We start from the raw sequence: 52,734 nt of genomic DNA, 5'->3' as shown, positions 1-52,734 counted from the left end.
TACTCCATTGATCCCCGGTTTTATTGCCGTTGGTCTACTTCTCGGCTTTGCCACTTTACTTGAACAGATAGCCATTCAGGGTGTTGAGCACCCTAATGCTGTTTTGGTTGAAATCATCGGCTATATGAAAGTTTTCAGTAAAGGCATGTTCAGCTTTCTGAGTATTCTGATTGGTTATAACGCGCAAAAAGCCTTTGGTGGATCAGGAATAAATGGCGCCATTATCGCCTCTCTGTTTGTACTCAGTTATAACCCAGACGCCACCAGCGGTTTTTATTCCGGTATTTCTACTTTCTTTGGTTATAGCATCGATCCACACGGTAATATTATCGGCATTCTTATCGCCGCTATTCTGGGAGCATGGGTAGAACGACAAGTTCGTAAGATCATTCCAGACAATCTGGATATGATCCTCACCTCGACTATTACCCTACTAATCATGGGGGCCATTACCTTTATCCTCATCATGCCACTGGGGAGTTATCTGTTTAGCGGTATGTCATGGTTATTCCTTCACCTTAACGGCAATCCTTTTGGCACTGCGGTATTGGCAGGGCTATTTTTACTCGCTGTTATGTTTGGTGTTCACCAAGGGTTTGTGCCCGTCTATTTCGCACTAATGGACGCACAAGGCTTTAATTCTCTGTTCCCAATCCTTGCAATGGCGGGCGGAGGACAAGTTGGCGCAGCGCTGGCACTGTATGTCAAAGCGGAAAAAGACTCTCTGCTACGCACGCAGATAAAAGGTGCCATTATTCCAGGCTTTCTCGGCATCGGTGAACCTTTGATTTACGGCGTCACACTTCCACGGATTAAACCCTTTATCACCGCCTGTTTGGGCGGTGCCGCTGGGGGTTTCTTTATCGGTTTGGTGGCTTATTTGGGATTACCTGTTGGGTTGAATACGGTTTTTGGTCCCTCTGGATTGGTAGCACTGCCACTGATGACCTCAAACAACGGTATTTTTGTCGGAATGGCAGTGTATGCTGCCGGGCTGATGGTTGCTTATATCAGTGGCTTCGTGCTGACCCTGATCTTCGGGAGTAAAAAGATAGAGACGCTTAACGCCGATGCCCAAAGTCAAAAAGCATGAATAGATATTCTTTATAACCAAAATGCCATTTACGGATGAATTACCCAAGCCAAATCAATGGCACACAGGTTGCCGTCAATATGCCCATCATGATATTGAACAGAAACCAGGCATTGCGACTACGGAGTAACGTCCCAATCAATGAACCAAAACCCGCCCACACCATGCCGCACAAGAAATTAATAAACATCACCGCGATACTGATCACGATGATGGAATAGAGGTAATGATCACCAGCAATACTGTAGCTGCCAACCGCACCCAATCCCATCAGCCAAGCTTTTGGATTCAAAAACTGCAATAACCAACCTTGATACCACCGCACCGGCTTGATCACTGCGCTATCTTTGGCATCCAGACGCCGGTAACTGGCGGTTGCCGTTTTCCATGCCAACCACAGCAAATAGAGGCTACCTGCAATTTTCATAACCGTGTGAATAGCAGGATAGACCAACAGCAATGCCGCTATTCCGAAAGCAGCCAGATATAAAATCGTTTGCATGCCCAGAACAACGCCAAAGAGCAACCCCAAAGAGCGGATAAAGCCAAAGTTAGCGCCTGATGAAGTCAGCAACATGTTGTTTGGACCCGGCGTAATGGCAGAAATAAACAAAAAAATCGTTAATGAAAAAATCAGGCTTGCTGTCATGAAGAGTTACCTTTCATCCTGAATAATGGCGTTTCCCTTTCACAGAAAATATCAGTATGTTATTCACCATACAAGATAACTAATCAATTTAACTCGAAACCATTATGACTGATATCTTTCGTCCTCTAACCGGAGCCAGTAATCCGCATTTGCAGACACTCCTCCCGCGTCTGGTGCGGCGGTATCCTGAACTGCAACCATATTGGCAACGACTTGATTTACCAGATAACGATTTTGTTGACCTCGCGTGGAGTGAAGATCCCGCCACCGCAGCACACAAGCCACGACTGATCCTGTTTCATGGTCTGGAAGGCAGTTTCCACAGCCCTTATGCCCACGGTTTGCTGCATATCTGCCAAGAAAAAGGCTGGCTTGGTGTTGTCATGCATTTCCGTGGATGCAGTGGTGAACCGAATCGCCAAAAACGTCTCTACCATTCTGGCGAAACAAGCGATGCCCGTTATTTTCTGAACTGGTTAAAACAGACCTACGGTGATGCACCCACCTCAGCCGTAGGTTATTCAGTCGGCGGTAATATGCTGGCCTGCTATCTGGCAGAAGAAAAAACAGATGCCCGGATCAACGCTGCCGTCATTGTTTCCGCCCCTTTGATGCTAGAAGCCTGTTCCCTGCGGATAGAAAAAGGATTTTCTCAGGTTTATGAACGCTATTTACTTAATAGCCTGAAACGTAATGCCACCCGCAAATTGTTACGCTACCCCGGTTCACTCCCCATTAATTTGTCTCAGGTAAAAAGATTGAAACATATTCGGGAATTTGACGAAATTGTGACCGCAAAAATCCACGGTTTTAAAAATGCAGCGGACTATTACCGCCAGTGTAGTGCTCTGCCGCGTCTGCCTGATATTACCGTGCCACTACTGATTATCCATGCTAAAGACGATCCCTTTATGGCACCGGAAGTTGTCCCTGATCTCAAAATGTTACCCAAAAATATTGAATACCAAATGACAGAATATGGTGGACATGTCGGCTTTGTTAGTGGTTCATTGAAGAAGCCACAAATGTGGCTGGAACAACGCATCCCAAATTGGCTGTCATCTTATCTGGAGCAACCACAATGATTATTCCGTGGCAACAACTGGAACCAGAAACTCTGCTAAATTTGATAGAGAGCTTTGTCCTGCGGGAAGGAACTGACTATGGCGAAGATGAAAAATCGCTGGAGCAGAAAGTCGCTGACATACGCCATCAGTTGGAACGGGGGGATGTTATTCTGGTGTGGTCCGAGCTGCATGAGAGCATCAATATTATGCCAAAAGAAATGTTCCATTCTTAACATTATGGAGTTTACTGCTTATGTCCGCCAAACATCCGATTATTGCGATTACCGGCTCCAGCGGTGCCGGAACAACCACCACTAGTTTAGCTTTTCGTAAGATTTTCCAGCAACTTAACATCAGTGCAGCGCAGATAGAAGGAGATAGTTTCCACCGTTACACCCGCCCTGAAATGGATGCCGCAATCCGTAAAGCCAAAGAGCAAGGCAGACATATCAGTTATTTTGGGCCAGAAGCCAATGATTTTGGCATGCTGGAAAAAACCATGATTGATTATGGTGAAACCGGGGAAGGCCGCTGTCGGAGGTACCTTCATACCTATGACGATGCCGTCCCTTACAACCAGCTCCCCGGTACATTTACGCCGTGGGAATCTTTACCCAAGCAAACCGATGTGCTGTTTTATGAAGGTCTGCACGGTGGCGTTGTCACACCACAACATAATGTTGCCAGTCATGTTGATCTGCTAGTGGGAGTCGTGCCGATTGTCAACCTTGAATGGATACAGAAACTTGTCCGCGATACCGGAGAACGAGGACACTCGCAGGAAGCCGTGATGGATTCCGTCGTGCGTTCTATGGATGATTATATTAACTACATTACGCCACAATTCTCGCGAACACATATCAACTTCCAACGTGTCCCTACCGTTGATACATCCAATCCATTCTCAGCCAAAGCCATTCCATCACTGGATGAAAGTTTTATTGTCATCCGCTTCCGTGATCTGACTCAAATTGATTTCCCATACTTGTTAGCTATGTTACAAGGCTCATTCGTTTCAAGCATTAATACCATCGTGGTCCCCGGTGGAAAAATGGGACTGGCAATGGAATTAATTATGACGCCATTGGTACAGCGATTACTGGAAGGGGAAAAGATTTGTTAATCAGCGCCTGAGGTAAATTTAGAAAATCTGGTCGCTAAATTTGTATCTTATATTATTCAGTTAAAAAAGCAGGTAACTGAAATATTAGTTACCTGATGTTATTTTTTAATCAAGAAATAATATCTTAATCTATATCTTTAACTTCAAAACTGTGGGTAATTTCAACTGATTTCCCCAACATCAACGCAACAGAGCAATATTTTTCCGCGGAAAGCATGACTGCGCGTTCCACCGCTTTATCTATTAAATCCTTACCCGTAACAATAAAATGCAGATTAATATGAGTAAACAAGCGTGGCGTCTCTTCACGACGGCGGGAAGTTAATTTTACTTCACAATCTCTTATGTCATATCTGCCTTTCTGCAAAATAGAAACTACATCAATCGTACTGCAACCACCGGCTGCCATTAATACTATTTCCATTGGGCTCGGTGCCTTATCGCCGGCATTACCATCCATCATGATCTGATGACCGGAAGATGACTCCCCCAAAAGAGACAATCCTTCAACCCATTTTACCCGCGCTTGCATAAATACCTCTTAAGTCGTTCTTTGCATCCAAGCCTACTCTTTCAGTATTAAACTGGCAATCCAATGAGCGGTTTATTATGCTGAAACAACACAAGACAAGACAGAAGCCCTTTCCTGTGTTAAAAACAGAAGCGGGCCAGGTATATATAGGTTAAGATCAATACCCTAAGGTTCAAATTTCAGATAACCTATATAAAACCCTCACCTGTCGGTTTTTCAACAAACTAATATGTTAAGCTAGTGTCTTTATAAGCCAGCCTGACGAGAAGCTTTTAGATTCTCGTGTTATTTAGGCAGCGATAACAACAGAGGATGAAGCGAATGGTTCTCGGCAAGCCACAAACAGACCCCACTCTTGAATGGTTTTTGTCACACTGCCATATTCATAAATATCCATCTAAAAGTACGCTTATTCATCAAGGCGAAAAAGCAGAGACGCTTTACTACATCGTAAAAGGCTCTGTTGCGGTTTTGATTAAAGATGAAGAAGGCAAAGAGATGATCCTCTCCTATTTAAATCAGGGGGATTTCATTGGTGAACTTGGATTATTTGAAGAGGGGCAAGAGCGTACAGCCTGGGTTCGGGCCAAAAGCGCCTGTGAAGTGGCTGAAATCTCCTATAAAAAATTCCGTCAACTGATTCAGGTAAACCCGGATATTTTGATGCGTTTATCTGCCCAAATGGCAAACCGTTTGCAAACAACTTCTGAGAAAGTCGGTAATCTGGCTTTCCTGGATGTTACCGGCCGGATTGCCCAAACTTTATTGAATCTGGCGAAACAACCCGATGCAATGACCCACCCGGACGGGATGCAAATCAAAATCACGCGTCAGGAAATTGGTCAGATTGTTGGCTGTTCCCGCGAAACGGTTGGTCGTATTCTGAAAATGCTAGAAGATCAAAACTTGATCTCCGCACACGGCAAAACAATTGTTGTTTACGGTACACGTTAATTCCTGATTAATCAGCGCATTATCCTGCGCTGATTTCTCTTATACTTGATTACGTCAACTGGTTAATTGCCAGTTCCAACCGTTCCATTCCTTGAGCAATCTCTTCTTCACTAATAATCAACGAAGGCGTGAAACGCAATACGTCACCACCCGCACTCAACAACATTAAGCCATTTTCAGCCGCCAGTTGCAGAATATCTTTAGCTTTTCCCTGATACGGCGCTTTGAGTTCCGCACCAATCAGTAGACCCTTTCCTCGGACTTCACCAAATATCGAATATTTCTGATTGATATCATTCAGAAAATTCACCATTAAATTATGGCGTTTTTCAACTCCCGCCAGAACCGCTGGTGTATTAATAATATCAAAAACAACATTTGCAACTGCACAAGCCAATGGATTACCGCCATAAGTTGTACCATGAGTTCCCGGCGTCATCACTGAAGCAATATTCTCTGTCGTCAACATGGCGCTGATAGGGAAACCATTTCCCAATGCTTTTGCCGTGGTAATGATGTCCGGCGTAACGTCATAATGCATATAAGAAAATAGCTTACCAGTACGTCCCATCCCACTTTGCACTTCATCAAACACCAACAACACCTGGTGCTTATCGCAAAGCTCACGCAACCCATGAATAAATGCCGGTGCTGCCGGCATAACTCCCCCTTCTCCCTGAACCGGTTCTAATACAACAGCACAAGTATGGTCATCTATGACGGCCTTCACTGCATCTAAGTCATTAAAAGGTACATGAATAATATCCGCAGGTTTTGGCCCAAAACCATCAGCATATTTTAGCTGACCACCCACAGAGACAGTAAATAGGGTACGACCATGAAAACCCTGATGAAATGCGATAATTTTGGTTTTATAAGGACTGTGACGCGTAATTGCATAGTGGCGAGCTAGTTTAAATGCTGCTTCATTCGCTTCCGCTCCTGAGTTGGCAAAAAATACCCGCTCAGCAAAAGTCGCATCAATCAGTTTCTGCGCCAGAATCAAAGCAGGTTCATTGGTGAAAATATTACTGATATGCCAAAGTTTCTCCCCTTGCTGCTTCAAAACATCTACCAACGCGGGGTGACAATGACCCAAAGCCACAACAGCAATCCCCCCCGCAAAATCAATATATTCTTTCCCATGCTGATCCCATACACGACTACCTTGCCCTCTCACCGGTATAAACTGCGCTGGTGAATAAATTGGCAACATAACTTGATCGTATGTATTTCTATCTACTGCGGTATGCTCCTTCATTTTCCCACCCGTTTTTTATATACACGCCATTCAAAAGTGAAAACATAATCACCGAATATGCATAAAAAATCAAAGATGGGCAAATGAAAAAGATGGATAAATGAAGAAATTATCGGTATCTGTTAATATCTCAGAAAGTTGCTTAGTAACTGGTGACCTTGCTCACTGAGAATACTTTCAGGATGGAACTGCACACCTTCCAGTGGTAGAGTGCGATGACGAATGCCCATAATTTCATCGACGTTGCCGTTATGCTGGCTCCATGCGGTGACTTCAAATGAGGCCGGTAATGTCTCCGCGGCAATCACCAATGAATGGTAACGAGTCGCGGTCAATGGCCGGTTAAGCCCTTTGAACACACCTTGCTGATTATGATGAATAGCAGAAGTTTTTCCGTGCATCACTTCCCTGGCTTTTACCACGCTGGCACCAAACGCCTGCCCAATTGCCTGATGTCCAAGACAAACACCAAGAATCGGCAACTTATCCGAAAAATGAGAAATCGCAGACAGAGAAATGCCTGCTTCATTCGGGGTACAAGGGCCTGGGGAAATAACCAAATGGGTAGGCATCAATCTCTCAATATCTTCAAGTTGCAATTCATCATTACGCTTAACTAAAACATCTGTACCCAATTCACAAAAATATTGATATAAGTTATATGTAAAAGAATCATAGTTATCTATTATTAGTAACATAGGAGTCTATCCTACTCATATTTATCGCTGTATTTGTTGCCCTGCCACTCCTGCAATTTGTTTATCCTGCACAACTGGCTCCAGGTAAAACGGCCTCGCGACAACGGGGCGGCTATCATAGCACATCAATATTTGTAGCATAGTACAACAAAATCAATGGCTGTTTTTTCCTCAATCAACTTACTCTCATACCCTACAAAACATGTGCTCTATTTTGATATTCAATAAGTAAAGGTAATTGTTATGAAGATAAAACTGATTATAGCATCTCTTTTTTTACTGTCCTTCCCCACGCTGGCTGTTAACAAAGCTGCCAACATTTTCTTTCCGGAAAAAGGGGTTGTTTGTGATAAAAAAGGAAAATATTGCTCTGATCAACAAGGGCTATCGCTAAAACTAACCGAAAGATATTTAGGCAAAAAAGCGGTAGAACACCTGAAAAAAGAGTTTGGTGATGGAAAAAATGTCGACTTTTCATCTTACACTTTAAGTAACGGCGTACACTGTGAGAGTAAAGAGAAGAAATGCTACAAAGACAGATATTATCCACGAACCGAAGTAAATAAAGAATTTACCCAAAAGATGTATGAATAACTGTGAAACTGGCCTCCATTTAATGCAGGCCAGTTTGTTAATCCGATGAAAGTTAACCGGAAGACCAGAAACTGCCACAGCCAAAGTAATAGGAAAAAACTAAGGAATAATCTCCGCAGACAGAATAACGACTGGTTTAACCGGTACATTCTGATATGGGCCAACATTTTCCGTTTTAACTTGAGAAATTTTATCCACAACATCCATACCTTTTACGACTTTACCAAATACGGCATAGCCAAAGTCACGCTGACCGTGATCCAGGAAAGCATTATCCGCTACATTAATAAAAAATTGGCTGGTGGCGCTGTCTTTATCAGCGGTACGTGCCATAGAGATAGTTCCACGTAAATTACGCAGTCCATTATCCGCCTCATTTTTAATAGCGGCTTTAGTCGCTTTTTGCTGCAAATCTTTGGTAAAACCGCCACCCTGCACCATAAATCCAGGGATTACCCGATGGAAGATTGTATTGTTGTAATAACCCTCATTGACGTATTCAATAAAGTTTTTCGTTGTAATTGGAGCTTTCTGGTTATTTAACTCCAGTTCAATATTACCCTCCGTTGTTGTCAGCTTCACATGGGTTTCTCCCGCCGCCAAAGCCAGAGGCGCCATTGCGCTCAGAGAGCATGCAGTTACAAGGGCTACTAAAATACGTTTAAACATTCTGGGTTCCTATATTATTAAGGTCAACAACACAAACTGAATCAATTCTAATAATCTCTTCAACATCGTGCTCAATATTTACCTACATTTACGCTATCAATCGACAGGTGCTTTGAAGAAAAATTTATCCTTTCAATAACAGGTTAGATTTTATTTCACAAACAGGATCGTCATCGGTAACAAAATAACAAGTTCGGTTCAACCCATCAGAAATATGTCATTATTTTTAATCCTGTCAACCAACAGTGGCTATCGGTATAATCTCCTTTGGCATATATTCAGTGCATTTCTCAGGGAGATAATCATTTTGACCATCAAAAACCACAACTATCATATGACCCGTTTTATCACGAGCGCACCTGATATTCGCCATCTGCCTCAAGATATGGGCATTGAAGTCGCGTTTGCCGGCCGTTCAAACGCGGGTAAATCCAGTGCGCTAAATGCCCTGACGAAACAGAAAAGTCTCGCCCGTACCAGTAAAACACCAGGCCGCACACAACTCATCAATTTATTCGAAGTAGAAGAAGGTATTCGTCTGGTTGACTTACCCGGCTATGGCTATGCCGAAGTACCGGAAGAGATAAAACGTAAATGGCAAAAAGCACTGGGTGAATATTTGCAAAAACGTGAATGCCTGCTTGGGCTGGTGGTGCTGATGGATATCCGTCATCCACTGAAAGATCTTGATCAGCAAATGATCCAATGGGCGGTGGCAATGCATGTACCCGTTATAGCATTGCTGACTAAAGCCGATAAACTGACATCTGGCGCCCGTAAAAGCCAGTTGAATAAAGTACGTGAAGAGTTAGCAGCTCTCAATGGAGATATTCAAGTGGAATATTTCTCCGCCCTGAAAAAAATCGGGATCGATAAATTACAACAGAAACTGGACATATGGTTCAGTTCGAAAGCCGTTCAAGTTGAAAACCATAGTTAATACCGCCTTTTTCATTCCCACCAATTAAATTCAGATGAAAAAATGCCCCAGTCAAAATTAAATTGACTGGGGCAGCTAATATTCAGCTAAATCCGATTACGTGAAGTAAAAGGTCTGAAAGATAGAACATCTTACCTCTGTACCCTACACCAATAACTCTACCCTATTTTATTTATTAGAAAAAGCCTTTTTGTAATTTATTTTCAGCAATTATCTCGATTCAGCTTAGGGTTTTGTTTGTTTATCCACCACAAAATGTAGTTTAATTACATATTTATGCGATCTGGATCTAATATACTCGAACAGTACAAAAAATATTACATTATTAGTATTTTCTTTATAGCAAAACAGATCGACACAACTATTTGATCACTTTTTTCTGCTACATCAACACTGAGTTCACTACTAATATTATCTAGTGAAATTAAAGATCCTGCCCAATTTCCCATTATCGTGGGATTTTGCAGCACAAATTCCCTATGGAAAACAGTCTACTGAATATGACCTGATCAGGAGAATAATATGAATCAACATAAAAATTCTTCGTCAGCCTTAGGATGGAAAAAAATGCCTATAACAGCAATAATAGCACCTTGGTATCAAATGCCGGAGCAACCGCTATGTCATTGCTTGGGAAGACGGGGATACCAGAGCACATGGTGACTATGATTAACAGGGCCATTAAAAAATGGCTGAACCAAATACCTCAGTTCAGCCTATCTTTTATTAATCTGGCATATCAGTGCGCCTGATCCCAATTGTCACCAATACCCACATCCACTTTCAACGGAACATCAAGCACCATGCTCTTCTCCATCAATTCACGAATTTTCTGTTCTGCATATTCAAGTTGTGACTCATGGACTTCGAATACCAGCTCATCGTGAACCTGCATAATCATACGAACTTTCGGCGCTTCACTGACAATCCAGTCATCCACCGCAATCATCGCTTTTTTGATGATATCCGCCGCAGTTCCCTGCATTGGCGCGTTAATAGCTTCACGTTCTGCTGCCTTGCGGCGCATGGCATTGCGAGATTTGATATCTGGCAGATAAAGACGACGACCGTCCAGCGTTTCAACGTAACCCTGCTCTTCCGCTTGTTTACGAGTACGCTCCATATATGCCAATACCCCCGGATAACGCTCAAAATAGAGATCCATATAGCGTTGAGCTTCACCGCGAGGAATACCTAACTGACGGGAAAGACCAAATGCACTCATACCATAGATCAAACCAAAGTTAATCGCCTTAGCACTACGGCGCTGCTCACTGGTTACCTGTTCCAGTGGCAAACCAAAGACTTCTGCCGCTGTTGCCCGGTGAATGTCTTGCCCTTCGGCAAAAGCCTTCAACAACCCTTGATCCTGAGACAAATGAGCCATAATCCGCAACTCAATCTGAGAGTAGTCAGCGGCCATAATCCGGTAACTTTCAGGTGCCACAAATGCCTGACGAATGCGGCGGCCCTCTTCATTACGGACAGGAATATTTTGCAGATTAGGATCACGTGAAGAGAGACGTCCTGTTGCCGTTACCGCCTGATGATAGGAAGTATGCACCCGTTTAGTCAGCGGATGGACCATCTGTGGTAGTTTATCGGTGTACGTGGATTTCAATTTTGCCAACCCACGATGCTCTAAGATCACTTTCGGCAACGCATGGGTATCCGCCAACTCTTCCAATACCTCTTCATTAGTGGATGGCGCACCACCTGGCGTTTTCTTTACTACCGGCAATTGCAATTTTTCAAACAATATCGTCTGCAACTGTTTTGGCGAAGCCAGGTTGAAAGCCTCACCAGCCAGTTCATGAGCTTCTTTTTCCAACTCATCCAGACGGGCGGTGATTTCTTTTGAATGCTCAGCCAGAATATGTGCATCAATTAATACGCCTGTCCGCTCCATACGGGAAAGCACCATGACCAATGGCATTTCTGTATTCAGGAATACTTTTTTCAGCGCTGGTGTTTTTTCCAACCGCGGCCACATAGTTTGATGTAGCAGCAAAGTGACATCTGCATCCTCTGCGGCGTACATTGCAGCTTGTTCCACCGGAACTTGATTAAAGGTGAGCTGATTTTTACCTTTACCAGCAATCTCTTCAAACGTCGTGGTCTTATAATTCAGATGGCGTTCAGCCAAGCTATCCATATCATGTCGCCCCATGCCTGCAACGCTATTGAGTACATAGGATTCCAGCATGGTATCGTAAGCAATGCCTTGCAGCTCAATGCCGTAACGAGCCAACACACCACGATCAAATTTAATATTCTGACCAATTTTCAGCAGATTACTATCTTCAAGTAGCGGCTTTAATGCAGCCAGCACAACTTCTCTGTCAAGCTGTTCCGGCGCGCCCAGATAATCATGGCCTAGAGGTAGATAGGCCGCATCTCCGCCAGAAATTGCGAATGACATACCCACCAAATTAGCAGTCAAAGTATCAAGGCTGTCAGTTTCGGTATCAAAAGCAAAAACCAGCGTTTTTTTCAACTTCTCAATCCACTCATCAAAGCTTTTTTGATCAAGAATAGTCTGATAATTATCAGAAGAGAGTGTGGCCGAAACAGATTTATCTTCCGTCGGAGATGACTCATCATTACCAGTGGATACCGGTTTTTTGCCTTTCTCTGCCAGCCAATCGCCGTTTGCCACATCACTCAACCAGCGTTTGAACTCATAACGAGAAAACAACTGATGCAGTTTCTCCGTATCAGGCTCTTTGACTGACAGAGCAACACAGGTTTTATCCAACTCAACATCGGTTTTAATGGTTGCCAGTTTATAGGAGAGATAAGCAACATCTTTATGCTGCGCCATCTTATCCGCCAGCGTTTTCGCACCACGGAAACCGAGCCCGGCAATTTTATCCAGATTGGCAAAGATATCATCCATGCCACCAATCCCTTGCAGTAATCCCAGTGCGGTTTTTTCTCCCACGCCAGGTACGCCAGGAATGTTGTCAGAAGAGTCTCCCATCAATGCCAGAAAATCGATAATCAGATCTGGCGGCACACCATACTTTTCAACGACTTCTTCCGGCCCCAGAATGGTGTTATTCATGGTATTGATAAGCGTGATATTTGGCGTTACCAGTTGCGCCATATCTTTATCACCAGTGCTAATAAGTACCGCACGCCCCTCTTTTTCTGCCTGCAACGCCAAAGTCCCGATAACATCATCAGCTTCTACTCCTGGCACCACCAGCAACGGTAACCCCATAGTTTCGACCATCTGATGTAGCGGCTCTATCTGAGTACGCAGATCATCCGGCATAGGAGGACGATGAGACTTATACTCAGCGAACAATTCATCACGAAAAGTTTTGCCTTTAGCATCAAATACCACCGCTACATGGCTTGGTTTGTACTGCATTACCAAGCTGCGTAGCATATTCAATACGCCATACATGGCTCCAGTCGGTTCACCCGCGCTATTCGTCAGCGGAGGGAAAGCATGATAAGCACGATAAAGGTATGAGGAGCCATCAACCAAAATCAGGGGATTGTCTGCTATCTGAGCCATAAATCTTCTTCATTATCTGTATCTGTTACGGGTGTGATAAGGAAATAGGATGCCACAGCAAGAAGTAGGAAACGAATTTTATGTGAATTTTCTTTACTGAAACCCGATTCAGATATTCACACCCTACTATAAATTCTGTGGATAACTTTGTGTATAGATATTACAATTTTTATTTAGGTGTTTATCGTTGATAAAAAAAACTTATCAACCTCAGGTAAAAAATCAATGACTTATACTCTTCGTCATTAAACTGTCATATTGCCTTATAGATCACAGAGTTGTGGATATAACCAGAGTTTGTCTTACAAAAAAGTCTTTCTGGCACGCAAGTCTTTCTGACACATATTGTGCCAAAGATTCTCACTCCGGCACATGCTTACGTCATTCTATTTCAATGCCATCAACATTACTTCTGGTTTAACAAGAAGTTAACAACGTCTGAATAGGATTTAGCGTAGTTATCAGCAGAAGTGGCATCAATGCCATCATTTTTCACCATATACTTGCCATTAACAAACATTGCCGGTACACCCCGCAGTTGCAAATCCTGAGCGGCTTTTTGCTGCTTAACAACTAAGGATTTCACCACAAAACTACTCATGGCAGCATCATAATCCTCAGCAGTCACCCCGGCTTTGATAAAGGCACTGCGAATATCATTCGGAGTCTTAATAGACAATGTTTCCTGAATACCCTCAAACAGTACCGGGGTTACTTTATCTTCAACACCCATTGCCATTGCCGCAGCCCAGGCAGTAGTCAATTCTTTACCCAGTGGTCCTAAAAAATCCACATGATAACGAACAAGTTTTGTCCCTTCCGGTAAATGCTGTTTCACCGTCTGAGAAACTTTAAAAATCTCTTCAAACTGATAACAATGAGGGCAATAGAAAGAGAAGAATTCTAGCACCAGTGGTTGATCCGCCACCGGAGATTTCAATTCAACATACTGTTTTCCTTCGGTAAAATTGGCAGCAGATGCGCTAAATGCCATCACCATTCCGACTAAAGCTAACCAAAACTTCTTCATAACTATCTCCATGATAAACATTAATACATCGGGTTAAGCTGCAAAGGTAGTCCCTGTAACAGCTTAATCTGTTCAGAAAAAAGCGACGTCTGTTTTAACCAAAAATCGGTATCTGTCATCCAAGGAAATGCTTTGGGGAAAGCAGGATCCTGCCAACGTCGGGCAACCCATGCCAAATAATAGACCATCCGCATAGCACGCAATGGTTCTATTAATGACAATTCTCCCGGATCAAAATCCGTAAACTCACCATAGGCTTCCAACAAAGTATCCAACTGTAATAACTGTTCTTGACGGGAGCCATGAAGCAACATCCATAAATCCTGAATTGCCGGACCATTACGCGCATCATCAAGATCAACAAACCAGGCTCCGTCACGCCACAGGATATTACCTGGGTGGCAGTCACCATGAAGCCTCAATATTTGCCAATCGTCGCGCCAATTTGATTCCACGGTGTTTATCAGATCATCCAATACCGCCAAAAATTGCACTTTCTGTGCTGAAGGAACTAACTCACATGCAGCCAAAAACTGTCGTGGTTGGTGCAAATACTCATTTAACCCAATAGTTGGGCGAGACGTAAATGTTTGCCGGCGACCAATCTGATGAATCCTCCCTAGCAAACGCCCTACATCTTCTAATTGAAAGAGATTATCGGATTCATACTGACGCCCCCCGATGCTTGGAAAAACGGCAAAAAAGAAATCTTTAAAAGTCAGTAAAGTTTGCTTATTAAATACCAAAGGTGCCGCAACAGGTAAATCAGCTTGTTGTAGCGCCAAGGCAAAATCATGCTCTTCCTGAATCTGCTGCCGATCCCAACGTAGTGGCCGGTAAAATTTCACGACATAACGCTTACGCTCTTCGTCTATAAACTGATAAACACGGTTCTCATAACTGTTTAACTCTGTCAGCCCGGAATCTATATACAACCCGGTCTGCACCAATGCATCCATAATCAAATCCGGTGTTAATTCCCGGAAATTAAAAGCAGACTGGTTTGTTAGCACATTCTATTCTCTTGATTAATCTGTAATAACGCCACAGCATGCAATAGCGCGGTTTGAAAATCCACTTGGTGATCCTTTTTCAGCCATTAGTCAATGCAGATAAATGGCATTTCATACCGAACCCCTTACAAATAAAGCCTATACCCTATGGATTTCAAGCTGCGTCGCGACGGCAAGGGAACGAATCCCCGGGAGCATAGCTAACTATGTGACCGGAGTGAGTGCAGCCAACAAAGAGGCAACTTGAAAGATAACGGGTATATACAAATTAACAGGGATGACCGCATAGAGAAAGGATTGCTCTGTCAATAAGCGTAAAGATGACCCTTTTATCAGCAAGTTATCCGGTGAGCTTATTTTAAAAATGCTGAGTTAAATCCAAATAACCAAGCTGAAAGAAGTTATATTAGCGGTAATAACTACCTCAGTTGGTAACTTGAACATTATGCAACCAAAAATAAGCGGTGCGATCCTTGCCGGAGGTCGTGCCACCCGTATGGGCGGCAATGATAAAGGGTTAATTTTTTTAAATAAAAAACCACTGTACCAACATATTGCGGATAAGCTATTTCCACAAGTAGATGAATTAATTATCAACGCGAACCGCAATCTGGACATTTACCAACAAAGTGGTTATCAAATTATTCCAGATTTAACACCAGACTTCTCTGGCCCCCTTTCAGGCATGCTGACAACCCTAAAATCAGCTAGTCACGATTGGGTTGTATTTGTTCCTTGTGATGTACCAGATCTCCCTACTGATTTGGTTATTCGCTTATGGCAGGGAAAACAGCAAGCATTGGCAGCCTATGTAAATGATGGCAACCGAGCTCACCCTACCATCGCTTTACTACACCGCGGTCTGACTTCTCAATTAGAAAATTATTTGGCTAATGGTGATCGCAAATTAATACTGTTTATGCATAAGATCAGAGCGATAGCCGTTCAGTTTGATGATAATCCCACCGTCTTTACTAATCTGAACACCCCGGAAGATTGCCAACATTGGGAGCATATACAGGAGATCAAAAAATGAGTGCAAAACCGCTTCCGCTACTGGGTATTACAGCCTATAGCGGAACAGGAAAAACCACACTTCTCAAACAAGTGATCCCATTATTACGTCAACGGCAAATCCGGGTTGGTTTGATAAAACACACCCATCACGATATGGATGTGGATAAACCGGGCAAAGACAGTTATGAACTACGCAAAGCCGGTGCAGAGCAAACTCTGGTTGCCAACCAACAACGCTGGGCATTAATGACAGAAACGCCAGATGCAATGAAAGTAGATTTGAACTATCTTACCAGCCGTTTTGATCCAAATTCACTGGATCTGATTCTAGTGGAAGGTTTTAAAGATGAGCCAATCAACAAAATCGCCCTATACCGCAACACTCTTAACCACCGATTAAGCGATCTTCTTGATCAACATGTGATTGCTGTTGCCAGTGATGAAAAATTAGAGACTGTTTTGCCACAATTGAATATTAATCAACCTGAACAGGTGGCTGATTTTATTGTCGAATGGCTGAACATGGAACTTTGGATCAAGACCTGACTACAGCACCGGCCACCAAGCGCCCTTGATGGAATGTTGCCTGACGGGCAGGCAAACGTGCCACGGCCTCAGCAGAACAACTCGCGACCACCAAGACAAATTCAGCTTTATCACCTACCCGCGGCCAAATACGCTGCCCCTGGGCATTAAGCGGCAACACACCGCCAGTAGCAATAGCCATAGCACGGGAAAGATGAAATTCATCTGAGCCACGGTACAATTGCGCGTACAAATTTGCCTTTTCCAACATATCCCCCGTGCCAAACGGCGACCAGTGATCAATCACACTATCAGTACCGGTCATAATAAATACCCCTTTAGCTCTGAGTTGCGGCAACGGCATCATCAAGCTACCGATCGGTACTGTAGAAGCAATCGTGATTTGCTGCTCCGCCAAACGGGAAGCGGTCTCTGTTAGTTTCCCCTCATCCAATGTGGTCAGGGCGAAGGCGTGGCTGATAGTGACCTTGCCACGCAAAGCAGATGTTTTCTCCACTATATCAATCATGTAGTTGATAGCAGCAACACCCACAGGGCTTATCTCATGCAGATGAATATCCACACCGGCGTTATGATCGAGTGCAATCTGGAACATAGTATCCAGTGATTTTTCCATCGCAGCATCCACGCTAGTAGGGTCCAACCCACCAACGTACTGCACTCCCATTTGCATCGCTTCACGCATTAGCCCCTCCACTTTGGAGTGCAGCAAACCGTGCTGAGGAAAAGCAACGATTTCGCAACTGAAATCATCACGGTAATTCTCTAACGCATACTGCAAATGCTCCAGACTTTTCAAACCACTAACTGGATCAATATTACAGTGGCTACGCGCTACCGTGCTTCCTTTGGATTGCAGCAAAGCGATCAAACCCTCTGCTCGTTGCTGCGAGGTAGGCAGCAATTTGGGGATCAGTGTTTGTTCCTGTGCGATCATATCCATAATAGTTTTACCCTGACGGGGTAACGGTGCCTGCCACGGACCACTGTAGAAAGTCTTATCTAGATGGATGTGCATATCACGGAAAGCGGGCAACAACAACTGTCCCTGCGCTTGATAGCATGACAAATGCGTATTAAGTAGCACACCAGCAGCATGGATAGCAGCGATCCGACCATCTTTGATTTCCAATGTATATAATGCGGTACGTGTGCCCATCACAGTACCGCCATCATATTCAAACCCCTCCTCCAATAGCACATCTTTCAGGTAGTAATGGCTATCAGTAAGGGTGGTCTGCATTAATGATGTATTAGCCGCGGCGGTTGATGATACAGCCTGTACGATCCCGCCGGTCAAGGAAATCGCCGCACAGGCGATAGTGAATTTACCTGTTTGGCTGAGAAAAGATCTTCGGCTTTGCTGTTGAGGTTTGTCCACATTTAAGCCCTATTTGAATCCTCAAAAAAGTTCACTAAATCTGACTCTCTGAAGGATATTTTCCAGAATTTAAAACTACATATAAGCAGATTTTCAACAACATTACCGTATTATCATAGCCTACTCCCACAGAATCGTTGTGTGGAAAGCAAGCATATTGTGATCTTTCGTCAATTTTTGCTATTGATAAGAGAAAGGCCGAATGGAATCGGCCTTTAGAAAAATGTTATAGATAGGGTTCAGTAACATCACCGCATCGTTACTCCTACACCTTAAATCTGGAATTTTTCTGGAAAAGCTGAATTCACCTCACTTGTGAACACTTTCCAGAGTTTTCATTAATTACTGATAAAAGAGCACCTTTTGTAGTTTTTAAGGCGATTTTTCCAGAAAACAGAAGTTAGAAGTTAATAGTGCAAATTGTAAATACCTTTAAGCTGAGGACGTCTGAGAAAATAGTAAGGACTAAAGTTACCTTGTGTGCTTTGTCTGAACTCCGTTTGGATGAGTACACAAAAATTTGTAAACATAGGCAGTTTGTACAATCAGCTAGCAAAGATGACTCAACAATACCAGTACAAATTACCGGACTGAAGTCAAATACAGTGTTCAATATAAAACATCTAGACCAGCGATTTAGCATAGGAAGCAGTAGGACTAGATTTTAACCTACTGAAAGCATTAAATTTGAACTTGTGGAATGATTGATACCCTTGGCTGTATCTCTGTCAGAATATCAGCATAGGATTGCAAAATATCGGTGAATAATTGCTTATGTTTTGGAGCTTCCAAAGTTACAACAAATGCATATTTGATTATCGGTGCTTTGGCGCCATCAATAGCCCCGCCACCATCTCTAGCCATATAATGAAGCTCGAAAGCGGGTTTCTCTAGTTTGTTACCAAATTTAGATTTTTGAGCGTGCAAAACAGATTCCCATTTCGCCGCATCACGCCTTAGCTCTGCTTCTGTCGCAATCTTTACTTGTTGAAAAAAAGACTCCTTCAGCTTTCCACGCTTCGGAATCCAACTAATTTCAACGCCAGCTTTTGTATACATAGAGGAATCTTGAGGATCTACAGGAGTAGAAAAACAGCATGTTGCTTTGATAGCAACTTTTCCATTAATCCCAGAATCTGGAATAGGCAGCGGTACCCGCAAATACTTTCCAGGGCTCAACTCACCTTGATACAAAATACGCGCAACACCATCGGGCGATTCTATTAACTGTTCTATATTATCAGGTGCTTTCCCCCAACCAACTTCTGACACATCATGACCTTGACTATCGGCAGAGTTAACCAAGAGAGCTTTAATAGCTAACGGAGATAACTCATGCCCCATCACGGCTCTTATTCCGACTGCATTGCGAAGAACGTAAGGAGAAGCAAAACTGGTTCCTTGTACTGGAACTGTTCTAGGCTGAGAACTTGAGGCTAATACATGAAAATAATCTTTCGGGGATCCCCCAAAACCCAGTAAATCAGGTTTTACTCTGCCTGGTGCCCTACCTGGCCCAATAGCACTATATGGAGCTCTAGCCCATTCAGGTCGCAATGTATCAGCAGCACCAACAGCTACAGCATTTACACAATCAGAAGGTACTTGGATTCTATTGAGTTGGGTTGCATGATCTGCTTCTCCATTATTACCAGCAGCAACGGTAAAGAAAGTTTCTCCATCAGCAAGGTAGCTGTCTAGCAAGGAAGTCCATGCATGAACTTCATCATCATCAATAGCTAAATCAGGTCCTAAACTTAAGTTTATAAACTCGTATTGTCGGGAAAGAAGAATGTCTTCAATATGCCCAAGTGTCCGATAAAGCTCAAAAGGATCTTCTTTATCAATATATGAATCCAAGATTCTATGATGATCAATATATGAGTATGGTCGTGCAGGAGTTTTACCAGGTTCAATAGGTCCGAAAAGGAAAGCGGACGAAACACCAATTCCATGTTCTGGCCCACCTTCGCAGTCAGATGCTTGAGCGTCAGATAATTTATAATCTCGAACCCAAGGGTGCAGAGGGTGACTTACTGGCAATCCTCCATCTAATATGGCAACTCTTACATCATTTGCTAATGGTGGCTCTGAAGGCAGTTGAACCGGAGAAGGTACGGACATAGAGCGAACCATTGGCTGAAATGCCCTTAGCATAGGCATCGGCCTTACAACACGCACAAATGGATGTTTCGCTAACTGCCTGAGATGTTGTTCTGAGCCCATCATTGGCACAAACCATAAGTTTGATACCATTATTGATATATCTTCATCTGGTACAAAGCCTATTGAACGGGAATAAGTTAGTACAGAAGCCTTAATAAAGTCACTTGAGCTACCAGGAATTAACTGGACACCTACTTCAAACTCTACAGGTTTCTCTACTAGACCTGGTTTAACTTTCGAGTCTGGTTCTATAGTTTCGATACTCCATATTTTCTGCAAATCATCAGAACCAGGAGTTTCATTTGTAAAATCTTTTAGTTTCTGGCCGAATTGTTCAAGCTGCTCACGTTTTCCGGCAATATAAAGAGCCGTCGATGGCGATATTTTAGGTTGACCTTTTTTTGTCCAGCGATCCGGTCTTACTTCAGTAGCACGACTCCCAATAGAGTGTACGCCTATTTCTCTCAACAAACGTTTAGGAAAGTGGCCTTTTGCTATATATGACGGGTGTAAAGTAAGCTTTGTAACAACATAATCTCGCGGACATATCGAGCTTTCATATTGTTTAAGCTCTTCAACCACATGCTCAAATTGTGGTACTAACCGTGTAATTGACTCCTCAATAGTATATAGCCCTCCACTTGAAGGGGGAATTCTAGGAGGTGGCGTCAAACTTGTTAGCTCTTCAGCCTTACCAATAATATAGTTTTTCTTCGGCATTTACTTTCCTTACGAGTCCTTTTAGTTCAATCGCTTCCGGATCGTGTCTCGACTACATCCAAATACTTTTGCTGCTTTTTGCTGTGACATTCCTATTTCTGAAACAGCCTTAACTGCTAGCTCAATCCTTTCTGCTCTAGTTTTCATTTCAATATCCGGAAGAACATAACTCAGTATGTTTTGCTCAAAATCCTTAGGGTTTAGAATCTTCATCTTCCGAAGTTTATAAATGACCCTACGAATATTGCTATATGAAGTTCCAACCAAGCTTAATTGAATTAAATCGATCCAAGGTAAAAACTCATCTTTATCCTGTCCTAGGAACTTATAAATAGCTTCAGTTACAAAGGATTCGCTAGGATTTTCAAAGAAAATCTCAACATCAAATCTTCTCCATAAGGCAAGGTCGACTAACTCTGGGTGATTTGTTGCAGCAATTAAAAGACCACCTGTTGGCCAATCTTCTAATTCTTGTAGCATTACAGTCACTAAACGCTTTAGTTCTCCAACATCACCTTCATCACTTCGACGTTTGGCAATTGCATCAATTTCATCCAACAACAGAACACAGGGGTGTGACTTAGCAAAATCGATAACTTTACGTAAGTTGCTACCAGTTTTACCTAAGTAACTACTCATTACTGCGGTTAAGTCAAGAACATAGAATGGGAGATTTAGTTTTCCTGCTAACCACCTAGCAGTCATGGTCTTACCAACGCCAGGAGGACCTTGAAAAATTATGGAACTTGTAGGAAATAGGCCACTTTCATTTAATAGCTCACTAGATTGTCTTTCTTTAAGTATATTCGTTAAGGTTTGCTTTAACTTTTTATCAAGTAAAGGCTCTTCCCCAGAAATAGAGCAATCAAATGACTTTAGTAAGGGAATAGCATTGTCTATGTTGGGTTCAAACAACCCAGTCTCTTCTTCAGAACGCTGTTTGCGACGAAAAACACTGTTAGACCTAGCAGGTTGAGATTTGAGTAGATCTTCTATTTCAGTGCCTAATTGTGGTTCCGTTTTTCTTAATTTACGTACCAATTTCGCAAGATAAAGCCTTACATCAGACTCTTTGCCGGATAAAGCTAATCTAGACAACGCTACTAGTTCATTTGAACTAATCATTGTTTTTCACCATTATATCAACCAACGCATTGCAGTGACTAAAAAAATAATATTTTAATAATATTAGTCACAGAAAAGCAAAAAGTCCATATTTATAGGTTAATGATCATGACTAATTTTTTGAAAATACTTACCATGTAGTCACCCCCTAAGCCCCCACTCTAAACAGGAGTGAAAATGTTACCTAAAATGGGAAAATTGCTTCATCAAAACGACATCAATCAATTACCTGCTTACTTAGCTATACACTTAAGTCAAGTTCCTACCTAATACTATTACGAACGTCATTTTATTCTAACAATTTGATTTCGCCGTGGTTCTGCTAGCTCTAACTGTTCAAGCAGTTAATTTTCAAATTAAGACTGGTTGATCCAGACTCACCAAAGGTAAATCGACATGACTAAAAGTACTGGAAGAGGCGGCAGATCAGATGATTGCAGACATTATGAACACCTCCGAAACCGAAGATACTGATGAATGACTATAGATTTCCACTTGCAAACAAGGGAGTTCATTATTGGACTCCTTTTTTGATATTTAGCGCTTCCTATACGGCTATAAGACATGTTTTTCCCTCAGATAGTGACAGCTTTCACTTTCCCCCTTTCGTATAATTAAAATACTCGTATTTTCAGATAGTTATGTATCTAGAAAAAACTAGATTACAAAGTGCCGACTAATTCCCTGATTAGCTCATAATCGCAGTTAAGCGGGCGTTTACGCACAGGATTTCAGATAACTTCTGGTAGGGAAAAATCATATGTGCAGAAAATGCATGAGCAATAGGGTCTAACCAATCATGGAGCACTTTCGTGCTTAGAAAAACTACATCGCGAGTCTATCACCGCCATTCTTAAATCAGACTTTATTACTCTATCCGCTGAAAGTAACTCCGATAAAATCTAGGAGGTTGGTGAATGGGCATAAAATAAGGCCAGAACTAATCCTGGCCTAATTCAGCATCTTCCAGAGAATGGAAGGTGTGCAGGTGGAATTCCTACATTAACGTGTCATAGTAACAAACTCTTCCGCTGCGGTGGGATGAATTGCAACCGTGTTATCAAAGTCTTTCTTAGTTGCCCCCATCTTCAATGCAACAGCGAAACCTTGCAGCATTTCATCCATTCCGAAGCCGATACCATGAATGCCAACAATCTTCTCTTCCGGCCCGGCACACACCAATTTCATCCGGCATGGCTGGCGATGTTGAGTAACAGCGGTATACATCGCGGTAAAAGAAGATTGATAAGTTTTCACCTGCCCTTCACCAAATTGCGCTTTCGCCTGAGGTTCAGTCAGCCCCACAGTACCAATAGGCGGATGGCTGAATACGACAGTTGGAATATTGGTGTAATCCAGATGTTCTTCTGGTTTATTGTTAAACAGGCGCTCCGACAAGCGGCGACCTGCCGCAACCGCAACGGGGGTTAATTCCACTGCACCGGTGTTATCACCCACTGCATAAATACCTTTTACATTCGTGTTCTGGTATTTATCAACTCTGATGTAGCCTTTTTCACTCAGCTCAACACCGGTGACAGACAAATTCAGATTATCCGTTGCGGGTTCACGGCCAATAGCCCAGATTAGGGTATCAACGGTCTGCTCTTTACCATTTTGCAGTTGCAAAGTCAGGCTACCATCGGCATTTTTACTCACTGATTTTGGCACCGATTCTGTATGCAAAGTAGGCCCTTCGGTATTGATAATATCCAAGAGTGTTTCAACAATCATCGGATCAAAAGAGCGCAACGGCGCATGTTGACGCACAAACAGATGGGTCTCACTACCAAGCGCATGCAATACACCAGCAATTTCCACGGCAATATAACCTGCGCCAACAACCGCAACCCGTTTTGGCATCTCTTCCAATGCAAAAAAACCATCAGAATCAATACCATACTCTGAACCTGGTATATCAGGCCGCACAGGACGGCCACCCGTCGCAATCAGAATATGATTTGCTGTGATTTTTTCACCATTCACTTCAATAGTGTGTGCATCAACAAAACGGGCAAACCCCTGGATCACATCAACTTTATTGTTACCCAGACCACGTTCATAAGACTGGTGGATACGATCGATATAAGCAGTGCGACTGGCAATCAGTGTTTCCCAGTTAAAGTGGTTGACGGTGGTATCAAAGCCATAATCTGGCCCATATTGGTGGATAGATTCAGCAATTTGCGCCGCATGCCACATCACTTTCTTCGGCACACAGCCCACATTGACGCAAGTTCCACCCAATGCCTTAGCTTCAATCAGGGCGCATTTCTGCCCGTACATAGCCGCACGGTTAATTGATGCCATGCCACCACTGCCACCACCAATTGCTATATACTCGTAATGTTTGCTCATCCGGATTGTTTCCATCTAATCAGTTCAAGGGAGTTAATACCCAAAGCCTATTATGGCAAAAAATATCAAGCAGTCGTGATGGTTCTGGCTCTCGCTGCCATTGTTAAAAGCTATTCTGGAACAACCCATTTAACCACGGTGTGACCAATTCCTTCCGGCACCAAAACCTGATGTAGCCACGGCAACACCGATTTCATCTGCTGTTCCAGTTTCCAAGGTGGGTTAACTACGATCATGCCAGAGGCGGTCATGCCTCGTTGATCGCTATCGGGCCGTACAGCCAGCTCAATTTGTAGAATACGGCGAATGCCAGTTGCTTCCAGCTCTTTCACCAGTCGTTTAATTTGCTGGCGTAACACCACTGGATACCACAATGCATAAACACCGGTTGCAAAACGTTTATAGCCTTCCTGAATGGCCTGTACGACCGCCTGGTAATCCGATTTCAATTCATAAGGTGGATCAATAAGAATGAATCCGCGGCGACTCTGTGGTGGCAATTGTGATTTTAATTGCTGATAACCATCTTCACGCACAACCTTGGCGCGGTTATCACGGGAGAATTCATTACGTATTAGAGGAAAGTCACTCGGATGCAGTTCTGTCAGATTGAACTTATCATTCTGCCGTAACAAATGGCGGGCAATTAAAGGCGATCCTGGATAGTAACGTAAGTTGCCACTCGGATTCAGTGCAGCTACTGCACTCATATAAGCGTTCAACTCCTGCGGTAAATCTTCACGCTGCCAGACACGGGCAATCCCTTCCAGATATTCACTGGTACGTTCAGCATGTTCACTACTGAGTTGATAGCGGCCCGCACCGGCATGTGTATCCAGATAGAGAAAAGGTTTTTCTTTTTCTTTAAGAGATTCAATAATCAAGCTTTGTACCGTGTGTTTCAGCACATCAGCATGGTTACCAGCATGAAAACTGTGACGATAACTTAGCATTAAGTTCAGACCCCAGAGCAGAGAATAGGTTGATTGTCAGACGGAGTGCCTGACAACTAGAAACACATCCCAGTAGGTGATGGGACAGATGGTAAGGCACTATTATAGCCCTATTAACGATAAAAATGGCAGACTGCTGAACTCCCTCCCCTAAAAGCTCTGTTATATTAATAAAAATTTAGGATAAGTAGAAAATTATGCCCGAATGCAATGTGATATTTAAGCAAGTGATGCTATCTATATTTTCACTGACAATCATAAGTAATACTTACGAATAACCCATAAGTAGAAGTTACGAAATTAAAAAAGACATTAAACGATCACTTAGATATAAAAAGCCCTTATGTTGATGTTTACCAAACCACTAATCAGAAAAAAGGCTAAAAAATGTTATTCACCACACTATTCAGATTGAATGATGAAGTTAAAAATGAGAATTTCAATACAATCTCTTAAACTTAAATAACCGGGCTATATTAATTATAGAACCCGGTTCTCATTAAAACTACCGGCTAACTTGTCATATAATGGAAGTAGTTTATTTTCCAATATTAACTATTTTTAGCCACGCTTTCTCAATGCTGAAATCAATTTTTGAATCCCTAATTCAACTTTGCTACGGGGACATCCTGCATTAAAACGGAGAAAACCCTCACCAGCTTCACCATAAATTTTTCCTGGCATAATAGCGACTTTCTCTTCATGGATAAGTATCTGTTGTAATTTATCATCATCAATATTTAGATTACGCAGGTCTATCCAAGCTAAATAAGTTGCCTGTGGTGGTTGCCAGTTTAATTGTGGAAATGCAGCATTTAGTTCCTGTGCCACATAATTCAAGTTATCATTCAGGTAACCGCGCAATTCATCAAGCCAGATATGTCCTTCCCGGTAAGCCGCAATATAGGCTGATATCGCTAAAATAGCAGGAGAAGATAATCCATCACACTGTGTTAGTTGATGAAAATATGCCGCACGGCTATGATCATCATTAATAAAACCATAGGCACCGGTAAGCGCAGGAACATTAAATGACTTGGATGCGGAAGTCATTAACGCCCAATGCGTCGTGGCAACTTCACTCCAGGGAATATGCTTCGTTTCTCCCCAAGTGATATCCATATGAATTTCATCGCTGATAACGTTAACATTATAACGCTCACACAATGTAGACATTGTTTTAAGTTCAGAATGACTCCAGACTTTGCCCGTTGGATTGTGAGGGTTGCACAGCAATAATATTTTAGTTTCTGGTTTGGATAGTAAAGTTTCAAGTTGATTCATATCACACACCCAGTTATTACCTTGTTTTTCAAGCGGGCAAGGCAGCAACCGACGCCTATTCCCCTGAATAACTCTATAAAAACCATCATAAGCAGGGGTATGAACAACGATATTTTCATCAGGTTTAGACCAAATACGGATTAATTGCGAAACCATGTAAATCACGGAAGGGCCATAAACCGCCCAATTTGTATTAATTTCACAATTAAAACGTTGCTGGTACCAATGACGAATAGCACCAAGAAATTCTTCATGCTGCCAACGACTGTAACCAAACACACCATGATTCAGGCGGTTCTGCAATGCCTGAATAACACAGGGAGCAGTAGCAAAATCCATATCAGAGATGGTAAAAGGGAGAAGATCATCAGCACCAAAACGATCTCCAACATAGTCCCATTGGGTACACCAAGTACCACGGCGGTTAACCGGGGTGTCAAAGTCAAACATTGTTTTCTTCCTTAAATTAATGCATCAAGTTCATCTTTTACTGATTATACTTGCGGCCCAATAACAATTTGTAAGTTATGTTGATTGAGGTAAATAATCCCCAAAACTCGTAAGTTCTTTAATTTTTCATCATCAACTAAAGATATGTCTTTAATTGACAAACGAAGACGAGTAACACAGTTATTCAGTGAGATGATATTATCTTCGCCGCCGAAAGTGACAAGCATTGCTGGAATATTATAACCCGATTTATTTGTCACTGTGGAAGGTATCTTCACTTGGTGATCATTATCAAGTTCACACCTTGGTGTTTCGGCTCAGTCGTACCTCCAATCATATAAGTGATAACCTCTCGGCTACTGAGAAAGCTGCCAATTCCGAGCATAATTCCACAAAATGACAGTAATACCACAGGTAACATAAATGTTTTACCGAGGCTCTGGAAAAACTACCATAGGGTAATTCTCTGTTTCTTCTGAGTGAGCAGGATGACTCCAGTGGATATTATTAGATACTATTTAATAAATAGCACTACGGATTATCTGGTGAAAGGGTTCACTATTGATAAATATTTTAGCGGAGGATGGCTGGTTTGGTAGGAACACTGAAAGCTACTCAAATAGTCATTACTATCCTTTAAGTCATTCATATATTAAGCAAAGAACAAGCAGAACCGTAGTATTACTATTCTGCCAAACGAGAAGTATATTTGGTTGAGACTGTTTTTATATTTTGAATAGATATCATTTTCATCTTGTCAGGAAAATTTCTCCAACTCCTATTTACAACGATACCAATAAAGGTACGAAGGTAAAAAGTCAGTCTTTATTCAAACTCTCCTAATAATCCATTTGAGTAATAGTATTAATAATTCAGGTTAATTTATAAGATAAAAAATATAATCATCTGATAATTGCAAATTGATATTAATTATATATAACCAAGTAACGCAGCTTTAGCTATTGCCTGGAATTTATTCTTACAATCCAGTTTTTTAACGATATTCATTAGGTGAAAATCAACTGTACTTTTAGTGACACAAATGGTCGATGCAATTTCACTTGATATCATCCCATCTGCGGTGTATCTTAATACTTCTAATTCTCTATGTGAAAATGAGGTATTATCGATATAGAACGATTGCAAATACTTTGTGTGTGATGTTAAGTATCTTATTATCCTAATATATATTCCTAGAATTTCTCCACTACATTTATACATTGTCTCGTTATCAATAGGCCCATCTTTTCCCGCAACAGAAAATATTCCATAAGTTCCTGAAAATGCAGGGAGCCCAAATGTGATCCCAGAGCGAAACCCATATTTCTGATTCACATACCAAAGCTCTTGCCCATTAGATTTAGAAAAAAAATCTAAATCCCATATTTTTGAAAAAGAAGGGGGCACAGGTCGGAAATTTAGAACGGGATCAATCATCCAATACTTTTTTTCTATATAAATGGCTCTCCAAGATTCATGATAATTATTAAAGAAATGCACTTCTCGGTTAGATATAGGAAAGCGCGCCTTTAATAAAAGGGAGAACAAACTAAACCCCGAAATTTTGTTAATAAGTTCACAAATTTCAGCTACAAAATGGGCGTCCACCTCTAATTTATGAAAATTATAGGGTAAGGTATATGGTCGATAAATATTCATTCAATGTCCTCTTGAAAATTAAGAATATTGATAGTGAATCATAATATTTATTATAGTAGCAGAATTCACATTTAATAAAGAAAATAATTATTTACTGCTATACAGTAAACAAGGTCTGATAAACCACAATGTATTATTGGTAAACAGGAGAAATTATATCAATAGGATTGAAATTTTCATAATCAAGGGAAATAATATATAAAAATACATTATTCCATATGAAGCATATTAAACTATTTTTAAGGCAATATAAATGATTATTTAATGTTTCAATCTAAAATTCTATGTTTTATTTTTCACAACAATAAACTAACTGAAATATTGAACGATATGAAGCAATACCTGATAAATATATGAGTAATTTTCCCATATAAACTATGATTTATACCAGTAGCTGTTTCAACTTTAATAGTTAATTATATAAAAAGAAAGTTATTAGAATAATAATAAGTAAGCAAAATAACCTTTCGATTCCTAATATACCTAATAGATTTCAAGTTGCAGCGAGGCGGCAAGTGAACGAATCCCCAGGAGCATAGATAACTATGTGACTGGGGTGAGTGAAAGCAGCCAACAAAGCAGCAGCTTGAAAGATAACAGGTATAAATAATTTAAATATGTAAAGAGGTGTTATGATGAGTGAAGTCATTCAGGGTAAAGATAATATTACAGCCAGAAACTCTGTCACTGCTGATGTGACCTTTGTTATTGATGTTGACTCAATAATTGAATATCTTCGCGCTAATAATCTTACAAGTTCTCTAGACCCTAAAGATCCAACAATTATCCGTCAACATGTATATATAGCTAATTATACTCCAGAGTTTGGGCTAAAAGTGGCGAGTTCATCTGGTGCCCGTGTAACTGTTCCCATTAATGCAAATATTAGATGGAGGGCTACTACTGTATCTAATAATTTCGACTATACGATTATATTGTATAAATTCAAAAAGCTTAGTACAGGAGACGATGTCATCTCTGTCCCATCACAAATATGGTCACAGAATCCTATGGGCAAGAAAGTTCCAATGGTCCCCTCAGGAGTTAATGCAAATGAGGATGAACCTAAGGTAATTTTTGTTGAATCTCAAGACAATTATTTCCAAGCAATAGCTCATAAACCAGGCGTAGAACAATATACATGGTTCTTTGCTGCTTATGATGGCAAAAAGCTCCTGGGCTATTATCGATATGATCCATATGTTGAAGTAACTAATAGCTAATCATTTGTACATTGTTATTTTCTACTGGAAAATTATTTACATAGTTTTCCAGTATTTGTATTTTCTACTTTACTTAAATATCTGTAACAAACACTCATTTATATAATAATATTATTACCTTATAAAGAAAATCTTCTAACATCCAGGTAAGCTCTATTCCTCTCCATAAATTCAACAATCTTCCGACAATTATTCTGTCATCAATTCAGAAGGTATTATTTCTATTATTTATTTCTTTAGCTAAAATAACTTACAGGAACTATTACATCTGACATTATCGTCTATCAAGCTAAATAAAAGTGAATTAAAATTTAGCTTATTATTACTTGCTTAGATTACGCTTTCCTTTCTTTAAGAATCTTCCTAGTACAACCCACTCTATTATTTAAAAAAACATCACCTATTACTTATTCCACTTAAGTTAATCCATTAATAAGCAATAAAATCATTGCTCTTATTAACTCATTATTATCCAAATAACCAACTAATTAAAATTTATAATAGAAAATCGAGATATAAAAGAAACGTCACTGGTTAATCAGAGCAAGATATAACCCGGAGTGTGCTTTAATAACGAATAATTTAGCCAATATGCATGTCATTACTATCAGGCTACCAACCCATATTTATGTTTTTTGGAATAAAATATCATCCTTATCGGTGAATTAATGATAAAAAGAATATCTATTTTAATATTAGGTTGTATTTCCTTTCAGATAATCGCTTCTCCGGCAGAGATAAATGATGACCTGCCAATAATTGAGGCGAGAAGAACTCTGCAAGATAGTTCCAGGGAAATTAACCAACTGATAGAACAACGCCGATATCAGCAATTAAAGCAACAGGCTAATACTGTCCCTGAACCAACTCCTGCGCCAGAGTTACCGGAATCCAAACAATGTCTGCCGTTAACCGGTGTTTACCTTAAAGGAATCTCTCTGCTCTCAGTTCGGGATTTAAGTACGCTCAGCGCTTTGTCCCCAGAGTGTATCAGTAGTCATGATATCAATCGGCTCAGTCACGAACTGACACATCTTTATATTAGCCAAGGCTATATCACCGCCCGTATTCAGTTTATTGCGCCTAATACCGATGGAGAGTTAGGACTAAATGTTATCGAAGGGTTTATTGAAAAAATCGAAGGCGGTGATCGCTGGGTAAATAGCAGTATGTTATTTCCCGGTCTGGAAAAACAACCGCTCAATATCAAGCAAATCGATCAAGGTTTAGATCAGGCTAACCGGCTACAGTCCAATAAAACTACTCTGGATATTCTGCCGGGAACGGTGAATGGTGGTTCGGTGATTAAACTGCATAATCAGCGCAGTAAGCCTTGGTTATTGAATATCAAAACTGATAATTATGGGCAAAAGAGCACTGGGAAATGGCTGGTCCGCACCAATGCCAGTTTTGACAGCCCATTGGGTTTATCCGATTTCATCAGCCTGAATGCCAGTAGTACGTTAGATAGCCCATCCAACCGGTATAGCCGCGCTTATACCCTACTTTATTCAGTGCCCTATGGCGCAGCAACATTCAGTGGGTTTGGTAGTTATTCCCAATATGCCAGCCGCCCCCATTTACAAATGAGAACGATAAAGATTTATGGCGATACTCAGCAAATCGGCATGCGTTCTGATTTTGCCTTCTATCGTAATCAATCTCAGATTAATAATGTTAGCGGGCAATTAACTTACAAGAATTACAATAATTACATCGACGACGCCAAGATTGGCGTCAGTAGCCAAACATTGAGTGTCTTTGAGCTCGGTGTTAATCATTTACATATCATTCCAACCGGATTAATCACGCTCAATCTGAGTGTTGAACAAGGTTTGCCTTGGTTGGGCGCACAAACCGGAACCTCTTATCTCGATAAACAGTTCACCAAAGGCAAGTTGATGGTCAATCTGCATCAACGTTTTATGTTGTTCAACTCGCCTTATCAGCTCAATAACCTGTTTTATGGGCAATACAACCAGCGCGGTCTGCCCGGCGTCGAATGGCTGAATATCACTGATCAGAATGCAGTCCGGGGGTTTAGCAAAAATACGCTCTCCGGGGATAACGGCTGGTATCTGCAAAATACGCTGTCTCGGACGTTTCCACTCACCAACAGCACATTATCACTGCGTATCGGCATTGATACTGGCCAGGTTCAGGGATATCGCAGCCCACAAGGCTGGCAAAGCAGCGCCGGAATCAGTTCTGGCGCCACACTGAGATACCAACGCATGGTATTCGATATAGAAACCAGCCGAGGAAAGTTACTTTCCAAGCGCCGAGCATCTGATGAACCCATTCAGGTTCTAGTCCGTTTTTCTTACACCTTTTGATGGTTTTAAGCAGTACCCAACGCTGTACACACAGCAATATAACTAAATATATAGAGACTAATGTATGAAAAACAAAAAATTCAGATTATCTCCTACCGGCAAGCTTGCTGCTTCTATGGCAATCATTCTTATCTCTTGTTCTACCAGTTTTGCCAGTGAAATCGTTGGTGGTGGCGATCCAGCACACCATCCCGATATTTTCGCTGCCGAAGGTAAAGCAACGGTTGTGAATATCGTGACCCCCTCCTCTTCCGGGCTGTCACATAACCAATATCTGGATTACAACGTCGGTCAGATGGGCGTCGTGCTAAATAATGCGCTGAAGGAGGGGCAATCACAATTAGCCGGTCAGCTCGCTGCTAACCCTAATTTAAATGGTCAAGCCGCTAGCCTGATTCTGAATGAAGTTATCAGCAGGAACCCTTCTCTGTTATTAGGTCAACAGGAGGTGTTTGGTATCGCAGCAGATTATGTGCTGGCAAACCCAAATGGCATCACCTGTAATGGATGTGGTTTTATCAATACTAACCGCGCTGCTCTGGTCGTTGGTAATCCATTAGTAGAACAGGGTAATTTGCAAAGTTTCAGCACTTTTGATAATCAGAATAGTCTGAAAATTAAATCGGATGGTTTAATCGCCAATGCAATCCTTGATCTTATCGCACCCAAAATTGACAGCCGAGGCCCAGTCACCGCTCAAAAAGAGATTAATGCGATCAGTGGTGAAAATAAAACCTCGGCCACAGGAGAACTCATTGATCCTCAGCAAACATTAACCAATGTGTTGGATAGCTATTATCTCGGTAGTATGCAAGCCGGGCGTATCCGTCTACTCAATACCGCAAAAGGCAGTGGAGTTAATTTGCAAGGTTCTTTCACTGCCAGTGATGAGATTATGGTTAATTCCCACGGCAATCTCAATTTAGAGGCGGCGCACCTGCAAGGTGGAGATGTTGAGCTCACAGGTAATAATATTGAAGTAAAAGGTAAAGTCAGCGAATCAGCATATAACCGTGATGGTAACAATAATTACCAAAGCTATTTCGGCGGTTCTTATGTCAATGATAGTCAAAGCAGTCAGTCACTCGCCCGCACTAAGCTAGCAGGCAAAAATATTTCATTGGTCGCCAACAGTAATAACCGGATTACAGCCACGGATATCGTAGGTGATGATGTGAATCTAAGTGGCGCTAATCTGACTTTAGATGGGCAACAATTAAAGCAATCCACTAAAAATATTGATAACCAACGGGGTTACTCATGGCGCCATGAGGTGACTCAGGAGAGTGAAAAACTGCATCAGGCAGGGAATACGATAACCGCCCGGCAGAATGTAAATTTAAATGCCGTTGAAGGTGACGTTAAGATCCTCGGCAGCCAAATAGAAGCCAACGATAAGCTGGCTATTACAGCGAAAAAAGATGTGCGGATTGCCGGCTTGACTGAAATAGAAACATCATCAGAAAAAGGTTACAAAAAAAATCATACGGCTAAATTGCAGACAGGAAGTTGGGAAGAGCGTCAGCAGACCGAGCGCCTGATTGCCAGTAAATTACAAGCAGGTAGTCATCTTGATATTAAGGCAGGAAATCGAGCCGAGATTTTTGGGGCTAAAGTCCACGCAGGTCAAAATCTGACACTGGAAGCCGGTAAACAACTGCAAATCGATGTTCAGAAAACGGCTAACAGCGATGCTGTACGTGATGATAAAAGATACTGGGGCGGTATTGGGGGCGGTGGGAATAAAGACAATAGTGAGCTGAAAGAAACCAGCCATGCGTCTGAACTGACGGCTAATGGGCGTTTATTGCTATCAGGTTATGAGGGTATAGCAATTACCGGCAGTAAAGTAAAAGCGGCCCAAGGTGCTTTTGTGCATGCTAATAGTGGTGAAGTCACCATCGATAATGCGGTCAGTCATATCAATCAGAAAATTGATGAGCGAACGGGTACAGTACTTAACATCACTAACAGCTCAAAAAGAACCAATAGCCATCAACAGAAATCTCATGGCAGCGAGTTGGTTTCTGAAGCGGATCTCAAATTACTCGGTGATGAAGATATCCATATTATTGGCAGCCAGGTGCAAAGTAGCGGCGCGCTTAGCCTGAACACATCCGGTAATCTCAAGGTGAGCTCTTACGGTGAACAGAAACAGGTTGATAAACAAAATAGTTCTCTGGATCTGCAAAGCCACTTCCAACCAAAGGGGGATAAGCAGTATCGTGCCGGCATAGGCATTGAACATACCAGTAACAGTCAAAAAAATCAGACGATAACACAGCAAGCTTCCACATTGAGTGGAGGTAGCATCACTATCGATGCTGATAAAGATGTCACCTTGCGTGGTTCCAATCTGGTGACGACTACAGGTGATGCTAAGATCACCGGAGCGAATGTTCATCTGTTAGCTGCGGATAATAAAAAATCCGAAGAGAAATCTCAGAGTAAAACTTACGTTGGAGGTTATCTTACCGGAGGAGTTGATAAATTTGGTTCTGGTATTCATGGTAATTATGAAGGTAATAATAACAATCATACCAGTACGACTGCCGTTGTTTCCGGTTCTCAAATCGCAGGTAATTTGAACATTAAAACCAACGGCGAATTGGTTCAGGAAGGGACTAAGCATGAAGTCAATGGCACTTATACCGCTGAGGCAGGCAAGGTCAGCAATCTGGCCGTATCGAATACGACATCAAACACTAACCACAAACTACAGGTTGGCACAGATATTAGCGTCAATGTCGATTATAGCGCTGTTACTCGCCCAATTGAGAAAGTCGTTAAAGAACCGGCTAAGTCTGCGCTGGATGGCACTTTAACCAAAAAAGGCACACCTAATTTCGGCGCAGATATTGCCGCCAACGGCGGTAATATTCAGACCACAAACCAAAAGTCCGAAGCGGTTGTAACTTCTGTTCAGGCCGGCAATATCGTCATGAAAACCAATGGCGAGCTGTATGATCAGGGTACTCAATATCGTGCTGATAGGGGTAACGTCATACTGACTGCCGGTAGCCATAATAGTAAAGCAGCACAGAATCACCACGAAAGCAGCCACAGTGAAACCCGCGGCAATGCTGACTTACGTGTTTATACCACCACCGGTGAAGATATTTCTGCGAATGGCAAAGGCAAAGGTGGCACACAAAGCAGCCATACTGCGACTACCACAGCAGTAACTAGCCAGATTACCGCAGCGGATGACATTAATATCCGTGTCGAAAGGGACGCTGAATATCAAGGCACATCTCTGAATGCTGGCTCAGGCAAAGCCAATATAGATGCTAAAGGTGATATCCGTTTTGATAATGCCACCAATAGCACAACGAAAACAGCAACCGGTTATAACGGAGAAGCATCGGCTAAAGGGGGAAATTCGCCAGAGGGCAAGAATGTTCATATCGGTCTTGGCGGCGGTTACAACACAGATAGCAAAAACAGTACCACAGCTCAGGTCAGTGAGATTGGCGGTAAGCAGGGTGTCAATCTGAGTGCAGGTAGTAACTTGACATTGAAAGGTGCCGAAGTGACCGGTAAACAAATCGACCTGAACGCTAAACAAGGTAATGTCGAACTGGTATCGGCTCAGGATCGCATCAACAACGATAGTTGGGAATTTAACCTGAAAGGCAATGGAGGTAATGCAAGCTCGATCAAGAAAGCAGAGGATGACAGTACAACCACTACCACAAAACAGAACTTTGGCGGGGAAGTTAAAGTAGGTATTGATCGTCTGCAAGCAACAACCCAACGTAATAGCCATATCAAAGGTGAAAATGTCGTTATCAACAGCGGCGGTGATACGACAGTTGCCGGAGCACGGATAGAGGCGGATCAGGTAAAAGGCAGTATCGGTGGTGATCTACGCGTTGAAAGCCGTAAAGATACTGAACATGGGTTAAATGTCGGTGTTGATGCTGGCCTTAATTACACGAAAGAATCCAAAGTAAAAAGTGACGATATCCCTAAAGATGAGACAACTCAAGATGATTCGTCTAAAGACGATGTGTCGAAAGATGATCCATCTAAAAACCCAACCGAAGAGCTACAACCGAAAGGATGGCAGGAAAGATTAACCTCTGCATTTAATAGTCTTAATAATATTAAAGGGATTAATGGAGTTACAGGTAAATTTAAAGGCAATGTTGATATTAAAGAGCGGGAAAATGTCGGCGAACAATCGGTTATTTCCGGTAATCAAGGGGTTAATTTAGATGTAAAAGGAAATACCCATCTGATTGGTGGGCAGATTGGTAGCGAGAAAGGCAATGTCATTCTTAATACCCAAAATGTGGAGCAACAATCTGTTACCGGCTATGACAATAGTAAAGGCGGTAATGTTGCATTACCTGATTCTGTGAGCGGGATTGTTAAGGCAGTTCAGGAAGGTGTATTGTCCGGTAAAATACCTTTGGTGAAAACTTATAGTAATGAAACCGAAAGTAGTACGATTAATGGTGAAATAATTAATCGTAAATCTGATTAATTTGTTCTTTTATAAAAGATCCTTCAAGTGAGGGATCTTTTTATTGCTACATATATTGAATATTTCAATAATTACAATTGACAATAAACAACTTTTCAAAATAGTAAATTTCAGGTTATATATTTTTCCACTTTCATACCATAGTAGAGCCAACATGCCTTTTAAACCATCATAAAATGCCCGCTAACTGTAAAGCAAAACCATAGCGTCTTACACTTCCAACAATATTTTCTATAAAAATAAGCAACTATTCCTTATATAGGTTATTTTTTTCGGATTGATTTTCATTTGAGGGAGATATCTCATAGAACATATTACGCTTACGTTTGCTCGATGTTCCATGATATCTTTTGATAAACAGTTGACTGTTTTCTTTTGTTAAAAAGTAATATTCAGGGAAATTACTCTCTGGATATAGTAAACTGGCAAAATTAGGTACAATTTGATTTTTGTCACGATAATCAGGATAAGGGAAGTATTCTTCAAAATAAACGATTTCTTTGTTTTTGATAAAAATAAATTTCACCCCAACATCAATAAATTGATAATGCATACCAATCGCCTTTTCTATAGATTTAGGACGAGTTCCTGTAGGGAATATATAGGCACGATCCCAATGAAATGGTGTTATTTCATTTAAATCAATTAAGCATTCCTGATTTATTTGGCAATGTTCATTGGTATAATCGGCAATGGCCTCTCTAACATCCCATTTTTTGAAAAAAATAAAATAAACAGAGACAAAAATAGAAAATATGATTAAAATAATAGATAAATTTTTATTCATTAATTTCATCTTCAATTTTCCCCTTATACATAACTAATTTTTATTCATACTTCTTTCTTATATTATAATAAAATGTCACTTATGAGTAATTATTTTTTGAGGATTTTGAATGTCTTTTATATCAGGATAGATATAGTATAAGTTATACATAGTAACCATATGCCATAATTTTTTCTGCTTTTAACACAAAACCTCAGATCTTCATCTGAGGTTTTGTGTTAGCTATTATTTTTCAATAAGTTATACTGTTTTATTTGCCGTTTTCATCAAGGCTTTCAAATACAGACTTCATATAAGCGTATTGTACATCGGAAATTTTTTCTTTAACAACTTCATAACCATGAGCATTCTTAACGGCAACATATAACCCTTCTTTATGAAATTTTTCTAATGCGATGAGCGCTAACATTTTCATTGATGTTGTATTTGAGCTCAACCCAATATGGCGGCCTATTTGGTTATTAAGTAAATCAATAGTCTGATCAGCATCATTGAGAACTACAAATTGCCGGATATTCAGATCAACCCGAGGGTCAACTTCATGTGCATCACCTGCATGTTTAGCAATTTTTTCCCCATATCTGGCTGACAGAGTCGCCTGCCAAATAGTATGTCGAAAAGCATTCACCTGCGTTCCTTCACCCTGCATGTCCTTGAGTTGAGTGAATCCCCCTTTTTTCTCATCACCTTGGGTTGCAAAGCGCACTGCATTGGTGGTGATATTTGTCGAACCCTGACTAAAAAGGCCAATTTCGAATGCTTCTTTCGGGTACAACTTGGCAAAAATTAATTGCTTCACCGAAGGCGGAATTGCTGTGTTTTGACCATCATGAATAGCTTCATTAATTTCTATTCTTGATTTTTCAAGATCTTCTTTAATTCTTTTTAATCGAGCGACTTCTGTAGTGAGCGCTCTACTTAATTTAGCTTTCATTTCCTGATAATACAAAAACAAATTTCTAACAGCTCTTCGATATTTATTTCCAATCTCATGCCAAAAATCATCAGACTTTTTAATCTCACTATTTAAAAAATTATCCAAATTCTTCTGGGAATTAATCACTACCCTAGATGTCAATTCAATTATGCCCACATTTGTCGTATGTTTCTTATCGTAAGGGTACTTATTAGCATCGATTAATGTTAATCCTTCTGGTGTATTGTTAATAATATTAAGCGCTTTATTCACTGATTCAATTGCTTTTTCAGATTTGGATTTTTGAAATTCTGAGATGTAACGTTGATATAAAACCAGTTCTTCAAGAGTCATACCCGCCAAATTTTTTGTCGCTTCTTGAGGGGTTTTATTAGTTAATGCTTTCTGTTCAGTAATAATGCTTTCTAATTTAGCCTTTTGTTCATGCGTAAAACCAGGAATAGCATTGATAATATTGTCAACTCTTATCGAATCGACTTTAATATTAAAATCGCCAAAATTGATGAAAGGAATATCAAAGTTTCTTTCAGCACCAGAAATGGCACCTGCCCCCCAATTAATCGGCACATCTATAAAATCTGCCAATCCTGAGGCAGTTACGTGGCCTTGAGTAATTGAAGTTACACGACCTTCAAAGTGAAATTTATAACCATCACTGCCAGGGATAGTGACATTAATAGGCGGAAAGTTCAGAGGAGAAATTTTCATAATATGTTCCTTATAGAATATAATTGTAAAAATAATTATCTAGATTACACCTAGCGTTTCACGTAATCGTGTCGAGTGAGTTATACATTATTTTCACAAAAATGGTTATGCCGACACAGTGCTATTATAGATTTCATTATCTATTTTAATAGCAAGTGGTCTTGTATCATTACTGTTACAAAACCAGGGCAGTCGTATGAATGGATTAAATATCATCCAGACTCGTTTATGTTTCATCCTCATACTTAATTTTTTGGTTTATTTTTTCAGCTTATTTAGATGTGATTGTATTTTATTACCCCATATATATTAGTAATTTTTGGCAATTAATCAGATCGCAAAAATTGGACTGAGCTCCATTTAATGGAACTATTATTTTGAAAAATTATTCAAATTTCTTGGTAAATGTAACATGTTACATTTTCCTATAAATCGGCTGAAATAAATATCATCAAACCCACGTTTATCATTTAATAATTTGTCTCTTTCATCTTTAGCTATTTCACGTTGTAGAATAATAGCTACTTCACTTTTGTTTAATTTCTCAGAAAGAATTAATGATGTTTGCGCTTTATCGAAATCGATATTATGTCTATCAATACCAAAGTCATTCAAACTATTCGCAGTAAGCTGAGTTGCCCATCCATTTATATCTGAACAATCAGGTCCTGCGGCAATAGCAGATATTGAAAATGATAATATAGCTACCGACAGTAATATTATTCGACCATTAAATCGTGATCGCCACTGATCCATATTTGTTTCCTATATCTAAGCCGCCATCGTCTTGAAGCCAAAGATAAACGGGTATAGCCATACTAATTACCTTCTGAGTTATTGTTTCATTGGTTAATATTATATCAATGACATTAATAAATGGAAGATTAAATTTCACCCAAGGCTATCGCCCGGAAAATCCCGCCTCGCTAGGCTGATGGCATATCACTTTGACAAGTGACCTAGATTTGACAACGGAATAATCTCGTAGAAATATGTCATTATGAGATTACTCATATTCATGCAAGGTAACTATTTGAGGCTATATATGCCAAAGCGTGCAGAAAAACAGGAAACAACCCAACATCAGCCGAAACGGTTATCCAGAACACCTTTGGAGCAAGGCATCCGTCACGGCAAAAAAGCGATTTCTCTGACGGTCAGAGTAGGAAATTATATCCGCACTATTCCCATTATCGCTCACTTTATCCGTGCAACACTGCGCTTTAATGATCGGATGGGTAATCAGTTTGGCGCCGCAATAACGTATTTTTCCTTCTTATCGCTTATCCCAATCCTGATGCTCTCTTTCGCCATTGCCGGTTTTATTCTGGCTTCTAATCCTGATTTATTGGCAAAACTGATTAATGGTATCGCAAATAGCATTAGTGATCCGACTCTTGCTAATACACTGAAAAATAGTGTCGATACAGCAATTAAACAACGTACTACCGTGGGATTAACCGGTTTGGCAATTGCACTTTATTCCGGTGTGAATTGGGTCAGTAATTTACGTCAGGCCATTCTTGCCCAATTCCATCCTGTCTGGGTGCGAAATCAGGAAGATAATGAGAAAATCTATTTTAAATATCTTCGTGATGCTATTTCTCTGATTGGGCTATTATTAGCGCTGGTGATCACGCTGTCATTGACCTCTATCGCAGGCTCCGCCCAAGCAACCATTGTGAAGATGCTAGGGTTAGATGGCATTGAGTGGCTGCGTCCATCTTGGTTCCTGATTGGATTAGCTATTTCTATTTCAGCCAACTATCTGCTTTTCCTATGGCTATTCTGGGTGCTGCCTCGCCACCAGCCAGAACGTAAGGCACTATTGAGAGGGACATTAATGGCAGCAATAGGCTTTGAAGTGATCAAATATATTATGACCATGACGTTACCACGTCTCGCCAATTCCCCTTCCGGCGCCGCGTTTGGATCTGTTATTGGTCTGATGACATTTTTCTACCTATTCGCCCGCTTAACGCTATTCTGCTCTGCCTGGATAGCCACTGCGGATAATAATCATAAAAATACCGAATAAATGTGCCCTGGCAGAGCCAGTCTGCCACAATAATAACCAATGAAAAGGAGCTGTTTATGCCGTTTGTCAATATCAGAATTACCCGTGAAGGTGCTACAGCAGAACAAAAGAAGCAATTAATTGAAGGAGCCACTCAGTTACTGGTCGATGTATTAGGAAAAAATCCGGCGACAACTTTTGTCATTATTGATGAAGTCGATACTGATAACTGGGGAATCGGCGGTAAGAATGTGACTGAGCTTAGAGCTGAGGCTAAAAAGTAACCTCCGATGATGAAGGGCGGGATTATCCGCCCTTTTTGTTGCCTTAAGAGGCTTTTGCCTCGGACTTAGATATCGGTGGTTGTGCCGGAATATCAACCTTATCCTTATGTGACTCCAGCGACATAATCTGATTAAAACCATTTCTTAACTGGTTTACATCCATCTCCGCTTCCCCTTTCGGTTGAATCAGAATAAATGCCACCTCTTGTGAAAGGATCTGTTTCAATTCACGATTAAGCATTTCAGGTGTCAAGGAAGCCAAGAATGCTTGCCTCAAGCGCTGATACTGTTCTGGGGCAATATCCACCACATTGCTCTGTTGGGACAAAAGACGCTGATTAATCAGAATATCCGTGCTGGTATGAGCATACATGGCAAATAACTGGCTAAGTTGTGCTTGTTTTTGCGCATATAACTCATCAAACTGCCCCTTCGGCAATCCTTTATCCCGTAGTGTGACCAATTCAGCCGCCAGATACTCCATTGCAGGTTTCAGATTACCTGCCGTCGTGTTGAGATTCAGAGCACAGCTCGCACGATGATACTGGACTTTACAATCCAGCCCCAATTTCAATGCCTTATCATTTCTTCTTTCCAGCCCAAGTTGCAGATAGCGATAAAGGGCCTCGCGGGTAATATCACTGATCCAATAGTGATTAATCACATGTGAATCATTAATCGGCTGCCAATTGAGATCCCAAATCAAGGATAAAGTATCTTCCTTCTTTTTATCGCTGATAATCCCTATGGTCTCCGGTTTCATGGGTGACAACGCTGCAATAGTGGCCGGGGTATGGCGTTTACCTTTCAATGATGAAAACGCTTGGTTGATATTTTCCGGCAGAGTACGGCTATCTACATGGCCCGCAACGTATAACGTCATCATATCAGGGGTATACCACTGCCGGTAAAATTGCTTAAGCTTATCTAAATCAATAGGTTGAGGCGAATTTTGTGCCGGATCGTGCCCTAACAGCGTTGAACCTTCCAAACGTCTACGCCACACGGGATCTTGTATGTCTGGAGGATAGGTTGCGACGGATGTATCAGCCATTTTCATGGCATGTTGTAGTGTTTCGGGTGTAAATACTGCTTTGCCCGCTGCATCAGCCAACCAATTCAGCGCGTCTTTTAATAATTCAGGCCGATTATGTGGCAAGCTCAAGCTATAAAGTGTGAAATCATATGAAACAATAGCTGGAGGCAGTGGGTATTTGGGATCAATAGCACTGTTCCACAACTGCTCCAATTTGGTAGAAGATAAACTTTTACTACTAAAGAGCACGACTTTCGGAATCAACCAGGTATAACCCGCTTGTTGGGGTTTTTCCGCCAGCGACCCTGTTTTCACTACCAGGCGCAACTGTATTCTGTCGTTAGGACGTTGTGGCGTCTGCAAAATTTGCCAGTTAAAACCATTTTCCAGTTTACCTTGTTTCCAGGCAGGGTCAGGCTGCAAGGCTTCTGCCTGCGTCTGGCCCGCAACTGCCAGCATTATCCCACCAATCAAATAACGAATTTTCGTACCCTGCATGTGAACCCCTATAGATGTCTATCCTTGGTTTTAGCCTTCGAAGGTTTAACCATTGATGACAGAATATGTTCCCTTCGACCAATAATAACGGTAGAAAAAGCAAAAACCTGAATTTTAGCAGGTGAAATCCTGTCAGGATTATAACAGAGGATTAGACCTCAAACCGCCACGGATGGTTTCATGATGACGGAGGTTTATGCTTATCAAATTGACGATTATATCCCCTGATCAGCATACCCAATTCATCATCCTGATGGTATTTAGGGCAAGCCATTGGCTCTGATGATTGATCGTTATTAAGATCCCGTGCAATGTCACGTAATGGGTGCACAATAATCCGGTTAATACACCAGCTTATCGACACCGTAAGGATAAGGGCCAATAATAAATAAGTTGTCAGCATCAGTGCCAACGTATTAATGACAAAACGATATACTCGGTTGGAATCCACTTGCAAAATCAGATGCCCTAGCGGTTTAGCATCCGTCGATACTGAACCATAAACATGAAGAGGAATACTCACTTCCACAGGGATCCCAAAAACACGTTTAGCCAGTTCGGGGATTGGGCGATGGGTAGCGAAGCTCAATCGTATCACCCGGATATCTTCCGGTAACACCACATCTGCCCGTCCTAAAATACCTACAGTGCGCAGCCCTATCAGCAACTCTTTTGCTTTACTGAGATCGGAATTAAGTAGTGCTTCCGTTAAAGGTGCCTGTACCTGAACTGCCGCATTATTAAGCTGGCTGATATAATCATCTTTACGTTGCTGTATAAAATGACACAATTGAATCGTAATAAAAATAGCAATGGTCACCAGCGTGACGCCGGTCACTGCGGCCATCTGTTTAATGGTTAACGAACGTTTGACGCGCAATTTCATTTTCACTTAAACCAATGCCTGTGGATATCGCAGTTATAACACGTGATCAATGGAATTGAGTATACTTGATTTTATCGCTAACGATCCTGTTTCACTTATCCAAGTCGTTATTTTCCTAAAATAATTGCCTTTAATAGCTATCTGTAACTATTAGAAAAACATATAAATATTCAACTTGCCTATTTAAAAGTGCCTACTTTGACCACAATGTGTAACACTGATGAAATCAAGCCACCAATCAGAAACTTAAATTTAGTCACTCTTTTCGCATTACACGAAGAAAAGTATCAGGCCAAGCTACTTGTTTTTTCCTGGCAATCCACCCTTAATGACTCTGTCCAAGACACATTCCTAATAGTGATGTCGTCGTGATTTAACTAACTGCATACACAACATCATTAAGCAAAACGTAATGAAAGTTTGAATTTATACTATATTCTATTGTATGCACCTAATTTCAGAGAAGCATATATTAACCACAGTCATTCACTGTATGTCCTGACTCCTCAGCATGACACTATTAACCTTGTGTGAAAGGATGATGTGTATGAGTGATCTTGAAGATTTATACCCCTATCGTTTTTCAGCACTTTCCTATTCTAAAGCTGAACGGTTTGATGCTTGGCGAGAAGAGCATCAGCATCATAGTATTTCGCTAAAAATGCGTGAAATTATTATCTTAGATGCTAATTTCTGCGGGATGCATATAGGCGAGCTGATGCTTGGACGTTGGCGTTTCCTTAGCAAACGCGAGAGTACAATCAATAACTTTGCTTATCGCTCATTAGACAAGATTCGCAAGGATAATCTTGACCATTATTATTTTCGCCTTAGCCTTTCTGATTCGTGGATTTATAATGACACTAGCCACCAAACTAAAGTAAGACCTTCACAATTGGCTGTTATCGATTTGGGTCAACCCTATAATTTAAGCATCGCCGAAGGTGAGGTCATCATGTTGATGGTTCCTCGAGATCTTCTCCCGACAACAACGACTAATTTCCATGGAGCAGTCTTAAATCACAGCCTAGGACAGCTTTTTGCAGAACATATTAGAGCACTATTTCTGCATACTCCCCATTTGCCTAAGAACGATATGCCACAGGTTATGCAAGCTACTTTGGGCTTCCTGAATGCAACGCTTTCTGCAACCCCAGATAATATTATTCAGGCACAAACCGCAATTGACTCGACTTTATTCAACAGGATCAGACACTATATTGATCAAAATCTTAATTCAAATAAACTAAACGTTAACCAGATTTGTGAACAAATCGGTATCTCCAGGAGTCATTTATATCGGCTCTTCGAAACGGTAGGCGGTGTGGCAAGTTACATTTGTTCACGACGTTTATCTAAAGTTCATTCCATTCTGAGTTCCCAAATTACCCCGCGTCAACGTATTGCTGACTTAGCTTATCAGTATGGGTTCAGTAGCCCTGTTCAATTTGCGCGTGCCTATAAGAGGAAGTTTAGCTATTCTCCAAGCGAGACAAAAAGCATCGTTCTTCCTAGCGATGAAGATTCATCTGTCTTGAAGCCTGGTAGCGATTTTTGGCTACGGTCTCGTTGATTAATGTTTGTCTGTGCTCTGCCCCACTGTGGGTGAATGGGTGCTTAACATGATGCTACAAAGAGCATCTCCTGCAATCATCCCGCCCGCGAAAGACTCCAATCCGTGGGAAGGCTGGTTGCGATACTTTCGTTTTACCCATAAACGACAAATCAGCCCAAGGAGAACCATCCAGCCAACAGCAGGTTTAGCTATCAATAGTCCTGTTGCAAGCATGATACCTAATTGACCTCGAGTGCCACCAATAACTTGTAGTAGTGCGCCCAGTATTACCCAACCGGCGAAATTCATTAAGTTGCTTTGATCTATACTGGTTTTAATAGCCGCAGCATAAGCCAAATTGACTGGGGCAAACAGGTTACGAGCGAACAAATCATGCCAGGTCAGTAGAACAGCTATAATCGCTATGCCAAAACCTAACATGCCTGCGATCATTTGCTCTCGCCGTCCTCTTTGCTCAAATATGGGATCACGATTATCACCTCTCAATATGTATCCTGCTTTAAGGTCGTAGCCCATATCAGCAAATGCAGGCCCAGTTGCCGATGTAAACGCCGTTAATACGACTAAAGCCTTTACTGGAAAGCCGATCCAGATACCAATTACCAATGATAGTAATGCTACACCAAACGCAGGCATCCACCCGGTGTTCATGGCTGCGATTCCTACGATGAGCTCGTGAAGTAGCGCTGAGATCGTGCCAAATACAACAAATCCAATCAACATAGGTAAACTAAGTTGTTCAAACAACCCCGTCCCTACAGCAAGTATCATAGCCAAAAGCAGATAGCCCAAGCTACCGATACCGAGTAAAGCCCGAAAAGATGAGGTACCAGGCTGATCAATCTGGTGTCGATGACAACCGGCGGGGATAGTGATATGTGTCTTCTTCCGTTTGTACATGGAAAGGCCAATTTGCAAAGCTGCTACCATACCAGCACCAACCAAAATCCCTTCCGGCATTCTCAGCGTACTGATATCCAATGCAAACACAAAATAGAGACAGGGAGCCAATAGCAGTCCAGCCGCGAATGACAGCATAGCCGCAAAGCCCCCGATAAAAGCAATACCAGCCGCCGACATTGGCAAACCTAAAAGACTGCCGATAAACCCACTTATCACCCCACAAATTAATGTGATCGTCCGATAGCCACCGCGATCAGTGGTTTTGATCACTTCAGCGGTAGCCATCCCTAGGGGCCAAGCACCCGATGCTGGAAATACCGGAGAGTCAAACATACGATACAGCAGGAAAGCATCCCACAACATAGCCAAACTTACCCCTACCAGTATCGGTATAATGAGTTCAGGCATCTCCATGACGTGCGCGATACCAAGCGGGGCAAGAAGGCTGATGGCTGCCCCAAAAGTGGCAGAGGACATACTGGTTTGCACTAAATTTTGTGCATGAACAGAACGGAAAAGTGTGAATCGATAGATTGGGAGCCGTGCAATAGCCATAGCAACCAGAGCACCAATGATAGACGTGCTTGGTGTGACACCCAGAGTGACAAGTGTTTGGATACCAATTATCGATCCGAGAAAACTTACCAGAATCAATACAACTAACATTAATGGAGAAAACACCCGAGGATGAGATGATGAAACATGCGTCATACGTTGATGGCTTTGTTCTTTCCTCACGGTGCTATTCTCCTAATTTTCAAAGTTGGTAATAGTCTCTGTCTCTCTGTAATGCCTATTTTTTCGACTGCTGCCGTTTCAATGTCATCCAAAGGACACTCAAAACTGTGAGGGAGATGACTAACAACAACCACATTGCCGCATGGTATCCTTCAATAAAGAACGTATGAAAAACATTCAATGCATCCGCCAAGTCAAGACCCGCATGCTGATGCAAAGCTGAAAGAGCCCCGTCCGGTTCAGCGATAACTTTCTCCACCCATTGGCCTGGAGCCACGCCAAACGTGCCTAGCTTGAGTAATAAGCTACTGGTAGCAACTTCCTGATAAAGTAGCAGACCAAAAGCAAGCCCTACGGCCCCGCCAATATTATGCACCGTCCACGACGACCCCATAGCAACCGCTCCCATACGTTCCGGCACAGATGAAAGTGCGGCCACTGTAGATGGCCCCAATACACAAGCCCAACCAATACCCATAAACGTAAACGCAATAGCAATACTGAATAGACTGCTGTATTCGGAAAAGAGTGTCTGAAGGAACGCTGAAATAGCAAAAAATAAAAAGCCGCTGACGAGTATTATTTTGACTCCCATTCGATCAGTAAGCCGTCCAACAATCGGTGAAAGAAGAGCAACCATTGCTGTAGTAGGCAGCAACATCATGCCTATCTGATATCCCTGGAGAGACTTTATCGTGTATAGGTACAAAGGCATCAGGAAAAAAGCCAAACAGTAAAAAAAGGCCAAGGCAGCATTGGCTATAGCCGCACCGATGAAAGTCCGGTTTTTAAACAGATGGAGCTGAATGATCGGCGAAGAGACCCGTTGCTCAATATAATAAAATATGACCAACGCTATGGCCGATATTATTAAAAGACTTAGCGTGGGGAATGACAGCCAACCCCATTCACTACCTAAGCTTAATACAGCAATGCAAGCCGACAGGCCCGTGATCAAAAAAATCAATCCCCCCCAGTCTAACGTGGTCCCTTGTTCCTTATTTCTGGATTCTTTGACGCTAACCGCACAGATTAATAGGCTTAAAACAATCAATGGAACGTTTATCAGGAAAATCCAACGCCAACCCAGAGTGCTGACAATGATTCCTCCTATTACTGGACCAATTGCCAGTCCAAGTCCATTAACCCCAAAGAGTAAACCGATACCTTTCCCACGCTCCTCCTCAGGGAAAGCATTAGAAACTATGGCACCAGAGGCTGTGTATAAGACCGCGCAAGATACCCCCTGAGCAAATCGAAAAGCGATAAGCCAGTTTATACTTGTAACGAGCCCGGCACCGAGTGATGCGAGTCCGAAGCATATGGCACCAAGGTAGAGTATGCGTCGACGACCATAGATATCAGCCATACGCCCCATCACAACCATGAAAGCCGATAGTGCCAAGAGAAAAATATTGATAATCCACTGGAGCTCAGCCACTGTAGCATGAAGATCAGCTCTTATTGCGGGCATAGCCGTGTTGACGATAGTAAAGTCAATACAACCAAGAAAACTCGCAATACTCACACCAGTCAAAACCCACCACTTTCTGTGATTCTCTGAGAAAAAAATCATCAAATAGCCTCCACTCTATTCAGTAGTTCATCTAAAAAATTCCCGGAACCTCATTGAAACAAGCTTGAATATTAGCTTAGCATTAGCATGTGCCGGGAATTTCCTGGAATGACAGACTATGACCTTATCTTCCTTAGTTATTTCATATCTATCAGGTTACTGATGTTTCATGTCTTTTTGATTTATTCCACCATACAATGAATCGCGTCTTCCTGAAGGAATGCATTATTAAGAAAATTTGGTATAGACCGCTTCTTAAAGCGTAGAGATAACCAGCGTTCTTTTCCAGGATATTTTTCAACAACGCAACGCTCGCATGTCGCATTCATAGCCACAGTCATTGGTTGTGGGTAAATGACGAAATCGTAGCCTTTAGCTGCCCAAATCGGCATGATTATGGGACATTCTTCCATAAGATAATTGAAACAACGTATGAATGCCTGGGCGGTATCAATACTTGGGTCCCGCTTTACCATTCGATCAATGAATATGCCTATAGTTTCGTTAATTGCCTCTTTATAGGCCGGATCATTGGCATATAATCCTTCTATATCTTCTCGAAATGCCAAATATGACATATCGTTTAAAGCCTCATCCCAGCGGAGAATATTGTTGGGAATCGAGAGGGCGGCGAGCACTTCAGAATTTCGAGCGATCCAGGAAGTACCCAATTCATATGTAAAACGATAGGCTGCTTCATAACTCATTCCCAGATAATTATGCCGCTGTAAGGTATCAGCTACCGCGATTGTGCATGAAGAAAACCCACTCTTATTAATCAGATCAATGGTTGCTGCGAGTTTATCGCCTTCGTGATATTTTTGGCCGACACTGATAAGTAAGATGACCTTGCTACCCAACAAGGCCGTTTTTTCTTTATCAAAATTGAATGCAGCTTTTGAAAAGAATGTGTAACTAGCCATATTCTTGCCTCCAAATTGAAGCTTTATTATTCCCTAAGCACCAATAGTGTAATTTGACTTTATTCTCGTCATAAGATGATCTGCATACTCAATACGAGGATATTTTGCCGGATTATCCGCCTCCCTAAATATATCTAATGGTGCGATTTGAGCGTGCATACTTGGCTCAAAAAAGAAAGGGATAGCATATCGTTTCTTTCCAGAACGATTTATTACCCGATGGGGAGTAGAAATAAAGTTATCGTTAGTCATCCATTTGATCATATCTCCGCTATTTAGGATAAAAGAACCCGGTTCAGGTGGAACATCAATCCATTCTCCCTCTTGATTTTTGACTTGCAGTCCCCCAATTGTATCTTGTGCTAATAAGGTCAAAAATCCATAATCCGTATGCGGGGCAATGCCATACTGGTCTTCAGGAATGATGTTTGGCTGTTCCGGGTAATATTGAAGCCTCAAGAAAATAGTCGGTTCCCTGAAATAATTATCTAATGCATTGAGGCTCAGGCCGAACGCCATTGCAAAAACTTGTACCATCCGTTTAGCCAAAGCCTGCATAGATTGATAGTATGTCGTGATCGTCTCCTTGAACTCCGGCATATCTTCAGGCCATTGATTTGGGCCAGCTAAGTTTTGTTCTAGTTTAAAGTCTTCACTTTCCTCCGATACTTCATTAGCAATAATAAATGCCTCACTTTGATTTGGCTTACTTGCTTTTTCCAAAGTAGATAATTCAAATCGAGATGTGCTCCTAGGCATATAGCCCCGAAAGAACTTATTTTGACGAATTTTTAATTTTTTATTCAGTGGTAGATTGTGGAAATCTCTTGCTGCCTGAAAAGTAGCTTGTACTAAATCTTCTGATATGCCGTGATTAACAAGGTAAGCAAACCCCACATTTGTATATATTTGGCGAACTTGATCAGCAACTGACAATAATCCCGTATCTGTATGGGTAAATATTGGCGCAAGGTCAATATGAGGTATTTTCTCAAAACTTTTCATACATGACTCTCCCCGATGACTTAATGTCAAATAATGATGAATTCTCTTCTTTAGAATATAAATCATAAGAATATTTACAGGGTAAGCATTCCATCCCATAAAATGGACATTTCATCCCATAAGGGATTTTTATACGTGTAATGAATGAGTTGCCGCAGTTCGCGTTTGAAAGGAGAAATCAGAAAGAAAATAGCGTTTATACAAACGCTATTATAGGAAATTAAAGATGGTGCAACCTACCCACCATCCTTAAAAGTTATTAGCTTAACCAATTATTCCACTGCAACATTTTCATCCTGATCAACCGCAAAACAAGCAATCAGTTGATTACCATATTGATTCAGTTTTGGCTGAAACTGAGTACAAACGCTAAGTGCCCGGCGGCAACGCGCCGCAAATGCACAACCGGGTGGTGGATTCATTGGGCTTGGCAATTCGCCGGTCAATTTTATCCGTTCACGGCGTAATTCAGGATTCAGCCTGGGTGTTGCTGATAATAACGCCTGTGTATAGGGATGACGTGGGTTACGAAAAATCATCTCCTTACTGCCTTGTTCCACACAACGACCGAGGTACATCACCATCACTTCATCAGCAATATGTTCAACCACGGACAAGTCATGGGAAATAAAGACATAAGAGAGCCCCAACTCTTGTTGTAAATCCATCATCAGGTTCAACACCTGTGCCCGCACCGAGACATCCAACGCGGAAACCGGTTCATCCGCAATGACCACATCCGGGTCCAACATTAAGCCACGGGCAATCGCAATCCGCTGACGTTGACCACCGGAGAACATATGCGGATAACGGCTGTAGTGTTCAATTTTTAGCCCCACTTTTTCCATCATCTGCAACACTTTTTCTTTACGTTCCTGTGCGCTCAACTTGGTATTGATCCGCAGAGGTTCCTCTAGGATCTGCCCAACTTTTTTACGCGGATTCAGTGAACCATAAGGATTTTGAAACACAATCTGGATTTTCTGACGACGTAGCTTTTCAGCGTCTTTATTTGGCACCAGCAGATCTTGTCCCTGATAATAAAGCTCCCCGTCGGTTGGCTTTTCAATCATCGTCAGCAATCGCCCCAGCGTGGATTTACCACACCCCGATTCACCAACAACCGCCAGCGTTTTTCCCTTTTCCAATTCGAAAGAGACGCCATCCAACGCTTTTACCGTTCTAGCAGGTGAAAAGAGCCCCCCTTTAATCGGATAATATTTTTTCAGATCCGTCGCTTTTAATAACGGCACAGTGGATATTTGCCGCGCCGGATAAAGATACTCACTCATACTGTCGGCCTCCCCGCATCATCCAACGGTATATGGCATTTCACCTGACGTTCCCCTACTGTTCTTAATTCCGGTTCCACCTGACGACAATGGTCATTTGCATATGGACAACGTGGATTCAGTAAACACCCGATCGGCCGGTCATATTTCCCCGGCACAACACCCGGTAAAGAGGCAAGACGGGATTTATCCGTAGCAAATTCAGGTAATGCCCGGAGCAACGCCTGAGTATACGGATGACGTGGCGCCCGGAAGATTTCCGATGCCTTGGCGGATTCCACCACCTGCCCGGCATACATCACGATAATATGATGAGCGGCTTCTGCCACTAATGCCAAGTCATGGGTGATTAATATTAGCGCCATATTTTCCCGTTGTTGCAACTCCAACAACAGTTCAATAACCTGCGCCTGAATGGTGACATCCAAAGCGGTTGTCGGTTCATCGGCAATCAGTAATTTTGGTCGGCAGGCAATCGCCATTGCGATCATTACCCGTTGACTCATACCACCCGATAATTGGTGCGGATACACATCCAAACGTGATGCAGGATCAGGGATACCAACCAAGGTCAATAGATCAATCGACCGTTGGCGGCGAGTACGACGATTGCCACCTTGATGCACTTTCAGCGCTTCCATAATCTGAAACCCAACGGTATAACAGGGATTCAAGCTGGTCATAGGATCTTGGAAGATCATTGCCA

The 52,734-nt window shown here is 41.7% G+C and carries 42 protein-coding genes and 2 pseudogenes (1 of these 44 running past the window's edge); 15 read left to right on the top strand and 29 right to left on the bottom strand.

From position 1 onward, the window contains the following. A partial coding sequence (gene murP, locus D3222_RS05735) for a PTS N-acetylmuramic acid transporter subunit IIBC (RefSeq protein ID WP_118985301.1) occupies nt 1-1,093 on the top strand: 1,093 nt, incomplete at its 5' end. A 40-nt stretch (nt 1,094-1,133) separates the two neighbouring features. On the opposite strand, the gene D3222_RS05730 is transcribed toward murP, so the two are convergent. Next, nucleotides 1,134-1,742: a LysE family translocator gene (locus tag D3222_RS05730; RefSeq protein WP_118985285.1), complete on the bottom strand. Its 609-nt coding sequence runs from the start codon at nt 1,740-1,742 to the stop codon at nt 1,134-1,136. Nucleotides 1,743-1,846: 104 nt separating this feature from the next. Between D3222_RS05730 and D3222_RS05725 the strand changes: the two genes are divergently transcribed. The 3 genes from D3222_RS05725 to D3222_RS05715 are packed head-to-tail and all read left to right on the top strand — an operon-like array spanning nt 1,847 to nt 3,932. Next, entirely contained in the window at nt 1,847-2,827 is a 981-nt protein-coding gene (locus D3222_RS05725) for a hydrolase (protein WP_118985284.1), read from the top strand. Continuing rightward, nucleotides 2,824-3,042: a YheU family protein gene (locus D3222_RS05720; RefSeq protein WP_118985283.1), complete on the top strand. Its 219-nt coding sequence runs from the start codon at nt 2,824-2,826 to the stop codon at nt 3,040-3,042. The genes D3222_RS05725 and D3222_RS05720 overlap by 4 nt, the downstream gene beginning before the upstream one ends. Nucleotides 3,043-3,062: 20 nt before the next feature. Continuing rightward, on the top strand, nt 3,063-3,932 hold the full coding sequence (locus D3222_RS05715) for a phosphoribulokinase (protein ID WP_118985282.1): 870 nt from the start codon (nt 3,063-3,065) through the stop codon (nt 3,930-3,932). Nucleotides 3,933-4,056: 124 nt separating this feature from the next. Here the strand turns inward: D3222_RS05715 and D3222_RS05710 are convergent, their stop codons facing one another. After that, nucleotides 4,057-4,464, bottom strand: a complete 408-nt coding sequence (locus D3222_RS05710) for an OsmC family protein (protein ID WP_118985281.1) — start codon at nt 4,462-4,464, stop codon at nt 4,057-4,059. A gap of 321 nt (nt 4,465-4,785) precedes the next feature. Here D3222_RS05710 and crp point away from each other — a divergent pair, with 321 nt between their 5' ends. Continuing rightward, entirely contained in the window at nt 4,786-5,418 is a 633-nt protein-coding gene (gene crp, locus D3222_RS05705) for a cAMP-activated global transcriptional regulator CRP (RefSeq protein ID WP_010848517.1), read from the top strand. 49 nt (nt 5,419-5,467) lie between these two features. Here the strand turns inward: crp and argD are convergent, their stop codons facing one another. After that, on the bottom strand, nt 5,468-6,679 hold the full coding sequence (gene argD / locus D3222_RS05700) for a bifunctional acetylornithine/succinyldiaminopimelate transaminase (RefSeq protein ID WP_118985280.1): 1,212 nt from the start codon (nt 6,677-6,679) through the stop codon (nt 5,468-5,470). Nucleotides 6,680-6,801: 122 nt separating this feature from the next. Beyond that, complete coding sequence (locus D3222_RS05695; RefSeq protein ID WP_118985279.1) at nt 6,802-7,377, bottom strand: aminodeoxychorismate synthase component II; 576 nt, start codon at nt 7,375-7,377, stop codon at nt 6,802-6,804. 243 nt (nt 7,378-7,620) lie between these two features. On the opposite strand from D3222_RS05695, the gene D3222_RS05690 reads away from it, so the two are divergent. Then, nucleotides 7,621-7,971: a YcgJ family protein gene (locus D3222_RS05690; protein ID WP_118985278.1), complete on the top strand. Its 351-nt coding sequence runs from the start codon at nt 7,621-7,623 to the stop codon at nt 7,969-7,971. Nucleotides 7,972-8,070: 99 nt separating this feature from the next. Here the strand turns inward: D3222_RS05690 and ppiA are convergent, their stop codons facing one another. After that, nucleotides 8,071-8,640: a peptidylprolyl isomerase A gene (gene ppiA / locus D3222_RS05685; protein ID WP_118985277.1), complete on the bottom strand. Its 570-nt coding sequence runs from the start codon at nt 8,638-8,640 to the stop codon at nt 8,071-8,073. A 307-nt stretch (nt 8,641-8,947) separates the two neighbouring features. Here ppiA and yihA point away from each other — a divergent pair, with 307 nt between their 5' ends. After that, nucleotides 8,948-9,580, top strand: a complete 633-nt coding sequence (gene yihA, locus D3222_RS05680; RefSeq protein WP_118985300.1) for a ribosome biogenesis GTP-binding protein YihA/YsxC — start codon at nt 8,948-8,950, stop codon at nt 9,578-9,580. A gap of 82 nt (nt 9,581-9,662) precedes the next feature. Here the strand turns inward: yihA and D3222_RS26950 are convergent, their stop codons facing one another. The 4 genes from D3222_RS26950 to D3222_RS05660 all read right to left on the bottom strand — a co-directional run bounded on the left by D3222_RS26950 (nt 9,663) and on the right by D3222_RS05660 (nt 15,152). Then, the gene (locus D3222_RS26950) at nt 9,663-9,710 is read right to left on the bottom strand and encodes a hypothetical protein (protein ID WP_438361642.1); all 48 of its coding nucleotides are present in this window, start codon (nt 9,708-9,710) and stop codon (nt 9,663-9,665) included. 609 nt (nt 9,711-10,319) lie between these two features. Further along, a complete protein-coding gene (gene polA, locus D3222_RS05670) occupies nt 10,320-13,109 on the bottom strand; it encodes a DNA polymerase I (protein WP_118985275.1) in 2,790 nt (929 codons plus the stop codon). A 406-nt stretch (nt 13,110-13,515) separates the two neighbouring features. Further along, nucleotides 13,516-14,139: a thiol:disulfide interchange protein DsbA gene (dsbA, locus tag D3222_RS05665; RefSeq protein WP_118985274.1), complete on the bottom strand. Its 624-nt coding sequence runs from the start codon at nt 14,137-14,139 to the stop codon at nt 13,516-13,518. A gap of 20 nt (nt 14,140-14,159) precedes the next feature. Further along, nucleotides 14,160-15,152: a serine/threonine protein kinase gene (locus D3222_RS05660; RefSeq protein WP_118985273.1), complete on the bottom strand. Its 993-nt coding sequence runs from the start codon at nt 15,150-15,152 to the stop codon at nt 14,160-14,162. Nucleotides 15,153-15,597: 445 nt separating this feature from the next. On the opposite strand from D3222_RS05660, the gene mobA reads away from it, so the two are divergent. Together mobA and mobB are read left to right on the top strand one after the other, a co-directional pair. Further along, nucleotides 15,598-16,188 (top strand): molybdenum cofactor guanylyltransferase MobA, encoded by a 591-nt coding sequence (mobA, locus tag D3222_RS05655; RefSeq protein WP_118985272.1) that lies wholly within the window; start codon nt 15,598-15,600, stop codon nt 16,186-16,188. Beyond that, a complete protein-coding gene (mobB, locus tag D3222_RS05650; protein ID WP_118985271.1) occupies nt 16,185-16,715 on the top strand; it encodes a molybdopterin-guanine dinucleotide biosynthesis protein MobB in 531 nt (176 codons plus the stop codon). The genes mobA and mobB overlap by 4 nt, the downstream gene beginning before the upstream one ends. On the opposite strand, the gene D3222_RS05645 is transcribed toward mobB, so the two are convergent. The 9 genes and pseudogenes from D3222_RS05645 to D3222_RS05610 all read right to left on the bottom strand — a co-directional run bounded on the left by D3222_RS05645 (nt 16,705) and on the right by D3222_RS05610 (nt 28,811). Beyond that, nucleotides 16,705-18,096, bottom strand: a complete 1,392-nt coding sequence (locus D3222_RS05645) for an amidohydrolase family protein (RefSeq protein ID WP_118985270.1) — start codon at nt 18,094-18,096, stop codon at nt 16,705-16,707. The two genes, mobB and D3222_RS05645, sit on opposite strands and share 11 nt — an antisense overlap. Nucleotides 18,097-18,777: 681 nt before the next feature. Further along, on the bottom strand, nt 18,778-20,982 hold the full coding sequence (locus tag D3222_RS05640) for a S8 family peptidase (protein WP_118985269.1): 2,205 nt from the start codon (nt 20,980-20,982) through the stop codon (nt 18,778-18,780). A gap of 21 nt (nt 20,983-21,003) precedes the next feature. Continuing rightward, nucleotides 21,004-22,107 carry an AAA family ATPase gene (locus D3222_RS05635; RefSeq protein ID WP_118985268.1) on the bottom strand — a complete coding sequence of 368 codons (1,104 nt, stop codon included), beginning with the start codon at nt 22,105-22,107 and terminating at the stop codon, nt 21,004-21,006. Nucleotides 22,108-23,109: 1,002 nt separating this feature from the next. Continuing rightward, a complete protein-coding gene (gene gorA, locus D3222_RS05630) occupies nt 23,110-24,465 on the bottom strand; it encodes a glutathione-disulfide reductase (RefSeq protein ID WP_118985267.1) in 1,356 nt (451 codons plus the stop codon). A 110-nt stretch (nt 24,466-24,575) separates the two neighbouring features. Beyond that, nucleotides 24,576-25,418 (bottom strand): 23S rRNA (adenine(2030)-N(6))-methyltransferase RlmJ, encoded by an 843-nt coding sequence (locus D3222_RS05625; RefSeq protein ID WP_118985266.1) that lies wholly within the window; start codon nt 25,416-25,418, stop codon nt 24,576-24,578. A 561-nt stretch (nt 25,419-25,979) separates the two neighbouring features. Beyond that, nucleotides 25,980-27,152 carry a MalY/PatB family protein gene (locus D3222_RS05620; protein ID WP_118985265.1) on the bottom strand — a complete coding sequence of 391 codons (1,173 nt, stop codon included), beginning with the start codon at nt 27,150-27,152 and terminating at the stop codon, nt 25,980-25,982. 44 nt (nt 27,153-27,196) lie between these two features. Further along, nucleotides 27,197-27,412, bottom strand: a pseudogene (locus D3222_RS05615) (PTS transporter subunit EIIB); the annotation flags it as partial. 74 nt (nt 27,413-27,486) lie between these two features. Beyond that, a pseudogene (locus D3222_RS26610) lies at nt 27,487-27,639 on the bottom strand (PTS glucose transporter subunit IIABC); the annotation flags it as partial. Nucleotides 27,640-28,082: 443 nt separating this feature from the next. Continuing rightward, complete coding sequence (locus D3222_RS05610; protein ID WP_118985264.1) at nt 28,083-28,811, bottom strand: LuxR family transcriptional regulator; 729 nt, start codon at nt 28,809-28,811, stop codon at nt 28,083-28,085. Nucleotides 28,812-29,446: 635 nt separating this feature from the next. On the opposite strand from D3222_RS05610, the gene D3222_RS05605 reads away from it, so the two are divergent. The 3 genes from D3222_RS05605 to D3222_RS05595 all read left to right on the top strand — a co-directional run bounded on the left by D3222_RS05605 (nt 29,447) and on the right by D3222_RS05595 (nt 36,862). Continuing rightward, nucleotides 29,447-30,034: an inclusion body family protein gene (locus D3222_RS05605; RefSeq protein ID WP_118985263.1), complete on the top strand. Its 588-nt coding sequence runs from the start codon at nt 29,447-29,449 to the stop codon at nt 30,032-30,034. A 668-nt stretch (nt 30,035-30,702) separates the two neighbouring features. Then, a complete protein-coding gene (locus tag D3222_RS05600; protein WP_118985262.1) occupies nt 30,703-32,370 on the top strand; it encodes a ShlB/FhaC/HecB family hemolysin secretion/activation protein in 1,668 nt (555 codons plus the stop codon). Nucleotides 32,371-32,434: 64 nt separating this feature from the next. Then, nucleotides 32,435-36,862 carry a hemagglutinin repeat-containing protein gene (locus D3222_RS05595; protein ID WP_118985261.1) on the top strand — a complete coding sequence of 1,476 codons (4,428 nt, stop codon included), beginning with the start codon at nt 32,435-32,437 and terminating at the stop codon, nt 36,860-36,862. 247 nt (nt 36,863-37,109) lie between these two features. On the opposite strand, the gene D3222_RS05590 is transcribed toward D3222_RS05595, so the two are convergent. The 3 genes from D3222_RS05590 to D3222_RS05580 form a co-directional block, all read right to left on the bottom strand. Further along, a complete protein-coding gene (locus tag D3222_RS05590) occupies nt 37,110-37,658 on the bottom strand; it encodes a hypothetical protein (RefSeq protein WP_118985260.1) in 549 nt (182 codons plus the stop codon). A gap of 241 nt (nt 37,659-37,899) precedes the next feature. After that, the gene (locus tag D3222_RS05585; RefSeq protein ID WP_118985259.1) at nt 37,900-39,294 is read right to left on the bottom strand and encodes a DUF6973 domain-containing protein; all 1,395 of its coding nucleotides are present in this window, start codon (nt 39,292-39,294) and stop codon (nt 37,900-37,902) included. A 372-nt stretch (nt 39,295-39,666) separates the two neighbouring features. Continuing rightward, nucleotides 39,667-40,050 (bottom strand): hypothetical protein, encoded by a 384-nt coding sequence (locus tag D3222_RS05580; protein WP_118985258.1) that lies wholly within the window; start codon nt 40,048-40,050, stop codon nt 39,667-39,669. A gap of 289 nt (nt 40,051-40,339) precedes the next feature. Between D3222_RS05580 and yhjD the strand changes: the two genes are divergently transcribed. Continuing rightward, complete coding sequence (gene yhjD, locus D3222_RS05575; protein ID WP_118985257.1) at nt 40,340-41,332, top strand: inner membrane protein YhjD; 993 nt, start codon at nt 40,340-40,342, stop codon at nt 41,330-41,332. Nucleotides 41,333-41,388: 56 nt separating this feature from the next. After that, nucleotides 41,389-41,595 (top strand): 2-hydroxymuconate tautomerase family protein, encoded by a 207-nt coding sequence (locus D3222_RS05570; protein WP_046395265.1) that lies wholly within the window; start codon nt 41,389-41,391, stop codon nt 41,593-41,595. Nucleotides 41,596-41,638: 43 nt separating this feature from the next. Here the strand turns inward: D3222_RS05570 and D3222_RS05565 are convergent, their stop codons facing one another. Next, nucleotides 41,639-43,129 (bottom strand): insulinase family protein, encoded by a 1,491-nt coding sequence (locus D3222_RS05565; protein WP_118985256.1) that lies wholly within the window; start codon nt 43,127-43,129, stop codon nt 41,639-41,641. Nucleotides 43,130-43,307: 178 nt separating this feature from the next. Continuing rightward, nucleotides 43,308-44,015, bottom strand: a complete 708-nt coding sequence (locus D3222_RS05560; RefSeq protein WP_118985298.1) for a HAMP domain-containing protein — start codon at nt 44,013-44,015, stop codon at nt 43,308-43,310. A 547-nt stretch (nt 44,016-44,562) separates the two neighbouring features. Between D3222_RS05560 and D3222_RS05555 the strand changes: the two genes are divergently transcribed. Then, a complete protein-coding gene (locus tag D3222_RS05555; RefSeq protein WP_198672748.1) occupies nt 44,563-45,588 on the top strand; it encodes an AraC family transcriptional regulator in 1,026 nt (341 codons plus the stop codon). Here D3222_RS05555 and D3222_RS05550 read toward each other — a convergent pair whose 3' ends face one another. The 6 genes from D3222_RS05550 to dppD all read right to left on the bottom strand — a co-directional run. Continuing rightward, a complete protein-coding gene (locus tag D3222_RS05550; protein WP_232832413.1) occupies nt 45,589-47,232 on the bottom strand; it encodes an OPT/YSL family transporter in 1,644 nt (547 codons plus the stop codon). Between the two features lie 55 nt (nt 47,233-47,287). After that, nucleotides 47,288-48,808: an MFS transporter gene (locus tag D3222_RS05545; RefSeq protein WP_198672747.1), complete on the bottom strand. Its 1,521-nt coding sequence runs from the start codon at nt 48,806-48,808 to the stop codon at nt 47,288-47,290. A 182-nt stretch (nt 48,809-48,990) separates the two neighbouring features. Continuing rightward, nucleotides 48,991-49,731, bottom strand: a complete 741-nt coding sequence (locus D3222_RS05540; protein ID WP_118985254.1) for a tRNA-dependent cyclodipeptide synthase — start codon at nt 49,729-49,731, stop codon at nt 48,991-48,993. 33 nt (nt 49,732-49,764) lie between these two features. Beyond that, complete coding sequence (locus tag D3222_RS05535; protein WP_198672746.1) at nt 49,765-50,736, bottom strand: isopenicillin N synthase family dioxygenase; 972 nt, start codon at nt 50,734-50,736, stop codon at nt 49,765-49,767. Nucleotides 50,737-51,008: 272 nt separating this feature from the next. Beyond that, nucleotides 51,009-52,028: a dipeptide ABC transporter ATP-binding subunit DppF gene (gene dppF, locus D3222_RS05530; RefSeq protein WP_118985252.1), complete on the bottom strand. Its 1,020-nt coding sequence runs from the start codon at nt 52,026-52,028 to the stop codon at nt 51,009-51,011. Next, a protein-coding gene (gene dppD, locus D3222_RS05525; RefSeq protein ID WP_118985251.1) for a dipeptide ABC transporter ATP-binding protein crosses the window boundary here: on the bottom strand, nt 52,025-52,734 show its 3' portion. Its footprint extends 271 nt past the window's final position; only the last 710 of its 981 coding nucleotides appear in the window; its start codon lies off the right edge, out of view — the gene reads right to left on this strand; its stop codon occupies nt 52,025-52,027. The genes dppF and dppD overlap by 4 nt, the downstream gene beginning before the upstream one ends.

This window comes from Photorhabdus sp. CRCIA-P01, assembly GCF_003545805.1.
GTDB lineage: Bacteria > Pseudomonadota > Gammaproteobacteria > Enterobacterales > Enterobacteriaceae > Photorhabdus > Photorhabdus antumapuensis.
Note: the sequence above shows the minus strand (reverse complement) of the source record. Positions and strands in the feature narration are given on the sequence as shown.

Excerpts from the sequence above, each read along its gene's own strand:
- mobB (WP_118985271.1), top strand. The coding sequence starts at position 16,185 with ATGAGTGCAAAACCGCTTCCGCTACTGGGTATTACAGCCTATAGCGGA.
- D3222_RS05690 (WP_118985278.1), top strand. The coding sequence starts at position 7,621 with ATGAAGATAAAACTGATTATAGCATCTCTTTTTTTACTGTCCTTCCCC.
- D3222_RS05580 (WP_118985258.1), bottom strand. The coding sequence starts at position 40,050 with ATGGATCAGTGGCGATCACGATTTAATGGTCGAATAATATTACTGTCG.
- D3222_RS05570 (WP_046395265.1), top strand. The coding sequence starts at position 41,389 with ATGCCGTTTGTCAATATCAGAATTACCCGTGAAGGTGCTACAGCAGAA.
- D3222_RS05640 (WP_118985269.1), bottom strand. The coding sequence starts at position 20,982 with ATGCCGAAGAAAAACTATATTATTGGTAAGGCTGAAGAGCTAACAAGT.
- D3222_RS05585 (WP_118985259.1), bottom strand. The coding sequence starts at position 39,294 with ATGAAAATTTCTCCTCTGAACTTTCCGCCTATTAATGTCACTATCCCT.
- ppiA (WP_118985277.1), bottom strand. The coding sequence starts at position 8,640 with ATGTTTAAACGTATTTTAGTAGCCCTTGTAACTGCATGCTCTCTGAGC.
- polA (WP_118985275.1), bottom strand. The coding sequence starts at position 13,109 with ATGGCTCAGATAGCAGACAATCCCCTGATTTTGGTTGATGGCTCCTCA.
- dsbA (WP_118985274.1), bottom strand. The coding sequence starts at position 14,139 with ATGAAGAAGTTTTGGTTAGCTTTAGTCGGAATGGTGATGGCATTTAGC.
- D3222_RS05730 (WP_118985285.1), bottom strand. The coding sequence starts at position 1,742 with ATGACAGCAAGCCTGATTTTTTCATTAACGATTTTTTTGTTTATTTCT.
- D3222_RS05715 (WP_118985282.1), top strand. The coding sequence starts at position 3,063 with ATGTCCGCCAAACATCCGATTATTGCGATTACCGGCTCCAGCGGTGCC.
- D3222_RS05605 (WP_118985263.1), top strand. The coding sequence starts at position 29,447 with ATGAGTGAAGTCATTCAGGGTAAAGATAATATTACAGCCAGAAACTCT.
- D3222_RS05590 (WP_118985260.1), bottom strand. The coding sequence starts at position 37,658 with ATGAAATTAATGAATAAAAATTTATCTATTATTTTAATCATATTTTCT.
- gorA (WP_118985267.1), bottom strand. The coding sequence starts at position 24,465 with ATGAGCAAACATTACGAGTATATAGCAATTGGTGGTGGCAGTGGTGGC.
- crp (WP_010848517.1), top strand. The coding sequence starts at position 4,786 with ATGGTTCTCGGCAAGCCACAAACAGACCCCACTCTTGAATGGTTTTTG.
- D3222_RS05610 (WP_118985264.1), bottom strand. The coding sequence starts at position 28,811 with ATGAATATTTATCGACCATATACCTTACCCTATAATTTTCATAAATTA.
- D3222_RS05565 (WP_118985256.1), bottom strand. The coding sequence starts at position 43,129 with ATGCAGGGTACGAAAATTCGTTATTTGATTGGTGGGATAATGCTGGCA.
- D3222_RS05560 (WP_118985298.1), bottom strand. The coding sequence starts at position 44,015 with ATGAAATTGCGCGTCAAACGTTCGTTAACCATTAAACAGATGGCCGCA.
- D3222_RS05600 (WP_118985262.1), top strand. The coding sequence starts at position 30,703 with ATGATAAAAAGAATATCTATTTTAATATTAGGTTGTATTTCCTTTCAG.
- D3222_RS05535 (WP_198672746.1), bottom strand. The coding sequence starts at position 50,736 with ATGAAAAGTTTTGAGAAAATACCTCATATTGACCTTGCGCCAATATTT.
- D3222_RS05720 (WP_118985283.1), top strand. The coding sequence starts at position 2,824 with ATGATTATTCCGTGGCAACAACTGGAACCAGAAACTCTGCTAAATTTG.
- yhjD (WP_118985257.1), top strand. The coding sequence starts at position 40,340 with ATGCCAAAGCGTGCAGAAAAACAGGAAACAACCCAACATCAGCCGAAA.
- D3222_RS05620 (WP_118985265.1), bottom strand. The coding sequence starts at position 27,152 with ATGTTTGACTTTGACACCCCGGTTAACCGCCGTGGTACTTGGTGTACC.
- argD (WP_118985280.1), bottom strand. The coding sequence starts at position 6,679 with ATGAAGGAGCATACCGCAGTAGATAGAAATACATACGATCAAGTTATG.
- D3222_RS05540 (WP_118985254.1), bottom strand. The coding sequence starts at position 49,731 with ATGGCTAGTTACACATTCTTTTCAAAAGCTGCATTCAATTTTGATAAA.
- D3222_RS05595 (WP_118985261.1), top strand. The coding sequence starts at position 32,435 with ATGAAAAACAAAAAATTCAGATTATCTCCTACCGGCAAGCTTGCTGCT.
- D3222_RS05695 (WP_118985279.1), bottom strand. The coding sequence starts at position 7,377 with ATGTTACTAATAATAGATAACTATGATTCTTTTACATATAACTTATAT.
- dppF (WP_118985252.1), bottom strand. The coding sequence starts at position 52,028 with ATGAGTGAGTATCTTTATCCGGCGCGGCAAATATCCACTGTGCCGTTA.
- mobA (WP_118985272.1), top strand. The coding sequence starts at position 15,598 with ATGCAACCAAAAATAAGCGGTGCGATCCTTGCCGGAGGTCGTGCCACC.
- D3222_RS05710 (WP_118985281.1), bottom strand. The coding sequence starts at position 4,464 with ATGCAAGCGCGGGTAAAATGGGTTGAAGGATTGTCTCTTTTGGGGGAG.
- D3222_RS05555 (WP_198672748.1), top strand. The coding sequence starts at position 44,563 with ATGAGTGATCTTGAAGATTTATACCCCTATCGTTTTTCAGCACTTTCC.
- D3222_RS05725 (WP_118985284.1), top strand. The coding sequence starts at position 1,847 with ATGACTGATATCTTTCGTCCTCTAACCGGAGCCAGTAATCCGCATTTG.
- D3222_RS05635 (WP_118985268.1), bottom strand. The coding sequence starts at position 22,107 with ATGATTAGTTCAAATGAACTAGTAGCGTTGTCTAGATTAGCTTTATCC.
- D3222_RS05545 (WP_198672747.1), bottom strand. The coding sequence starts at position 48,808 with ATGATTTTTTTCTCAGAGAATCACAGAAAGTGGTGGGTTTTGACTGGT.
- D3222_RS05625 (WP_118985266.1), bottom strand. The coding sequence starts at position 25,418 with ATGCTAAGTTATCGTCACAGTTTTCATGCTGGTAACCATGCTGATGTG.